The sequence below is a fragment of the Streptomyces sp. NPDC055103 genome (assembly GCF_053607625.1).
In genome coordinates this window covers 55,578-113,248 of sequence record NZ_JBSGTX010000017.1, presented here as the reverse complement: position 1 = coordinate 113,248, position 57,671 = coordinate 55,578, and the positions used below count along the sequence as shown (strand labels likewise).

The window sequence follows — 57,671 nt, the reverse complement described above, 5'->3', positions numbered from 1 at the left end:
TGGCTGCCGATCCCGATTTCCGACGTCGCTTCGCTCATGAACTGGAGGCCGTACGACGCGTCGGCGGATTCCACACGGCGCAGATCGTCGATGCCGATGCGGCGGGCGACCCGCCGTGGCTCGTCACCGCCTACATTCCGGGCCCTTCCCTGGCCGAGGCGGTTGCCGCCCACGGACCACTGCCGGAACCGACGTTGCGGGTACTCGGGGCAGGGCTGGCCGAGGCATTGGAGGCCGTCCATGCTGCCGGGCTCGTCCATCGTGACCTCAAGCCCTCCAACGTACTGCTCGCGGATGACGGCCCACGAGTGATCGACTTCGGCATAGCCCGTGCACTGGACGGGACGGCTATCACCCGGACGCAGGTCGTGATCGGCACGCCCGGCCACATGGCCCCGGAGCAAATCACAGGCGGTGACATCGGGCCCGCCTGCGACGTGTTCAGCCTCGGGCACGTGCTCTGCCACGCCGCGGGGTGCGCTCCCTTCGGATATGGCGACCCGCAGATGATGCTCTACCGGATCCTGAACGACGAACCCGACCTGAACAGGGTGCCGGAATCCCTGCGCCGGACGGTCGCCGCCTGCCTTGCCCGGAACCCCGCCGACCGTCCCACTCCCGCCCAGTTGCTGGAGAAGTTCCACTCGACCGGACCCGTCTCCCCAGCCTGGGCGTGGCCGCCGACCGGACTCCTGACTGTTCCCGCTCCCATACCGGTCGGGCATCCCGGAGAAGCTCCCCCTGCATCACCGACTCTCCTCGACCCCGCAGCAGAGGATGAGCGCCCGGACAACCGGACACTCACCGCGCCCACCGAGCCATCGAAGCGTCGACGTCGCTGGCTGCTGGTGCCACTCGTTCTGTTGTCGGCAGCTGCTGCTGTGTGCGCCCCGCTGCTCAAGCCTGAGGGCGACCGGCTCCGGCTGCCGCACTGCTTCTTGTCCACCACGGACGGGGGCAGCGGCGCGAACATCTCATCCGTGACCAACATTCCGGCGGGGACACCGCACCCACCCGAGCTCGTGTCGCCTGCCGACCGAGCGACCATGGAACTCGGCGATTCGGTGATACTGGAGTGGGACCACGCCACCGGACCGTCACAGGTCGTCGCCATGCTGGCGGGCGGCACCGCCTGGTATTCCGACAGGCTGGACACGACCGCCTGCTCCTTCACGCCCACGGCCGTCGGGCTGTACCACTGGCAGGTGAACAGTGCGAAGAGCCCTGGACGGGACTCCAGCGCATGGTCCGAGACGCGGTATCTGTACGTCAGACCGAGGGGATCCACCGATCCCGGTCCGGTGGCCGATGCCCCGGACGCCCCTCGTCAGCAGTCGCCCGCCGACCAAAGCGTCGTCACGGCCGGGCAACCCGTCGACATGCGTTGGGCTCTGACGACCGATGTCACCTCATCGTCCGTCTCCGTAGCCATGCCCGACGGAACCTGGCGGCACATGCCCTGGCAGGACGGCTCCCATTACACGTACACACCGCCCTCGCCTGGGGTCTACGTCTGGATCGTCCGCGTGGCCAAGCCTGGATGCGGTGGTTGGTGCGTCAGCAGCTCGAGCGCGCAACGGTACCTGATCGCTGAGTGACGTTCGCAGCCGTGGCGGAGCGGGCGGCCCGATTCGTCCGGTGAGGTGATCGTGGGCCGCGCGCGGCCTACAATCCGCCCCTTCTGATGATCACGGATACCGGACGAGGCGGAGAAGACATGCGGATACGGATGCGCGGCATGTGGGCGGTGGCGGGTCTGGCCGCCCTCGCGGCGGTGAGCGGCTGCGGGACGGATCAGCCCCCGGGCCCGGCGGCCGGTCCCACGACCGCGTCCGGATCCCCGTCCCCGTCCGCGTCCGCCACGCACGCGCCGGAGAGTACGGAGGCCGCCGCGCCGGACTCCCCCGCGGGCCTGCTGGCGCGGGCCGAGGCCGCCATGGACGCCGAGGCCGGGTGGACCTTCAAGGTGACGAGTGAGGAGTCGCTGGCGCAGTCCGGCGCTCCGGCGGGGCAGGCCGGCACCGCCTCGTACACCGCCACGGTGAACCGGACGGGCAGCCCGGAGGCGCTGCACCAGACCGGCACCGTCCTCAGCAAGGGCAGGAGCAAGGCCGAAGAGGTCTTCGCGGTAGACGGCACGGGGTACGTGCGCGAGGGCGCACCCGGCACCCCCTGGCGCAAGGCGCCGCTGACGGACCCGGAGACCGCCGCGAAGGTGGAGGACCCGCTGGCCGCCCTGGCCGGCTTCACCGTCTACGCCGAGCGGGGCGAGCGGATCGAGGTCGTCAGGTCCGCCGGCGAGATCCGGCTCCGGCTGCGGATCCCCGCCGGGTACCTGTCCGAGCGCGAGGAGCGGCCGGCGGTCGCGCGGGCCGCCCAGGAGTTCCTGCCCACCCTGGAGAAGCTGCGGAAGGCCGGGGTCACGGCGCCCGAGAAGAAGATCGTCCTGTCGAGGTTCGAGGAGACCCTGGTCCTGGACGCGCGCACCCACCGGGTGACGTCCTACCGGACATCCTTCGGCTTCGCCGTCCCGCACGAGGGCAGGCGGCTCGACTACGCGCAGAAGCTCAGGACGGACACCGAGGGCGTCTTCACCGGCCGTATCGAGGCCCCCGCCGCGACCTCCTGAGGACGACGGGTCAGGCCGCGATCCAGTGCGGATCCGGCACCACGGTGAGGAGCGCCGAGACCACCACGATCAGCGCGAGCACCGCCACCTCGGTCCGCGCCAGGGTCTCGGCGTCGCCGCCGGACAGCATCCGGCTCCTGGCCGCCAGGGCCAGCAGGCTCACCCCGCCGAACAGCAGCAGCTTGACCAGGAGGACCCGGCCGTAGGCCGTGGTCAGGACGGCGTCCAGCGGCAGCCTGCGCAGCGTCGAGGCCGTGCCGGTGACGGCGAGGGCGGCGTAGACGACGGCGGCCATCCGGGCGTAGCGGACGAGGACCTCACGGCCGCCGCGCCGCAGCCGCATGGTGCGCAGCACGTAGAGGAGCGTGCCGAGCCAGAGCGAGGCGCCCGTGAGGTGGACGACGGTGAGCCCGATGCCCACGACGGGGCTGTACGTCTCGGTGTGGGCCCGCAGCGCCTCGGCCACGACCGCGACGGCGAGCGGGACGGCGGCGAGGCCGGGGCGGCGGGAGGCGGCGCACAGGGCGGCGAGGGCGAAGGCGTTGGCGGTGACGAGGAGGAGGCGGCCCTCGCGGAGCCCGTACACGACGGGCAGGCTCAGCCCGCTGACGGCGGCGAGGAGCAGCAGGAGTCCGGCGGAGGCGGCCGCGGCGAGCAGGGCGGCGGGCACGGACAGGGCGCGTGGCCGGGGCCCTTCCCCGGCGAGGCGGCGTCCGGCGAGTTCGCCGACGTGGACGGCGAGGCCCGTGAGGACGAGGAAGCGCAGCAGCGCGGTGGTGCCGGCGGCGGGTATCCGGAGCTCGCCTGTACCCGTCTGCGCGAGGCCGGCGCCCAGCAGGGCGAGACCGAGGACGGCTACGGCGGCGACCGTGGCGAGGACCGCCACCGTCAGACGGCTCGGGGTACCGAAGGGTCCGGGAAGCGTCACCGGACGATCGTCACCGAGCCCCGGACGGGCGGCAACTCAGATGTGAGCCGCCCGCCCGGGCGGGCGGATCAGGCCTTGCTGTAGTGGGCCCAGAACTCGTCCCAGGACAGGACGCCGTCGCCGTTGGTGTCGCGCTGCTTGATGAGCACCTCGGCGACCGTCTCGGTGACGTTGAAGTCGCCGAACTGCGCCATGAGGCTCTTGTACTCCGCAGCGGTGATGAAGCCGTCGCCGTCCGCGTCGAACCTGTTGAATGCCGTGCGTGCCGACTCGATGTCCGCCACTGCTTCCGCCCCTTCTCGGTACTTCTCTGACGGTGGTCAGATTAGCGGGCCCGTCCCTGCTGGATGATGGCGGTATGAGCAGCGACGTGGCACGGATCCTGGCGGCGGCGGCACACGGGGACTTCCCGCCCTCGGACGGTTCGACGACGGTGGTGCGGCAGCCGAACCCGCGGGACGCGGGCGTGCTCGCCTTCACCGCCCATTCGGTGGTGTTCACGGACGCCGATCCGGAGTGGATACGGGCCGAGCTGGCGGCCACCGCGAGCGACCCGCTCGCGGCGAGCATGAACCCGGGCTTCCTGGCCGCCCTGATGGCCCGCACGGGCCGGGGCATGAACACGATCGACCTGCTGACGGTGGCCGACGCCCTGCCGGGCCCCGCCCCGCTGGAGCTCCGCGAGATCGACGACCCGTCCCACCCCCGGGTGGCGCGGGCGATGAAGTTCCGCGACGAGGTCCAGGTGTGGGCGGCGGACGGCGGGGTGCTGATTCTCGGCCGGGGCGTCGCGGGCCGCTGGGAGGCGGCGATCGAGGTCGACGAGGACGTACGCCACCGGGGTCTCGGGCGCGCCCTGGCGACGGCGGCCCGGCACCTCACCCCGGACGCGGTGGTGTGGGCCCAGCAGTCGCCGGGCAACGCCCGCAGCGTGCGCGTCTTCCAGGCGGCGGGCTTCCGCCCGGTGGCGTCGGAGGCGCTGCTGGTGGCCCACTGACCGGTCCGGCGCCGCCTACCGGAAGATGCCGGTGTGGCCCAGGGAGTAGCGGCCGGGCTGGGGGTAGACGGCGAGGCCGTGGGGGCCTCCGCCGACGGGGATGCGGGCGAGCTGTTCGCCGCTGGTGGTGTCGATGGCGTAGACCTCGGAGTCGTAACGCCCGGACAGCCACAGGACCTTGCCGTCGGCGGAGACGCCGCCCATGTCGGGGGATCCGCCGTCCGGGAGCCACCACTTCTTGGTGAGTTTGTTCTTGCCGAAGTCGAAGACGGAGACGGAGCCCTCGCCGCGGTTGGGGACGTACATCTCGCGTGAGTCCCGGCTGATGTAGAGGCCGTGGCAGCCCTTGCCGGTGGGCAGCAGGGTCGGGGTGGTGAACTTCTCGCCGTCGAGGACCCACATGCCGTGGGCCATCATGTCGGCGACGTAGAAGGTCTTCCCGTCCGGGGAGATCTTCACGTCCTGGGGCATGGCGCCCTCGAAGGGCAGCTTCTGCTGGCCGATCACCTCCATCTTCTCGGTGTCGACCTTGAGGAGTTCGCCGGAGAACTCGCAGGAGACGACGAAGTACCGTCCGTCGGCGGAGAAATCGGCGTGGTTGACGCCGTAGCAGCTCACGGGGACGGTCTTCTTGCGTTCCATGGTGTGCGGGTCGCGGAAGACGAGTTCGCGGTCGAGGGAGGCCATGACGACGGCGTACTTGCCGTCGGGCGTGAAGTAGAGGTTGTACGGGTCGTGGACCTCGACCGGCTTGCCCGCGACTCCGGTGGCGGGGTCGATGGGGGTGAGGGTGTGGCCCCGGTTGTTGTTGACCCAGAGGGTCTTCATGTCCCAGGAGGGGACGACGTGCTGGGGCTGGACGCCGACCGGGATCGTCTCGACGACCTGGTAGGTCGCGGGGTCGATGACCGAGACGGTGTTGGAGTTGGTGTTGGGGACGTAGACCCGGGAGGGGAAGTTCCTGACCACCGGGGAGAGCTTGTTCGGCCGGTCGGCGGCGTAGACGTCGTTCGGGTCGAGGAGCGGCGGCATGCCGGGGAGACCGGCGGGCGCCGCGGCCGGTTTCGGTACGGCGGGGGCGGCGGCCTTCTTGACCCCGGCGGCGCCGTTCTCGGCCTGGTGTGCGCCGCCGCAGCCCGCGAGGGTGACGAGGAGGGCGGCGGCGAGGAGGGTCCTGCCGCGCGCGGTGAGGTGTGCCATCAGGTCAGCAGCTCCGTGGTGGTGACCGCGCGCAGTCCGCGGCGGTCGAGGTCGGCGAGGAGGAGGGGCAGCGCGTCGGCGGTTTCCGGGTAGCCGAAGTGCAGGCTGACGACGGATCCGGGCCGGACGGCGCCGGTGACGTTGCGGACGATCGCGGCGGCGCCGGGCGAGGTGAAGTCGAGGGAGTCGACGTCGTACGAGAGGGTGTGCGGGTATCCGGCGCGGTGGGCGGCCCGGAGGACGGCGGGGGTGGCGTGCCGGGTCCTGGAGGGCCGGAACCAGGTGCCGACGGAGCCGGTGAGGCGGCGCAGGCGGGTGGCGCAGGCCTCGATCTCGGCCTGGGCCTCGGCCTCGGTCAGGGCGTTGACGTCGATGTGGTGCTGGGTGTGGTTGCCGAGGTCGTGGCCGCCGTCGAGGACGCGGCGGGCCATGCCGGGGTGCGCGTCGAGCCAGGAGCCGACGGCGAGGACGGTGACGCGGGCGCCGGCCTTCTCCGCCTGGCCGAGGAGCGTGCGGGCGAGGGCGGGGTCGCCCTGGCCGTGGAAGGTGAGGGCGACCCGGGGCCGGCCGCGGGGGCCGTGCTCGATCTCGGCGGGCCGGCCGGGGAAGCGGTGCGGGGCGGGCGCGGCGGCCGGAGCGGGGGCGGGCGCGGTTCCGGGCACGGTTCCGGAGCGGCCCGGGGCGGGGGCCGGGCGGGGCTCCGCGCCGCAGGCGGTGGCGAGGGCTCCCGCGAGGGCGGCGGCCGCGCCGGTCCTGAGGGCACCGCGGCGATCGGTCGACTTCACGCGACCAGTAAAGAAGGATGTCGACGAAATCGTGACGATTAGGCCGATTCAGGACGTTTGCGGCTCGACTCAGGGCGTCCAGCATGCGGACGAGCCGGGGAAACAATCGATGAACCGCATAGCCATTCAATGTTTGCAAGGCGAGTGCCGCAGGTCACCAATGATTCATAGACGATCAATCCCTATTTGACCGATTCTGCCCCGGTAAGGACTTTTGGCGCCGAGGCCGCATGTCTGTCATAGTCGGAGACACGACCCCCATTGACCCGGGCCAGGTCGACATAGCAGCCGTGGATACACCCCCCCCCCCCCCGTCCACGGCGCACCACACGAGAGCCCCCAGGCGCCGCACTACGGCGAACGGGGGCTTTCGTGCGTCCGGGGGAAGGGGCCTCAGGCGCGGTCGGCGACCCGCATCTCGAACCAGGTCGTCTTGCCGCGCGGCGCGAGGTCCACACCCCAGCGGTCGGAGAGCTTGTCGACGAGGAAGAGCCCGCGGCCGCTCGTGTCGAGCTCGCTCACGGGCATCAGGCAGGGCAGTCCGCGCGAGGGATCGCGTACCTCGATCCGGATCCAGCCGCGCCGCCGGTGCAGCCGCAGCGCGAAGGACCGGGCGCCGGTGTGCCGGACGGCGTTCCCGACGAGCTCCGACACGAGCAGCACCGCGTGCTCGGCGATCTGCGGGCCGAGCCCCCACTGCCGCAGGACCACGCCCTCCGTGAGCCGGCGGGCGACCCAAGCGGACTCGGGCCGGGACGGCAGCCGCACGTCCTCCTCGGCCGGGTTGCCGTACAACTCCAGTATGTCGGCGACCTGTTCGTCATCCACGGCCGGTGACCACCGTGCGGCGGCGGCGCTGCCGCGCTGCCACGGTTGTTCCCTACCCTCCAGGCCCGCCATGCCCCCCATCATGGCCGCAAGGGGCCGTCCGCGGGGGCCGTTCCGGCGGAATCGGCCCCCACGGAGACGACTGCGGCAGGCCTTAGGCGAACTTCGCCTTGCCCGGGCCCTCCTCGACGAAGCTGCGCATCCCGGTCTCCCGGTCGGCGGTGGCGAACAGCCCCGCGAACCAGGTGCGTTCGATGGCGAGACCGGTGTCGATGTCGGCCTCCAGACCCTGGTCGACCGCCTCCTTCGCGGCCCGCAGGGCGAGCGCCGGACCCTGCGCCAGCTTCGCGGCCCAGGCGTGCGCCTGCTCGTACACCTCGGCGGCCGGGACGACCCGGTCGACCAGGCCGAGGGTGAGGGCCTCGTCCGCCTTCACCATGCGGCCGGTGAAGATGAGGTCCTTGGCGCGCGAGGGGCCGATCAGCCGGGAGAGCCGCTGGGTGCCGCCGGCGCCGGGGATGAGGCCGAGCAGGATCTCGGGCTGGCCCAGCTTCGCGTTGTCGGCGGCGATCCGGTAGTCGGCGCAGAGCGCGAGCTCGCAACCGCCGCCGAGGGCGTAGCCGGTGACGGCGGCGACGACGGGCTTGGGGATGCGGGCGATCGCGGTGAAGGCGTCCTGGAGGCCGCGCGAGCGCTTGACCATGGCCACATGGTCCATGACCTGCATCTCCTTGATGTCCGCGCCGGCCGCGAACACCTTCTCCCCGCCGTAGAGGATCACGGCCCGCACGTCGTCGCGGTCGGTCGCCTCCTGGGCCAGCTCACGCAGCCGGTCCTGGACGGCGATGTCGAGGGCGTTCATCGGGGGGCGGTCGAGGCGGATCGTGCCGACGCCATCGGCGACTTCGAGGTTCACAGTCATGGGAGGAAGGTTAGTCCGCGTTAACACGATGGGGCCCGGTGCTGTTGCTCACAGCACCGGGCCCCTGTCGCGGGAGACCTACGCGGTCCACTCCGACCACGGCATGTTCCAGCCGTTGAGGCCGTTCTCCGGCTTGATGACCTTGTCCTTGGAGTTCTTCACGACGATCACGTCACCGATGATCGAGCGGTCGTAGAACCAGGCAGCCGGGGTCGAGCTGTCACCGGCGCCACGCGTGTCCGAGAGACCGACGCAGCCGTGGCTGACGTTGGAGGAGCCGAAGGTGCTCTTCGGGGCCCAGTAGTTGCCGTGCACGAAGGTGCCCGAGGTGGAGAGACGCATCGCGTGCGGCACGTCCTTGATGTCGTACTCGCCACCGAAGCCCACCGTGGCCCCGTTCATGCGGGTCACCTTGTACTTCTCGCTGATGACCATCTGACCGTTGTACGTGGTCGTCGACGGGGCACCCGCGGTGATGGGCAGCGTCTTGATGATCGTGCCGTCCCGCTCGATCTTCATCGTCTTGGCGCTCGCGTCGACGGTGGAGACCTGACGGCGGCCGATGGTGAAGGTGATCGTCTTCTTCTGCTTGCCGTAGACGCCCGGGCGGCCCTCGACGCCGTCCAGGTTGAGGTCGACGGTGACCTTGGTGCCCGCGGCCCAGTACTTCTCCGGGCGGAAGTCGAGGCGGTCGTTGCCGAACCAGTGCCCCTCGATGTCCACGGCCGGGACGGCCGTCACTTTGATGGCCTTCTCGACGGCGTCCGGGTCGGTGATGCCCCGGGTGAAGTTGATGGAGACCGGCATGCCGACGCCGACGGTCGCACCGTCCTCCGGCGTGTAGTGGCCGATGAAGGTGTTCTGCGGGACCAGGGTGGTGAAGGTGGTGTCCTTCGCCGACTCACGGCCCTCGGCGTCCTTCGCGATCGCGTGGACCTTGTACTGCGTCCCCCCGGACAGGTGCGCGGTGGGCGCCCAACTGGCACCGTCCGCCGCGATCTTGCCCTCGATCTCCGCGCCCTTGGAGTCGGCGACCGTGACCGTGGTCAGCTTGCCCTGCTCGGCGGTGACCTTGAGGGCCCCGCTGGTGGCGACCGAGTCGGCGCCGTCCTTCGGAAGGATCGTCACGACGGCCTGGGAGGCCGCGTTCTCCGGCTTGGCGCTCCCCTGCGACGCCGGGTCCTGGCCCCCCTTGCCACCCCCGGTGGCCGTCTCACCGCCGCCGCAGGCGGTGAGGACGATGAGCAGCGCCCCCGCGGCCAGCGCCTGCAGACGGACGCCCCCGCGTCGGCGGGCGCGCCGGCCCTTCGCTCCTACCGATGCCCCCGATATCGGCTGCCCGTTCACTGTGGTCGTCTCCCCTCGCACGGCCTGGCAACGCCACGGCCCCACCCCCGTGCGCGACCGCTCGCGCACACGGCGCTAGATAATCACACCGCAGGACACGAAAGATCCTCGCGAATGTCACCGTTCCGTCCCGATCGACGTGGTAGGGCGACCGGGTGATGACCTGGTGAGGAGAGGGGCACGAGGGGGCACATGGGTCAGCGCAGCGCCGAACCCGCCTTCCACTGGTTCCACTCCATGTTCCACCCGCCGAGCCCGTTGTCGGGAGCGACCTGCCGGTCACGCGAGTTGACCACTTCCACCACGTCGCCGATGAGCGTCCGGTCGAAGAACCAGCCCGCCGGGGAGTCCGCGCTGCCGCCCTTCTCGTCCCGCAGCCCCACGCAGCCATGGCTGACGTTGGCGGAGCCGAAGGTGCCGGACGAGGCCCAGTAGTTGCCGTGCAGGAAGGTCCCCGACTCGGTGAGCCGCATCGCGTGCGGGACGTCCTTGATGTCGTACTCGCCGCCGAAGCCGACCGTCCGCCCGTCCATCCGCGTCACGTCGTACAGCTCCGTGACGACCATCTTGCCGTTGTACGTGGTGGTCTTCGGCGCGCCCGCGGTGATCGGCACCGTGGCGAGGACCTCGCCGTTCCTGCGGACCTCCATGGTGTGCGCGGCGGCGTCGACGAGGGAGACCTGGGAGCGGCCGACGGTGAAGCCGACCTTCTTGCGCTGGATGCCGTACACGCCGGGCGCCCCCTCGACGTCGCGGAGCGCGAGCTCGACGGTGACCTTCGTGCCCGGCTGCCAGTACGCGGCGGGGCGGAAGTCCAGCCGCTCCTTGCCGAACCAGTGGCCGACGACCTCGACCGGCGGGTCCGAGGTGACGCGGACGGCGCGCTCGACGTCGTCGCGGTTCTCGATGGGCCGGTTGAAGGAGAAGGAGACGATCATGCCGGTGCCGACAGTGGAACGGTTCTCCGGTTTGAAGTAGCCGATGAACCGGCTCTCCGGCACGACGGTCGTGAAGGTGGTGTGCCGGGCCGAGCGGCGGCCGTGGGCGTCGAGCGCGACGGCGTCCACGCTGTACTTGGCGGCCAGCGCGAGCCGGGCGTCGGGCCGGGGCCGCCAGCGCAGCCCGTCGGCGGAGATCTCGCCGGCGACCCGGGTCCGCTGGGCGTCCTCGACCTGGACGACCGTCACCCGTTCGAGCCGTCCGCTGTCCACCCGTACCTCGACCGGTCCCTCGGCCGGCACCGCCCGGCTGCCGTCCTCGGGGCTCACCCGGATGACGTCACCGGGGGCCCGCGCCTTGCCCGGCAGGGTGACGTCGACGCCCCCTTCGCCGCCCGCTCCAGTGCAGCCCGCGAGGCCCGCCATCAGTCCCGCCACCGCCAGGGCGTACCTCGTCCGCTTCCATACACGATTCACGCTCGGCCCAACGACAGCCCCCCTCCAGGGGAAACGTGCGTGCGGGCCATGTTGGGAGCACGGCCGTGCGGGCAGAACAGGGAGGACGACGGGAAAGAGCGACGCGCGGGAGCGGCGGCCGGGACGCCGCCGCTCCCCCGGGTGCGGGCCCCACGAGCCCCACGAGCCGCGGGAGGCGGGGACTGTGTCGAGCGCAGCCGAGCAGGAGGCGGTACAGGAGCGTGCCCTGGAGCGGGCCCGGCCGGGGATCGGGGAGCCCGGCACGGCCGGCAGGACGCGCCCGCCGGTGTGGCCGGGGGCGCCGACGCCCCTCGGCGCCCGCTGCCGGGTCGGCCCCGGTGGGGTGACGGGCACGAACTTCGCCCTGTGGGCGGGAGGCGCGGAGGCGGTGGAGCTGTGCCTCTTCGACGGCGACGGCACGGAACGGCGGCTGCCGCTGACCGAGCTGACGCATGAGATCTGGCACGGCTTCGTGCCCGGGATCGGCGCCGGGCAGCGGTACGGCTACCGCGTGCACGGACGCTGGGACCCGTGGACGGGGGCCCGCTGGAACCCGGCGAAGCTGCTGCTCGACCCGTACGCGCGGGCGGTCGAAGGGGACTTCGCCCTGCCTCCCGAGGTGTACGGGCACGTGCGGGACTGGCCGCAGCAGCATGTCGCCGACACCGTCCGCGACGACCGGGACTCCGCGCCGTACGTCCCGAAGGGGGTCGTCGTCCAGGACGACGACGACTGGTCGGACGACCGCAGACCCAAGACGCCCTGGCAGGACTCGGTCATCTACGAACTGCACGTGAAGGGCTTCACCCAGCAGCACCCCGGCATCCCGGAGCGGCTCCGCGGCACGTACGCGGGGCTCGCGCACCCGGCGGCGATCGAGCACCTGGTGAGCCTGGGCGTGACGGCCGTGGAGCTGCTCCCGGTCCACCAGTTCGCGCACGAGGACCACCTCCTGCGGCGCGGCCTGCGCAACTACTGGGGGTACAACTCCCTCGGCTACTTCGCCCCGCACGCCGCCTACTCCTCGTCCGGGACGACGGGGCAGCAGGTCGGCGAGTTCAAACGGATGGTGCGGGCGCTGCACGCGGCGGGCATCGAGGTGATCCTCGACGTCGTCTACAACCACACGGCGGAGGCGGGCGAGCTGGGCCCCACCCTCTCCCTCAAGGGCATCGACAACCGCGGCTACTACCGGCTCCAGTCCGACGCCCGCCGGTACGCCGACTACACGGGCTGCGGCAACACGCTGCACGTGGTGCAGCCGCAGGTGCTGCGCCTCATCACCGACTCGCTCCGCTACTGGGTGACGGAGATGGGTGTGGACGGCTTCCGCTTCGACCTGGCGGCGGCCCTGGCCCGCTCGATGCACGACGTCGACATGCTGTCCCCGTTCCTCGCGGTCATCGCGCAGGACCCGGTACTGCGCCGGGTCAAACTGATCGCCGAGCCTTGGGACGTCGGCAACGGCGGCTACCAGGTGGGGGCCTTCCCTCCCCTCTGGACCGAGTGGAACGACCGCTACAGGGACGCCGTCCGGGACTTCTGGCGGGGCGCGCTCCCCGACGTGCGGGACCTCGGCTACCGGCTCTCCGGCTCCAGCGACCTGTACGCCTGGGGCGGCCGCCGGCCGTACGCCTCCGTCAACTTCGTCACCGCCCACGACGGCTTCACGCTCCGGGACCTCGTCACGTACGAGCGGAAGCACAACGAGGCCAACGGCGAGGGCAACCGCGACGGCACCCACGACAACCGCTCCTGGAACTGCGGGACGGAGGGCGAGACGGACGCCCCGGAGATCCAGGCCCTGCGCCTCCGCCAGCTCCGCAACCTCCTCACCACGCTCCTCCTCTCCACCGGGGTCCCGATGCTCGTCGCCGGCGACGAGATGGGCCGCACACAGGGCGGCAACAACAACGCGTACTGCCAGGACAACGAGATCGGCTGGCTCGACTGGTCGCTGCCGGAGGACCCGGGCCGGGCCCAGCTCCTCGCCCTGACCCGCCGGCTGCTCGCCCTGCGCCACCGCCACCCGGTGCTGCGCCGCCGGGCCTTCTTCTCGGGACGGCCGCAGGGCGCCGACGGGCTGCGGGACCTGGCCTGGTTCGGCGCGGACGGCGGCGAGATGACGGAGCGGGACTGGTACGCGCCGACGGCGACGCTCGGCCTCTACCTCTCCGGCCGCGACATCCCTGGCCGGGACGAGCGCGGGGACCAGATCACCGACGACAGCTTCCTCGCCGTCCTGCACGCCGGCCCCGAGCCGCTGGAGTTCCGGCTGCCGGACGCGCCGTGGGCGGAGTCGTACGAACTCCTCGTCGACACCACCCGGGAAAACCAGTCCCACGCACCGGGCACGGTCCACCGGGCCGGCGGGACGATCACGGTGGGCGCCCGCTCGACGGTGCTCCTGCGGGTCCGTGAGTGACACCGGGCCCCCCGCGCCCGGAAGGTCACTTCCGGGCGGAGAGCTCCGCTTCCAGGCGGGCGACGTGGCGGGCGTCGGCCTCCTTGCGGACGGCGGCGAAGCGGCGGTCGACGAGCACGACGGGGACCAGCCACACATAGCCCCACACGCTGAACGAGTCGACGACACCGGTCTCGCGGAGCAGCAGGTTCGTGCCCAGGCAGAGGAGGACGGAGACCGCCCAGACAGCCGATCGGTGGCGGCCGAGGAAGCGTACGGGGGCGTTCCGCGGGCCAGCGAGGGCTTCGATGGTCGCGGCGCGCACGGCGGCCTCACGGTCGGTGGGGTCGGCGGCCACGGCCGCGCGGGCGGCGTCGAGGCCGCCGCCGGCGAGGGCGGCGTCGAGGGCACGCGCCTGGGCCTCGGTCTCGCGCCCGGCCACCTTGCCCTGCGCGGCGCCCATCCGGAGGTCGTCCCAGTAGCCGCGGCGGGCCCAGCGTTCGGCGGCGGCGAGCCGGTCCGCCTCGGCCGACGCGGGGGCGAGCTCCTTGAGCCGCCGGGAGAGGGCACCCGCGCGGCCCGCGCGGCCGGGGTGGTCGAACTCGTCGGCGCGCAGGCACAGCTCGGCGTACCCGGCGAGGAGCCCGAGGTGGTCGCCGTCGAGGGCGAGCCCGGCACGGAAGGCCTTCTCCGCCTCGTCGTCGTGGTCGTCCTCGTCCTCCGCCGCGTGCCCGAGGGCGAGCCAGCAGAAGAGGTCCGCGTGCGGGCCGAGGGCGTCGAGGCCCTCCTGGGCGGCGCGCCGGACGGCCGCGTTGCCGCCGGCCAGGAAAAGCTGCTCGCAGCGCGATTCGTAGGCGTCGAGCGTGGTCATGTGATCCCCCTGTGCAGACCCCCCTGTGGGGTCGCGCAAGTCTGCGACGTGGGGCTTTGTAAGGTCAAGACCAATCGGCGGGAAAACCGGATGAGACGTGTCAGTGGTGAACCGTATGGTCGGACCTGATGCCCGAGAAACCCTTGCCCCCAGAGAACTCCCGCGACCGTTCGGCGATACGCGTCCTGCTGCGGCTGTGGCCGTACGTCCGCCCCGTACGCACGCGGCTGTTCACGGCCGCGTTCGTCGCGATCGTCGCCTCCTGTCTGTCACTCGTCATCCCGCTCGTCCTGAAATGGATGGTCGACGGACCCGTCACCGACCGCGACACCGGCGGTGTATGGCTGGGGGCGCTCTACCTCCTCCTGCTCGGCATCGCCGAGGCCCTCCTCTTCGGGTACCGGCGCTGGCTGGTGGCGCGGCCGCTCGCCGGTGTCGAGGCGCGCATGCGGGCCGATCTCTACGGCAGGCTCCAGCGGCTGCCGATCGCCTTCCACGACCGGTGGGCTTCGGGGCAGCTGCTCTCGCGCGGCACGACCGACCTCATGCTGGTCCGGATGTTCCTGGCCTTCCCCCTGACCTTCCTGCTGGTCAACGCGGTGACGATCCTCGCCGGTTACGTGCTGCTGCTCGCCCAGGACTGGTCCCTCGGTCTGGTGCTGCTCACCCCCGTCCTGCCGCTGGTGATCGTCTGCTCGCTCTTCGAGAGCCGGTACGGGGCCGTGGCGCGCCGCGCCCAGGACCAGGTCGGCGACCTGACGACGGTCGTCGAGGAGAGCGTCCTCGGCATCCGGATCGTCAAGGGCTTCGGCCGGCACCGCAGCCAGGCCCGCGCCTTCCGCGCGCTCGCGGAGCTGCTGCGGGGCACCGAGCTGACCAAGGCCCGGCTCCTCGCCATGATCTGGGCGGTCATCACCGTCGTACCCGAGCTGGCCATCGGGGCGGCCCTGGTCCTCGGCACCGTGCAGGTCGCGGACGGCGACCTGTCGGCGGGCACGCTCGTCGCGTTCCTGTCGACGGCGCTCGCGCTGCGCTGGCCGGTCGAGTCGATCGGCTTCCTCCTGGCGATGAGCCAGGAGGCGGCGACCGCGACGGAACGGTACTTCGAGGTGATGGACGCGGACGAGGAGCCGGACACGTCCGCCTCCTCCGCTCCGGCGGCGGAGGGCCAAGGCGGGGTGCGGTTCGAGAACGTGTCCTTCCGCTACCCGGACGCCCCTGAAGGGTCCCCACCCGTCCTGGACGGCATCGACCTGCACATCCGCCCGGGCGAGACACTGGCCCTGGTAGGCGGCACCGGCTCTGGCAAGACGACGCTCACCGCGCTCGTACCGCGCCTCCACGAGACGACCGGCGGGCGGATCCTGCTGGACGGCGAGGACATCGCGCTGATGGAGCGGGAGCGGCTGCGGACCCTGGTGTCGGTGGCCTTCGAGGAGCCGACGCTGTTCTCCACGAGCGTCGGCGAGAACGTCCTGATGGGCGCCGCGGCCGGAGCCGGCGAGCCGGAGCTGCGGCGCGCCCTCGGCGTGGCCCAGGCCGACGGTTTCGTCGACCGACTGCCGGAGGGTACGGCGACGCAGGTCGGCGAACAGGGCCTGAGCCTGTCGGGCGGCCAGCGGCAACGGCTCGCGCTGGCCCGCGCGGTGGTCGGCAAGCCCCGCTTCCTGGTCCTCGACGACCCGCTCTCGGCGCTCGACGTGCACACGGAGGCCCGGGTGGAGGCGGCGCTGCGCGAGGTGCTGCGCGAGACGACCGCGCTGGTCGTGGCGCACCGCCCGTCGACGGTGATGCTGGCCGACCGGGTCGCACTGCTCTCCCGGGGCCGCGTCACGGCGGTCGGCACGCACCAGGAACTGCTGCGGAGCAGCGAGGAATACGCCTGGCTGATGTCCGGCGAGGGCGACGACGAGGGGAACGAGCACCGATGACGGACACCGCCGTCGCCGCGAGGGACGAAGCCCCGGAGCTCCCCGGCCCCCATCCCGCGGACCCCTTCGACCGCGACGACCTGCCGGCCCCCAAGGGTGCGACGGGCGCGCTGCTGCGTTCGCTCCTCGCGGGCCACCGCCCGCGGGTCACGGCCGCCGCGCTGATCCTCCTCGTCAAGGAGGCGGCGATCCAGGCGGGCCCGCTGCTCGTCGCGTACGCCATCGACCGGGGCGTCCCGGCCTTCCGCGCGGGAGACCACGGCCCGGTGGTGGCGGTCGCGCTCGGCTATCTGCTCTGCGCGACGCTCTCGGGACTCCTCCAGTACGCCTTCGTACGGGTCGCGGCCCGCGTCAACCAGGACGTCCTGCTGGACATCCGGGGCCGGATCTTCCGCCACGCCCAGGTCCTGAGCGTGGACTTCCACGAGCGCTACACCTCGGGCCGGCTGATCTCCCGCTCGACGACGGACGTCGAGTCGCTCCGCGAACTGCTCTCGGAGGGCCTCCAGGAACTGATCGGCGTGGTCCTCTCCTTCGTCTCGATCGCCGCCGTCCTCCTCTGGCTGGACCTGGGCACAGGAGCGGTGGCCGTCGCGTCCTTCCTCCCCCTCGCCTTCCTCGTACGGCTCTACCGGCGCCGGGCGGGCAAGGTGTACGCCGAGCGGTCCACGGCCATCGCGGGCGTGATCGTGAAGTTCGCGGAGACGATGAACGGCATCCGCCCGGTGCGAGCGTTCCGCCGGGAGGAAAGGAACGACACCGAGTTCGCGGCACTCAACCACCGCCACGAGCGCAGCAACGGCGACGCGCTCCTGGAGATGGCCCGCTACGTCGTGGGCTCGCGGCTGGTCGCGAACACGGCGGTGGCGGGCATGTGCCTGTGGGGCGCGTACCGGGTGGCGGACGGCACCCTCGCCCTGGGTGTCCTGGCGGCGGCGGTGCTGTACATGCGACGCCTGTACGACCCGATCGACCGCCTCGGCATGTTCCTCAACTCGTACGAGTCGGCGGCGGCTTCCCTGGCCAAGATCGCGGGCCTCCTGGCGCAGGAACCGGGCGTCCCGGAGACGACGAACCCCGCCGACCTGCCGGACCGCAACGGCACACCGGGCCGCGAGGTGACCTTCGAAAAGGTCCGCTTCGCGTACCGCACAGGCGGCGAGATCCTGCCCGCCTTCGACCTGACGATCCCGGCGGGCCAGACGGTGGCGGTGGTAGGCGCGACGGGCGCGGGAAAATCGACCCTGGCCAAACTCCTCTCCCGCTTCTACGACCCCACGGACGGCCGGGTCCTCCTGGACGGCATCGACCTTCGTCACCTGACCACCCCCACCCTCCGCCGAGGCGTGGTCATGGTCACCCAGGAGGCGTTCCTCTTCTCGGGAACGGTGGCGGAGAACATCGCGATCGGCCGCCCGGACGCGACCCGACACGAGATCGAGGAAGCGGCGAAGGCCATCGGGGCGCACGAGTTCATCGCGGGCCTCCCGGACGGCTACGACACGGACGTACGCAAGCGCGGCGGCCGGATCTCGGCGGGCCAGCGCCAACTGGTGGCGTTCGCGAGGGCACTCCTGGCGGACCCGGCGGTCCTGATCCTGGACGAGGCGACGAGCTCGCTGGACGTGCCGGGCGAGCGGGCGGTGCAGCGGGCGATGGACACGGTCCTGGCGGGCCGTACGGCGCTGGTCATCGCCCACCGCCTCTCCACGGTCGAGGTCGCGGACCGGGTCCTGGTGATGGAGCGGGGCAGAATCGTCGAGGACGGCACGCCCAGTGCCCTGATCAAGGGCGAAGGCCACTACGCGAGCCTGCACCAGGCCTGGCGGGACAGCCTGGTGGGCTGAACGGCCCCCGGTGGCGGGCTGTTCAGCCCACCACCGGGAGCGACCGGCGCCCACCGAACGGGAGTGGGGGACGTGGAGGGGGTCGTGTTCGGGACGTAAAGCGTGATTTGTGGCGCAAGAGAAACGCCGAGCTCTCAAGAAGCCCGCAGGCGCCGTAAATCATGCAGTCCCGAACGCGACCCCCGGAACGTCCCCCACGCACCCACGACTCAGGAACGCCCCCGCAACAGAGCGACAGACAAACAAGCGGCACCGGCCATCAGCAGAGAGGCCCCGAGGGCGGCACCGGCCATGGCCTCGGTGAAGGCGGACCGAGCCGCGTCGAGAACAGGCCCCGGGGAAGCCAGCGCACCCCCCAACGTCTCCCGGGCGGCAGCCGGAGCCGAAGAGGGCATGGCCGAGGTGTAGACGGCCGCACCGATGGACCCGAGGATCGCCATCCCGAGGGCGCCGCCCAGCTCCTGCCCGGATTCGAGGACGGCGGCGGCCGAGCCGGCGCGCTCGGGCGGGGCGGCGCCGAGGGCGAGTTCGTTGGCGAGGGTCATGGCGGAGACGAGCCCGGCGGCGTAGAGGGCACTGGCGACGAGGACGGCCCAGAAGGGCGTGGTGCGGTCGACCGAGGCGAGCCAGGCGAACCCGAGGGCGGAGACCAGGAACCCACCCCCCATCACGTACGCCCGGTCGACGCGCTGGGCGAGCACCGCGGCTACGGGGGCGGCGAAGAGAACGCCGACGGCGGGGACGAGGCTCCACAGGGCGGCCTCGAACGGACTCTGGCCGAGGACGGACTGCAGGTACTGGGTGAGGAAGACCGCGAAGCCGACGGTGGCGACCATGGCGAGCAGATTGACGAGAACGGAGCCGCCGTAGGCGCGGGTGCGGATCAGACCGAGGTCGACGACGGGATGGACGAGCCGGGCCTGCCGCCGAACGAACACGAGGCAGAGCAACAGCCCACCGGTCACGCCCCATGCGGGCAGCGGCGCCCACCCGCCCTGGGCAAGCTCCTTGATCCCGTAGATCAGGGACAACAGGGCGGCAAGCGAGAGCCCGGCACTCACCAGGTCGAACGGCCCCCCGCCGGCCGCTCCCTTGGACTCGGGAAGCAGCAGGGGCCCGAGGACGAGGAGCAGGGCCATCGCGGGCAGGTTGATGAGGAAGACGGAGCCCCACCAGAAGTGCTCGACGAGCGCGCCGCTGACGACGGGCCCGAGGGAGATGCCGCTCGCCATGACGGAGGTCCAGGCGGTGACGGCCTTGGCGCGCTGGGCCGGGTCCTGGAAGAGGTTGCGGATCAGGGCGAGGGTGGCGGGCATGAGGCAGGCGCCGGCGAGCCCGAGGAGGGCGCGGGCTGCGATGAGGGCGCCTGGGCTCTGGGCGTACGCGGCGGCGACGGAGGCGACGCCGAAGAGGGCGGCGCCGCCGAGGAGGAGCCTGCGGCGCCCGACGCGGTCGCCGAGGGCGCCCATGGTGACGAGGAGTCCGGCGAGGACGAAGCCGTAGGTGTCGAGGATCCAGAGCTGTTCGGTGGCTCCGGGGTGGAGGTCGGCGCTGATGGAGGGGATGGCGAAGTAGAGGACGGAGACGTCCATGGAGACGAGAAGCAGGGGCAGCATGAGGACGCCGAGGGCGGCCCATTCGCGGCGTCCGGCACGGGCGGGTCCGGGTGCTCCCGGGGTGTGCCCGGCAGGGGCGGTGAGTGTCATACGAGCAAAGAAGCACCGGCGGGCGTACAAGAGAACCCCCGCCCTAGTGCACCACGAACAAGAGGCCAAAAACCCCAGCACACCAGGGAGTACACCGTCCCGCCGCACTAGTACACTCCCCGCGTGACGACCGAGCCGCCCTACCTCGCCATCGCCGCCGAGCTCCGCCGCCGGATCCGGACGGGTGAGCTGTCCCCGGGCGACCGGGTGCCGTCGACGCGGGCCGTCACGCGCGAGTGGGGCGTGGCGATGGCGACGGCCACGAAGGCGCTGGGGGTGCTGCGCCGGGAGGGTCTGGTGCGGGTCGAGCCGGGGGTGGGCACGGTGGTCGTGACCCCTGCGGGTCCGGGCGCGGTACGGGACGCGGAGCCCCTGTCGCGGGAGCGGCTGGTCGAGGCGGCACTCGAACTGGCGAATTCCGAGGGGCTGCACGCGCTGACGATGCGCCGGCTGGCGACGGCGCTCGGGGTGTCGACGATGGCGCTGTACCGCCATGTGCCGGGCAAGGCGGAGCTGGTGCATCTGATGACGGACGCGGCGTGCGGGGAGGTGCCGTTGGGTCCCGCGCCGCGGGAGTGGCGGACGGGCCTTGAGCAGGGCGCGCGCTGGCTGCGCGGGATGTACCGCAGGCACCGCTGGATGGCGCACGCGATGGCCTCGTTCACGCGGCCGGTGGCGACGCCGAACGCGCTGGCGTACCTGGAGTGGGTGCTGCGGTCGCTGCGGGGCACTCCGCTGACGCTCACGGAGAAGCTCCACGCGCATCTGCTGATCTTCGCCTATGTGCAGGGCCTGTCGATGGCCGACGACCTGGAGGAGCAGGCGCGGCAGGACACGGGGATCTCCGACGGCGAGTGGATGGAACAGAATGAGCCACGATTCGACGCGATGCAGGCGGGCGGTTCGTACCCCGAGCTGCTCTCGGTGACCAGCGGCGGCGGCTTCGGTATGGACCTGGACGCGCTCTTCGAATTCGGGCTTCAGCGAACGTTGGACGGCATCGCGTCCATGATCGACGAAACGTCCGGTTAACGAACACGGACGTGCGGGCAGCGGACGAGTTCCGGCCAACTTCCTGACACACCCATGACAGGTACCCGTCAGCCCTGTCACTCTCTCCCCGGTTCTTCGTATCACTGTTCGCCGCTTCACCCGAACGTGCTGCACAGCACCGAACGTGCTCCACAGCTCTCCTTGCTCCGCCCGGACGGGCCCACCCAGTCCGCCGGTACCCCCCTCGCAAAAGGAGTCTGCGTGAGATCCACGCCCAGCCGTCGTGCCACCGCGACCGGCGCTCTGATCGCTGCCGCCGCCATGCTCGCCGTGAGCGTCCAGACGGGTTCCGCCACCGCGGCGGACTCCCCCTGGAGCGCCGCCCCCGCCCAGCAGGGCACCGCGGTGAACCCCGGCAAGCTCCCGGCCGACCTCAGCCCCGCCGAGCGCACCGCGCTCATCAAGGCCGCCGACGCCGACAAGGCCGCCACGGCCAAGTCCCTCGGCCTCGGCGCCCAGGAGAAGCTGGTCGTCCGTGACGTCGTGCAGGACCGCGACGGCACGACCCACACGCGCTACGAGCGCACCTACGCCGGACTGCCCGTCCTCGGCGGCGACCTCGTCGTCGAGGAGTCCAAGGCCGGCGCGACCCAGAGCGTCTCCAAGGCCTCCCGCGCGGAGCTGAAGAACGTCGACACCACCGCGACCGTCACGCCGGCCGCCGCGTCGAAGCAGGCCCTGAGCGCCGCGCGCGCCGAGGGCTCCGACAAGGCCGCCGCCGACCGCGCCCCGCGCAAGGTCGTGTGGATGGCGCAGGGCGCCCCCGTCCTCGCGTACGAGACCGTCGTCGGCGGCCTCCAGCACGACGGCACGCCGAACGAGCTGCACGTCGTCACCGACGCGAAGTCCGGCGCGAAGCTGTACGAGTGGCAGGCCATCGAGACCGGCACCGGCAACACCCAGTACGGCGGCCAGGTCACGCTCGGCACGGCGCCCTCGTACACGCTGACGGACACCACCCGCGGCAACCACAAGACGTACAACCTCAACCGCGGTACGTCCGGCACCGGGACGCTCTTCTCCGGCTCCGACGACGTCTGGGGCGACGGCACCCCGCAGAACCTGGAGACCGCGGGCGCCGACGCGCACTACGGCGCGGCGCTCACCTGGGACTACTACAAGAACGTCCAGGGCCGCAACGGCATCCGGGGCGACGGCGTCGCCGCGTACTCGCGCGTCCACTACGGCAACGCGTACGTCAACGCCTTCTGGTCGGACTCCTGCTTCTGCATGACGTACGGAGACGGCGCGAACAACACCAAGCCGCTCACGTCCATCGACGTGGCCGCGCACGAGATGACGCACGGCGTCACCTCCAACACGGCCGGCCTCCAGTACAGCGGCGAGTCCGGCGGCCTCAACGAGGCCACCTCGGACATCTTCGCGGCGGCCGTCGAGTTCTACGCCAACAACCCCCAGGACCCGGGCGACTACCTGGTCGGCGAGAAGATCGACATCCGCGGCAACGGCACCCCGCTCCGCTACATGGACAAGCCGAGCAAGGACGGCTCGTCCAAGGACGCGTGGTACTCGGGCATCGGCTCGATCGACGTCCACTACTCCTCGGGCCCGGCGAACCACTGGTACTACCTGCTCTCCGAGGGCAGCGGCGCGAAGACCGTCAACGGCGTCAACTACGACTCCCCGACCTCGGACGGCCTGCCCGTCACCGGCATAGGCCGGGACAAGGCCTCGCTGATCTGGTTCAAGGCGCTCACCACCAAGTTCGGTACGACCACGAACTACGCGGGTGCCCGGACCGGCACGGTCGAGGTCGCCAAGGCGCTCTACGGCGCGACCAGCCCCGAGGCCCTGGCCGTCGAGCACGCCTGGGCGGCCATCAACGTGGGTACGCGCCCCGGCGGCACCGAGCCGCCCACCGGCACGGTCTTCGAGAACACGGCCGACGTCGCCATCCCGGACTCCCCCGGAGCCGCGGTCACCTCGACGGTCAACGTCACCGGCATCGCCGGCAACGCCCCGAGCAACCTCGCCGTCGGCGTGGACATCGTCCACACCTACCGCGGTGACCTCGTCGTCGACCTCGTCGCCCCCGACGGCTCGGTCTACAGCCTGAGCAACCGCTCCGGCGGCAGCGCCGACAACATCGTCCAGACCTTCACCGTGAACGCCTCCACCGAGGTCGCCAACGGCGCCTGGAAGCTCCGCGTCCAGGACAAGGCCGGGATCGACACGGGCTACATCAACAGCTTCAAGCTGACCTTCCCGTAACCACGGGCGGGTAGCAGCGGAAGTCCCGTAACGGGAGCCCGGAGGGAGAACGTTCCCTCCGGGCTCCCGCGCGTCCGCGTCACGCCTCTGCATACCCTGGGCCGCATGGGCTCTCGAACCAGGAGATCGCGGACCGCCTGTACGTCGTCGAGGGCACCGTCAAGGCGCATGTGAGCGCCGTCCTGGGCCGCCTGGGACTCCGCAACCGCGTCCAGCTCGCGGTCCTCGCCTACGAAGCGGGCGTGGTCCCCGGCACGGGCGGGGCGCCTGGGGTGGGTGGGGTGCCTGGGGTGGGTGGGGTGCCTGGGGTGGGTGGGGTGCCTGGGGTGGGCAGGGTCTCCGATGCGGGCGGAGTCCCCGATGCGTGAGCGTCTCTTAGATCCGGGGCTGCGGGAAGGGACACGAACCGGAGGGGATGGCCGGCTGGGCGCTGCACCGGGTCGTCCGGGAGGCGCTCACCAACGCCGCCAAGCACGCGCCGGGCGGCAGCGTGGCCGTGCGGGTCGAGGGCGCCGCCGAGCGCGTCACCGTGGACGTCGTGAGCGGTCCCCGGCACGGCCGGGTCGCCGCTCGCCTCGGGCGGCACGGGGCTCGTCGGCCCCGACGAGCGCGTCCGGCTCGCCGGCGGGGTCCTGACCCACGGGCCCACGCCCGAAGGGGGCTTCGCGGTCCGCGCGACCCTGCCGCGCCGCGCTCCCGCCGTCACCCCGGCGCCCTCCCCCACCGCGCCCACCTCGGCGCGGGAGCTGGACCTGGCCCGCCGCCAGGTCCGCAAGGGCCTCGCGCAGGCCAACTGGATCCCGCTCGCGCTGCTCGCCGCGCTCGGCCTGCTCATGGCCGGGGTCGCCCTGTGGACCCAGCACCAGTCGTATCTGGAGCCGGACGACTACGACCGGATGCGGACCGGGCAGTCCCTCACCGACATCACCGATGCCGAGGACCTGCCCGACCACCCGCTGGACGGCCCGCCGAAGGGCGTGCCGGCGGAGCCGCCCGGCATGGACGAGTGCCGGTACTACCGCTCCACGCTGTTCGCCGCGGTCCCGGAGTACCGGCTCTGCTTCGTCGACGGGCACCTCGCCGACAAGGCCGAGGTGCCGTAGACCGGTGCGGGGGCCGTGCCGCCGGCTCACCGCCGCCCTACCGCAGCAGGACGCCCGCGCCCTCTCCCGTCGTCTCCTCCGGCAGGGCCACGAGGCCGAGTTCCGCCGGGTGGGCGAGGAGCGGGTGGGCGGGCAGGACGCGGACCGTGCAGCCGAAGGGGCCGGTCCGGTCGAGCTCCAGGGTGCCCGCGTACGGCAGGCGCCCCTCCAGATCCGGGCCGCCCGCCGGCTTGAGCGTGGCGGTACGGGTGTCCGCGAGGGTGTCGTCGGCGTCGACCCGGCCGGTGACGGCCTGCACCTCGACGTCGTCGGGGCCGAGCTCGCCCAGGGTCACCCGGACCCGGACGACCGGGGTCGAGCCGAGCTCCGCGTCCGTCAGTTCGTCCGCGAGCCCGTCGCCGACCTCGACGTGCTCGACGGACACCTTGGGCCAGGCCTCCCGGACCCGGGCCTTCCAGGCCGCGAGCTCCCGCGCCCGGTCCGGGACGAGCTCCCGGCGGGCGTCGGCGGCGGGGACGTAGAGCCGCTCGACGTACTCCCGGACCATCCGGTCGGCGAGCACCTTCGGGCCGAGGTCGGCGAGGGTGCGCCGGACCATCGCCGTCCAGCCGGTCGGCACCCCGTCGGGGCCCCGGTCGTAGAATCGGGGGGCGACCCGCCGCTCGATCAGCTCGTAGAGGGCGGCGGCCTCCAGGTCGTCGCGGCGGTCCTCGTCGGCGGCGGCGGCGCCGTCGGCGGTGGGGATGGCCCAGCCGAAGTCGGGCTCGAACCACTCGTCCCACCAGCCGTCGAGGACGGAGAGGTTGAGACAGCCGTTGAGCGCGGCCTTCATGCCGCTGGTGCCGCAGGCCTCCAGGGGGCGGAGGGGGTTGTTGAGCCAGACGTCGCAGCCGGGGTAGAGGCCGCGGGCCATCGCCATGCCGTAGTCGGGCAGGAAGACGATCCGGTGCCGGACGCGCGGGTCGTCGGCGAACCGGACCAGCTCCTGCACGAGCCGCTTCCCGCCGTCGTCGGCGGGGTGCGCCTTGCCCGCGACGACGAGCTGCACGGGCCGCTCGGGGTGGAGCAGCAGGGCACGCAGCCGGTCCTTGTCCCGCAGCATGAGCGTGAGCCGCTTGTACGAGGGGACACGGCGGGCGAAGCCGATGGTGAGGACGTCGGGGTCGAGGACGGAGTCGGTCCAGCCGAGTTCGGCGGCGGCCGCCCCGCGCTGCCGCCAGGAGGCGCGGAGCCGTTCCCGTACGTCGGTCACGAGCCGTTCGCGCAGGACGCGGCGCAGCTCCCACAGCTCCCGGTCACCGGCCTCGGGGCCGAGGTCGCCGACCTCGGGGGCGACCCAGGTGGGGGCGTGGACGCCGTTGGTGATCGAGGTGATGGGCACCTCGTCGGCGTCGAAGCCCGGCCAGAGCCCGGCGAACATGGCCCGGCTGACGGCGCCGTGGAGGGTGGAGACGCCGTTGGCCCGCTGGGCGAGGCGCAGCCCCATGGCGGCCATGTTGAAGACGCCGGGCTCGCCGCCGAGCGGGGTCTCGTCGCCGAGGGCGAGGACGCGGCCGGTGTCGACGCCGGGGAGCGCGCCGTCCTCGCCGAGGTGGCGGGCGACGAGACTCCGCTCGAAACGGTCGATGCCGGCGGGGACGGGGGTGTGGGTGGTGAAGACGGTGCCGGACCTGACGGTCTCCAGGGCGGCGTCGAAGTCCAGTCCCTCCGCCTGGAGTTCGCGGATGCGTTCGAGGCCGAGGAGGCCGGCGTGGCCCTCGTTGGTGTGGAAGACCTCGGGGTCGGGGGTACCGGTGAGCCGGGTGTACGTACGGAGGGCGCGGACGCCGCCGATGCCGAGCAGCATCTCCTGGAGGAGCCGGTGCTCGCTGCCGCCGCCGTACAGCCGGTCGGTGACGCTGCGTTCGCCGGGGGCGTTCTCCTCGACGTCGGAGTCGAGCATGAGCAGGGGGACGCGGCCGACCTGGGCGAGCCAGATGTGGGCGTGCAGGCTGCGCCCGCCGGGCAGGGCGAGGGTGATCCGGGCGGGGGTGCCGTCGGCCTCGCGGAGCAGGGTGACCGGCAGCTCGCCCGGGTCGAGGACGGGGTACTGCTCCTGCTGCCAGCCGTCGCGGCCGAGCGACTGCCGGAAGTAGCCGTGGCGGTAGAGCAGGCCGACGCCCACGAGGGGTACACCGAGGTCGCTGGCGGACTTGAGGTGGTCCCCGGCGAGGATGCCGAGGCCGCCGGAGTACTGCGGCAGGGCGGCGGCGACGCCGAACTCGGGCGAGAAGTACGCGACGGCGGCGGGCGGCCGGCCCGGCTGCGCCTGGTACCAGCGGGGGGCGTGGAGATAGGTGTCGAGGTCCTCGGCGGCGGCGGTCAGCCGGGCGAGGAAGTCCTCGTCGGCGGCGAGCGCGGCGAGCCGGGGGGTTTCGAGGGCGCCGAGGATCCGGACGGGGTCGACGCCGGCGCCCGTCTCGGGGGCGAGGGAGTCGAAGAGCGCCCGGGTGGGCTCGTGCCAGGACCAGCGCAGGTTGTGCGCGAGGTCGGCGAGGGGTCGAAGGGTGTCGGGGAGGACGGGACGCACGGTGAATCGACGGATTGCCTTCACGTGTTCCACCTTCGCAGGCGAGTACGGAGCGGAGTGGACGCACCACGCTGTGCGTCCGTCGTTCCGCTCCGACGTTAGGTCACCTCGGGGCGTGGGGCCACGGTGCGTCGGGGCGCGTGGCGTGTCGGAAGGGCGACTTTCAGCCGACGGCGGGGAGCCGCACCTCGTAGGGGGAGCCCTGGTTGACCGTGTCCGGGTCGGAGGATGCCGTGGCGGCGTACCGCCCGGCCACGGCGGCGAGTTCCTCGGCCGGGACGACGTCGTGGATGTCGGTGAAGCCGTGCGGGGCGCGCTCGTGGGCGAGGTTGATGACGACCTCGGGACCGAGCCGCCGGTTGGCACGCTGGAGGGCGGTCATGGCGGGCCGGCGTTCCCGCTCGTACGCGCTGGTCTTCAACGCCAACACCCGCGTCCTGCACGGCCCCACGGAGTTCGCGGCCTTCGAGACGCGGCGCCGCGCCGAGCGGGTGCTGCGGGACAGCGGGGTGCCCCTCGTGGTGATCCGGCCGCCGGTCTACCTCGACAATCTCTTCTCGCGTGGAACGGCCCCGCGCTCGTCGACGAGGGCGTGCTGGCCTATCCGCTGCCGGAGTCGGCGCGGACGGCGTGGCTGTCGCACCGGGGCCTGGCGGAGGCGGCGCTCGCGGCGCTGACCCGGTAGGGCCTGGAGGGGCGGACCTTCGACATCGGCGGCGCGGCGGCGCTGACGGGCGGCGAACTGGCGGCGGCGTTCGGCCGGGGCCTGGGCCGGTCGGTGCGGTACGAGGAGCTGGATCCGGTCGACTTCGAGCACGGGCTCTGCGCACTGCTCGGTCCGGTGGCCGCGGCGGGGGTGGCCGGGGTCTACCACTACATGGCGAGCGGCGCCGACCCGCTGCTCATGGCGGGGGACGACGGGGTGTCGGCGGAGGTGCTCGCGCTCGAACCGGCCCCGGTGGAGGAGTGGGTGTCGCGCCGGCCCTGGCAGGTCTGGTCGACGGACGCGGAGGAGCCGGACACGCCCTCGCGCCGCTGACCCGCGCCCGAGCGAGGCAGCGACCCGCGCTCCCGCGAGCCGCTGACCGCGCTCCGGAGAAGAGCCCCGCCTCACCGAGGCGGGGCTCGTTCAGGTCGTCCGCGCTCTTGCCCGCGCGCCTACGCCCGAGTAGTTAACAAGGCGCCGGATTGCCCACCCGAGAACGGTGGGAAGGCTCCTCCGGTACACCCCCGAATCCGTCCCCCGTGACCCCGTACGTGACCCCGTACCTTCCTTCGGACCCTGTACTCCCTGTGGACCCGCCATCCGAGTGAACGCGGACAGGAGCGGCCATGCCCGCAACCCGCCGGCCGTCGACGGAGCTAGAAAGAGCGCACCACCACCCGCACCCCCGTAACCCGTCAGGTGATGCTGTGAATCCGCTCATGGGACGCATTCCCGTACTGGACGTACGCCCGCTGGTCGACTGTGGCCGGCGCCCCGCGAAAGCGGTGGCAGGAGAGACCTTCGAGGTGACGGCGACCGTCTTCCGCGAAGGGCACGACGCCGTCGCCGCCAATGTCGTGCTGCGCGGACCGTCCGGCCGCCCCGGCCCGTGGACCCCGATGCGCGAACTGGCCCCCGGTACCGACCGGTGGGGCGCCGAGGTCACCCCGGACGCCGAGGGCTCGTGGACGTACACCGTCGAGGCGTGGAGCGATCCGGTGGCCACCTGGCGCCACACGGCGAGGATCAAGATCCCGGCCGGGATCGACTCCGAGCTGGTCCTCGCCGAGGGGGCAGGGCTGCACGAGCGGGCGGCGAAGGGCGTCCCGAAGAAGGGCGGCGGACGGGAGGCCGTGCTCGCCGCCGCGGACGCCCTCCGGGACGTGTCCCGCCCGGCGGCCGTCCGGCTCGCGGCGGCGCTCGCCCCGCGCGTCGTCGAGTCCCTCGACCGGTACCCGCTGCGCGAACTCCTCTCCTCCTCCCCCGCGTTCCCGCTCCAGGTGGAGCGGGAACGTGCCCTGTTCGGCTCCTGGTACGAGTTCTTCCCGCGCTCGGAAGGCGTGCGGAAGGTGAAGGGCCGCACGGTCCCGGGGAACTTCCGCACCGCGGCCGAACGCCTCCCGGCGGCCGCGGCGATGGGCTTCGACGTGGTGTACCTGCCGCCGGTGCACCCGATCGGCGAGACCCACCGCAAGGGACCGAACAACTCCCTCTCGGCATCCCCGAACGACGTGGGCGTGCCGTGGGCGATCGGCTCCCCGGAGGGCGGGCACGACGCGCTCCACCCGGACCTCGGCACCTTCGAGGACTTCGACGCGTTCGTGGCCCGGGCCAGGGAACTGCGTCTGGAGATCGCGCTCGACTTCGCGTTGCAGTGCTCGCCGGACCATCCGTGGGTGGAGAAGCACCCGGAGTGGTTCCACCACCGCCCGGACGGTTCGATCGCGTACGCGGAGAACCCCCCGAAGAAGTACCAGGACATCTATCCGATCGCGTTCGACGCCGACATGGACGGCATCGTCGCGGAGACCGTGCGGGTCCTCCGTCACTGGATGGACCACGGGGTGCGGATCTTCCGCGTCGACAACCCGCACACGAAGCCAGTGGTGTTCTGGGAGCGGGTGATCGGCGAGATCAACCGGGCCGACCCGGACGTGATCTTCCTGGCGGAGGCGTTCACGCGGCCCGCGATGATGCGGACGCTCGGCGCGATCGGTTTCCAGCAGTCGTACACGTACTTCACCTGGCGCAACACCAAGGAGGAGCTGACGGAGTACCTCACCGAGCTGTCCGGGGAGACGGCCGCGCAGATGCGGCCGAACTTCTTCGTGAACACCCCCGACATCCTGCACGCGTACCTCCAGAAGGGCGGCCGGCCGGCGTTCGAGGCGCGGGCGGTGCTCGCGGCGACGCTGTCCCCTTCGTGGGGCATGTACGCCGGGTACGAGCTGTGCGAGAACACCCCGCTGCGGGACGGCAGCGAGGAGTACCTGGACTCGGAGAAGTACGAACTGAGGCCGAGGGACTGGGAGTCGGCGGAGCGGGCGGGGAGGACGATCACGCCCCTGATCACCGCCCTGAACCGGGCCAGGCGCCGCCACCCGGCGCTCCGCCGGCTGCGGAACATCACCTTCCACGAGACCGACAACCCGCAGGTGATCGCGTACAGCAAGCGTTCGGGTTCGAACACCGTTCTGGTGGTCGTCAACCTCGACCCGCACCACACCCAGGAGGCGACGGTCTCGTTGGACATGCCGGTACTCGGCCTCGACTGGCACGAGACCGTGCCGGTGCGCGACGAGCTCACCGGCGAGACCTATCACTGGGGCAGGGCCAGCTACGTGCGCCTAGAGCCGGGTGTCACACCCGCGCACGTCCTCGTCCTGCGACCGTCCCCGCAGACCGGAGGGTCACCCACATCATGACTGTCAACGAGCCCGTCCCCGACACCTTCGAGGACACCCCCGCCAAGGACCGTGATCCCGACTGGTTCAAGCGGGCCGTCTTCTACGAGGTCCTCGTCCGCTCCTTCCAGGACAGCAACGGCGACGGCGTCGGCGACCTGAAGGGCATCACGGCCAAGCTGGACTACCTCCAGTGGCTGGGCGTGGACTGCCTCTGGCTTCCGCCCTTCTTCAAGTCCCCCTTGCGGGACGGCGGATACGACGTCGCGGACTACACCTCCGTACTCCCCGAGTTCGGCGACCTGGCCGACTTCGTCGAGTTCGTCGACTCGGCCCACCAGCGCGGGATGCGCGTGGTCATCGACTTCGTCATGAACCACACGAGCGACCAGCACGAGTGGTTCCAGGAGTCCCGGCGCGACCCCGAGGGGCCGTACGGCGACTACTACGTCTGGGCCGACGACGACAAGCAGTACACGGACGCCCGGATCATCTTCGTCGACACCGAGTCCTCCAACTGGACCTTCGACCCGGTCCGCAAGCAGTACTACTGGCACCGGTTCTTCTCGCATCAGCCGGACCTCAACTACGAGAACCCGGCGGTGCAGGAGGAGATCCTCTCCGCGCTGAAGTTCTGGCTCGACCTGGGGATCGACGGGTTCCGGCTCGACGCGGTGCCGTACCTGTACCAGCAGGAGGGCACCAACTGCGAGAACCTCCCGGCGACCCACGGCTTCCTCAAGCGGGTCCGCAAGGAGATCGACGACCACTACCCGGACACGGTGCTGCTCGCCGAGGCGAACCAGTGGCCGGAGGACGTCGTCGACTACTTCGGCGACTTCCGCTCGGGCGGCGACGAGTGCCACATGGCCTTCCACTTCCCGGTCATGCCGCGCATCTTCATGGCCGTGCGGCGCGAGTCGCGCTACCCGGTCTCCGAGATCCTGGCGAAGACCCCGGAGATCCCCTCCGGCTGCCAGTGGGGCATCTTCCTGCGCAACCACGACGAGCTCACCCTCGAGATGGTCACGGACGAAGAGCGCGACTACATGTACGCCGAGTACGCCAAGGACCCGCGGATGCGGGCCAACATCGGCATCCGGCGCCGCCTGGCCCCGCTCCTCGACAACGACCGCAAGCAGATGGAGCTGTTCACCGCGCTGCTCTTCTCGCTGCCCGGTTCGCCGGTGCTGTACTACGGCGACGAGATCGGCATGGGCGACAACATCTGGCTGGGCGACCGGGACGGGGTCCGCACCCCGATGCAGTGGACGCCCGACCGGAACGCCGGCTTCTCGTCCTGCGATCCGGGGCGGCTCTATCTGCCGGCCATCATGGACCCGGTCCACGGCTACCAGGTGACGAACGTCGAGGCCGGGATGGCCTCACCGTCCTCGCTCCTGCACTGGACGAAGCGGATGATCGAGATCCGTAAGCAGAACCGGGCCTTCGGCACGGGGACGTACACGGAACTCCCGGCGTCCAACCCGGCGGTGCTGGCCTTCCTCCGTGAGGATGGCGACGACCTCGTCCTCTGCGTGAACAACTTCTCGCGGTTCGCGCAGCCGACGGAGCTGGACCTGCGGCGCTTCGCCGGCACGCACCCGGTGGAGCTGATCGGCGGGGTGACGTTCCCGGCCATCGGGGAGTTGCCCTACCTCCTGACCCTTGCGGGACACGGCTTCTACTGGTTCCGTCTCAAGAAGGGCTGACCGACGGTCAGTTCGGATTCGTCCGGGGTGGGACGGTTTCCCCCGTCCCCCTCTGGGCACTGTGTCCCACACACGATTCAGGTCCATACGGGCCTTCTTGCCGGACCCATACGGATCTTCCCCTTCCGACACGTCCCGCACTTCCGGACAGTTCAAGCCGTCATCCGGGACACTCTGCGCATTTGAACACATACGACGCCCAACTGCGCGCCCCGGGGAAAGGACGCGATGCCATGCCGGAGACCGCATCCACCACCCGGGCCCCGGACGCCCTCCTTCCGGCCCTCGCCCCCCTGCTCCACGAATGGCTGCCACGGCAGCGCTGGTTCGCGGGCAAGGGCCGCCGGGTCACCGGATTCACGCTGGAGGCGGCCACCGAGCTGCTGCCCCTGGACGGCACGGGACCCGGTCTCCTCCATCTGCTCGTACGGGTCGAACAGCCGGGCCGCCCGGCCGGAACGCCCGCCGACTGCTACCAACTGCTCCTGGGCGTAAGGACCCAGCTCCCGCCGCGCCTCGCCCCCGCCCTGATCGGGCGGATCCGGCAGGGCCCGCTCGCCGGACGCGCGGTCTACGAAGGGCTGCGCGACCCGCGGCTCGCGGGACTCCTCTACGAGCGACTGCGCACCCCGGGCCGGACCGGCCCCCTGCGCTTCCACGCCACGACGGCGCTCCCGCCCGCCCCGGCCCCCCGCGTGCTGGACGCGGAGCAGTCCAACTCCTCGCTCGTGTATGGCGATTCGTACATCCTGAAGATCTTCCGACGGGTCAGCCCCGGCGCCAACCCCGACCTGGAACTCCCCCTGGCCCTGAGCCGGGCGGGCTGTGCCCGGGTCCCGGCGCCGGTCGCCTGGTTCGAGTCCGGGGCCTCGACCCTCGGCGTCCTCCAGCCGTACCTCCGGGACTCCCGGGACGGCTGGCGGCTCGCGCTCGACGCGCTGGCCGACGGGCGGGAGTTCGGCGCCGAGGCGCGGGCGCTCGGCCGGGCCACGGCCGAGGTCCACCTCGCCCTCGCCGACGCGCTGCCGACCCGGCGGCTGCGGCGGTCCGAGACCGAGCACCTCGCCGCCGCGATGGACCGGCGGCTGCACGCGGCGGCGCAGGCGGTGCCGGCGCTCCTGCCGTACGTGCCGGGGCTGCGGGCCGTCTTCGCGGCGGCCGGCGAGGCGCCCGGCGCGGGGGCGCTCCAGCGCATCCACGGCGATCTGCACCTGGGGCAGACCCTGCGGGGGTCCGACGGCGGCTGGGCCGTCATCGACTTCGAGGGGGAACCGGCGAAGTCGCTGGACGAGCGGCGCAGTCCGCAGCCCACCGTCCGCGACGTCGCCGGCATGCTCCGCTCCTTCGACTACGCCGCCCGCACGCACCGCCCGTGGAACGCGGACTGGGCGGCGCGCTGCCGGGCCGCGTACTGCACGGGCTACGCCGAGGCCGCGGGCGCCGACCCGCGCGCCGATCCCGCCCTTCTCCGCGCCTACGAGACCGACAAGGCGGTCTACGAGGTCGTCTACGAGGCCCGCCACCGACCGGACTGGCTCCCGGTCCCGATGTCCGCGATCGAACGCCTGGCCACGTCCACGTGAGCTCCCGCGCCGTCCCGCCCGTGTGGGCGATCGTCCCGCGGGGCGGGACGCCGCGGGCCTCGCCCCCGTTCGGCCCAGCCGGCAGGCGGGTTCGCACCGCTCCCGCCTGCGCCGACTCCCACGCGCCCCGTTCGGCCGAGTGTCCCGCGCCCGCGCGGTGCCGTTTCCTACCCCGTACCCCTGTACCCCTCGCCCCTCAGGAGGCACCCCCGTGACCGCCCGATCCGCAGGCAAGACGTCCCGCGCAAGGAAGACGCCCGCACCGGACCGGACCGCCGTGCGGAAGGCGCCACCGCTCGACCCGGGTGATCGCGCCCGGTTGCTGGCGGGCGAGCATCACGACCCGCACGGCGTGCTCGGCGCCCATCCGGTGCGCGGCGGGGTCGTGGTGCGCGTGCTGCGACCGTGGGCGAAGGAGGTCGCCGTCCTGACGAAGGGGCGGCGCGTCACCCTTCACGACGACGGCGACGGGCTCTTCTCCGGGCTGCTGCCGCTCCTGCGCAAGGTGCCCGCGTACGAGCTGCGGGTGCGGTACGGCGACGAGGGGGGCGACGAGCTCGCCGTCGTCGACCCGTACCGCTTCCTTCCCGCCCTCGGGGAGCTGGATCTCCATCTGATCGGCGAGGGGCGGCACGAGGAGCTGTGGACGGCGCTCGGCTCGCACACCCTGGTCCACGAGGGTGTGGCCGGGACCCGTTTCGCCGTGTGGGCGCCGAACGCCCGCGGTGTCCGCGTCACCGGTGACTTCACGCACTGGGACGGCACGGCGCTGCCGATGCGCTCGCTGGGTTCGACGGGCGTGTGGGAGCTGTTCGTGCCGGGCGTCGGCGAGGGGGCCGTCTACAAGTACGACATCACCCGGCCGGACGGTTCGCACACCGTGCGGGCCGACCCGATGGCCCGCCGTACGGAGTGCCCGCCGAACACCGCGTCGATCGTCACCGCCTCGCACTACGCGTGGGACGACGCCGCGTGGATGGACCGGCGCGGCGCCCGCCCGCACCACGAGTCCCCGCTCTCGGTCTACGAGCTGCACCTGCCGTCCTGGCGGCCGGGGCTGACGTACCGCGAGCTCGCCGAGCAGCTGCCGGAGTACGTCCGCGATCTCGGCTTCACGCACGTGGAGTTCATGGCGGTCGCCGAGCACCCGTTCAGCGGCTCCTGGGGCTACCAGGTCACCGGCTTCTACGCGCCGACGGCCCGGATGGGCACGCCCGACGACTTCAAGCACCTGGTCGACGCCCTGCACCGGGCGGGGATCGGGGTCCTGATGGACTGGGTCCCGGCGCACTTCCCGAAGGACGACTGGGCGCTCGCCGAGTTCGACGGGCGTCCGTTGTACGAGCACGAGGACCCGCGCCGCTCGCACCATCCCGACTGGGGGACGCTGGAGTTCGACTACGGGCGCAAGGAGGTGCGGAACTTCCTCGTCGCCAACGCGGTGTACTGGTGCCAGGAGTTCCACCTCGACGGGCTCCGTGTGGACGCGGTGGCCTCGATGCTCTACCTGGACTACTCGCGCGAGCACGGCGAGTGGCTGCCGAACGAGTTCGGCGGGCGGGAGAACCTGGACGCGGTGGCCTTCCTCCAGGAGATGAACGCGACCGTCTACCGCCGCTGCCCGGGGATCGTCACCTTCGCCGAGGAGTCCACGGCCTGGGACGGCGTGACGCGGGCGACGGACCAGGTGGGCCCCGGCGGCTTCGGCGGTCTGGGCTTCGGCATGAAGTGGAACATGGGCTGGATGCACGACTCGCTGGGCTACGTGGCGAAGGAGCCGGTGCACCGGAAGTACCACCACCACGAGATGACCTTCTCGATGGTGTACGCGTACAGCGAGAACTACATCCTGCCGATCTCGCACGACGAGGTCGTGCACGGCAAGCGGTCGCTGGTGTCGAAGATGCCGGGCGACTGGTGGCAGCAGCGGGCCGACCACCGGGCCTACCTGGGCTTCATGTGGGCCCATCCCGGCAAGCAACTCCTCTTCATGGGGCAGGAGTTCGCGCAAGGCGGGGAGTGGTCGGCGGAGCACGGGCCCGACTGGTGGCTGCTCGACCCGGCGTACGGCGCGGAGCCCGACCACCGGGGCGTACGGGACCTGGTGCGGGACCTGAACACGGTGTACGCCGCGAACCCGTCGCTCTGGGAGCGGGACACCGCCCCGGACGGCTTCCAGTGGATCGTCGGGGACGCCGCCGAGGACAACGTCTTCGCGTTCCTGCGCTTCGACGGCTTCGGCTCGCCGCTGCTCGCCGTCTGCAACTTCTCGCCGGTCGTGCGGCACGACTACCGGCTCGGGGTGCCGGACACCTTCGCCGCCTGGGCGGAGGTCCTGAACACGGACGCCGCCCGGTACGGCGGCGGGGACGTGGTGGGCACCGACCCGGTGAAGACCGAGTCGGTGCCGTGGCACGGCCGTTCGGCGAGCGTGCGGATGACGCTGCCGCCGCTGGCCACGGTCTGGCTCAGGCCGGCCTGATCACGCCCAGCCGCTGCGTCGCCCGGGTCAGCGCCACGTACAGGTCGTTGATCCCGTGCGGGGCGCCGGCCACGATGCCGTCCGGGTCGACGACCAGGACGGTGTCGAACTCCAGGCCCTTCGCCTGCCGGGGGTCGAGCAGGACCACCGGCCGGGTGAGGTCGGGCGCCGCTCCGTGGGCGGCGTCCGGCAGGGCCGCGACCAGGCCGGGCAGCAGGCGCTCCGGTGCGATCACGGCGAGCCGGCCCTCGGCGCGCAGCTCGGCGGCGACCGCGTCGGCGGCCTCCTTCACCGGGTCGTCGGCCGTACGGTCCCAGGGTGCGACGCCGGTGGAGCGGACGGAGCTGGGCGGTTCGAAGTCCGGGTCGGCGGCGCGCCGGACCTCGGCGGCGACCTCCATGATCTCGGCGGGGGTGCGGTAGTTGACCCCGAGGCGGACGTGCTCCCAGCGGTCCTGCACGTACGGCGAGAGGATCCGCTCCCAGGCGCCGACGCCGGCCGGGTCGCCGGTCTGGGCGGGGTCGCCGACCAGGGTCATGGAGCGGGTCGGGCTGCGGCGCATGAGGAGCCGCCAGGCCATCGCGGAGAGCTCCTGGGCCTCGTCCACGATGATGTGGCCGAAGGCCCAGGTGCGGTCGGCGGCGGCCCGTTCGGCGGCGGTCCGGTAGTCGGCCTCCTCCTGGCGCTCGGCGAACCGTTCGGCGTCGATGATGTCGTGCGCGGAGAGGACCTCGGAGGCGTCCTCGTCGAGCTCCTCCTTGTCCTCGAACTCGTAGGTGCGTGAGGCGTACGAGACGTCGAGGACGCCCTGCGCGTACTGGATCTGGCGCTGCCGCTCGGCCTCCTGGGCGGCGCGGGCGGCCGAGTCGTCCTCGCCGAGGAGCTCGGCGGCCTCGTCGAGGAGCGGCACGTCGGCGGGGGTCCACTCGCCGCTGTCGCGCCGGATCGCCGCGGCGTCCTCGTCGTCGAGGTGGGTGGGCTCGGTGAGGTAGTCGGCCAGGAACTCCTGGGGGGTGAGGGCCGGCCAGAGGGTGTCGACGGCGGCGTGCACGTCGGGGTTGGCGGCGATGCCCTTGGCGAGGAGCGCGCGGTCGTCGGGGCCGAGGAAGTTGGGGCCGCCGTACGGGTCGGCGCCGATGCGGTCGGCGAGCTGTTCGGCGAGCGAGTCCAGGATGCGGAAGACGAAGTAGGGGCGGGCGAGGTTGTGCGGGAGGACGGTCTCGCGGGCCTTGTGCCGGGCCTCCAGGGCCATGTCCCAGTCGATGACCAGGTCCCCGTCCTCGTGCGGGACGACGAGGGGCGCGCCGCGCTCGGGGACCTGCTGGCGGTCGCGTACGGCCGCGGCGAGCGCGTCGGCCATGGCGGCGGAGCCCTTGACGGCGGCGGCGCGGGGGGTGTCGGTGCCGGTGGCGCGGACGCCGGGGAAGAGTTCGGCGGGGGTGGCGAGCAGGACGCCGGTCTCACCGAGGGAGGGCAGGACGTTCCCGATGTAGCCGAGGAAGGCGGGATTGGGGCCGACGATGAGGACGGCGCGCTTGGCGAGCTGCTCGCGGTGGGCGTAGAGGAGGTACGCGGCGCGGTGCAGCGCGACGGCGGTCTTGCCGGTGCCGGGGCCGCCCTCGACGACGAGGACGCCCTGGTGCGGGGAGCGGATGATGCCGTCCTGCTCGGCCTGGATGGTCTGCACGATGTCGTGCATGCGGCCGGTGCGGGCGGCGTCGAGCGCGGCGAGCAGCACCTCGTCGGCGTCGCGGCTCTCGTGGCCGGTGCGGGTGGCGTCGGCGAGGTCGAGGACCTCGTCGTGGAGGGCGGTGACCTCGCGGCCCCGGGTGCTGATGTGCCGGCGGCGGGAGAGGCCCATGGGTTCGTAGCCGGTGGCGAGGTAGAAGGGCCTGGCGATCTCGGCGCGCCAGTCGACGACGAGGGGTGTGCGGTGCGGGTCGTCCCTGCGGATGCCGAGCCGCCCGATGTGGTGGTCACGGCCGTCACGGAAGACGAGCCGGCCGAAGCACAGCCCGCTCTCCCCCGCGTCGAAGGCGGCGAGCAGCCCGGACTGTTCGGCGACGGTGACGTCCCGTTCGAGGCGGCCCTGGTTGCTGCCCACCCCGGGGGTGCGCAGGGCCTGGGCGACGGCGGCCTCGGCCCGGTCCCTCAGGTCGTCGAGTCGTGCGTACAGATCGGTGATGAATTGCTGCTCATTCCGAAATTCCTCGGTTGACAATTCGACTCCCGGCGCGATACAGTGCGTTTATTGAACTTCTCCGCGTCCATTGCTATTCCGGACATGGAATCCATTAATATACGTGACGCAATACCCCGACTGTCAATTCCAGTCGGGGTATTTCTGTATCCGGTCCCGGGGCCGCCGGACAGGCCCTACGGAGCCAGGACGTCCTCGAGTTCCTGCAGGAGGCGGCGCTTCGGGCGGGCCCCGACCAGCGACTTCACCGGCTCGCCCGCGTGGAAGACCATGAGCGTCGGGGTCGCCAGGACCCCGTACTTCACCGTGGTCTCCGGGTTCCGGTCGACGTCGATCTCGACGATCCGCAGCCGCGCCGCCTCCTCCGTGGCGAGCGCGGCGAGCACCGGCTTCAGCTGCCGGCACGGCCCGCACCACACCGCCGTGAACTTCACCAGGACCGGCAGCTCGGCCTCCAGCACCTCCGTGCCGAAGTCCGCGTCCGTGACCTCGGCCACGCCCTCCGTGTACGTCGTCATCTCCGTCACCCCTCCGTCTCCGGGGCCGCGTCCGTGTCCGCGTCCCACTCCGTGCCGAGCTCGCACCGGGGTTCCGGGCCGTGCGGGAGCTCCGCCTCGGCCCTCAGCAGCTGGGCGCCCACCTGGGCGCGTACCGCCTGGAGCTGGTCGATCAGGCCGTCCAGTTCGGCGACCTTCCGCCGGTAGACGGCGATCGACGCGGGGCAGGCGTCACCCGTCGGGTGCCCTTCGCGCAGGCAGTCGACGAACGGCCGTGTCTCCTCCAGTTCGAACCCGAAGTCCTGCAGGGTCCTGATCTGCTGGAGGAGGCGCAGGTCGTCCTCGTCGTACGTGCGGCGGTACCCCTGCTCCGTGCGCCGTGCGGTCAGGAGGCCACGGGACTCGTAGTACCGCAGAGTCCGCGTGGTGGTTCCCGCCCGTTCGGCCAGTTCTCCGATGCGCATGTCCCCGAACGTAATCCTTGACGCCGACGTCAAGGCAAGCAGGGAGCGGAGGGGAGGTTCGTCGATGGTCCGTGCGGTGGAGTGGAGAGGCAAAGCCGTCCCTACTGTCCTCTTGCCTCCATGTCTCCGCTTTCCAGCGCGGACCGACACGCGACGCGAGTTCCCCCATCCCATCCGCGCGGCGGCGGGGCTGTCAAGGGCGGGGTGCGCCGGGCGGCAGCAGCGGCTTCCGCTCCACCGGTGACGACAGCACGACCGAGGTCGTGGTCCGGCCGAGCGCCGAGGTCTGCTCCAGGACGTCTTCCAGGTGGACGGTGTCGGTGACGGCGACCTTGAGGATCCAGCAGTCCTCGCCCACCACGTGGTGGACCTCCAGGACCTCGGGGCGCGCGGTCAGCTCCAGGGTCCGCGGGTGCTTCAGGGTGTAGCCGCCGTGCGGATTCACCCGGATGAAGGCCTGGATGCCGTAGCCGAGCCGGGCCGGGGAGACATGGGCGCCGTAGCCGGTGACCGCCCCGCTCGCCTCCAGGCGGCGGACCCGCTCGGTGACGGCCGCGGGGCTGAGCCGGACGCGGCGGCCGAGCTCGCTGAGCTTGATCCGGCCGTCGGTCTGCAGGAGGTCCAGGATCTGCCGGTCGATGGGGTCGAAAGCGGCTGCCGAGGAATCGTCGGCGGCGGGGCGCGAAGGCCGAGGTTCCTTCGGTACGGCGGCCGGAAATCCCATGAATCCCCCTTCAGGTGACGAACGCACAACGTAACACTTGTCCTGCGAGCAAAGGGAGTTGGGAATGATGGACATTCTGGTCATCGGCGGGAATCGCTATTTCGGAAAGCGGCTCATCGCTCTGCTGAGGAAATCCGGACACCGGATCACCGTGCTCAACCGGGGTTCTTCCGGCGCCCCCGGGGGAATCGAGCACCTCGTGGCGGACCGCGACGACGAGGCGGCCCTGGAATCCGTTCTGGCGGGCCGGTCCTTCGATGTCGTCGTGGACCAGGTCTGCTACACCCCGCGCCAGGCGGAGATCGCCCTGCGGGTGTTCGGGACGCGGACGCGGCGGTACGTGATGACGTCGACGGTGGAGGTGTACGGATACGAGGACTCGGCGGTGCCGGTCGCCGAGTCCGCCCTCGACCTGGCCTCGGTCACCGTCGACACGGGCCTGGCCTGGGAGGATCCGGAGTTCCGCGAGGAGCACTACGGGGAGGGGAAGCGGCAGGCGGAGGCGGTGTTCGCGGCGGGGTCGCCGTTCGCCTGGACCTCGGTGCGGGTCGCCCATGTGCTCGGCGGTGACGACGACTTCACGGGCAGGGTCGACCACTACGCGCGGCGCATCCGGGCCGGGGAGCCGATCGCCGTTCCCGTGGTGAACCGTCCGGCGACCTACGTGTACGTGGAGGAGATCGCGGCATTCCTCGCCTGGACGGTCGAGGCGGAATTCACCGGGCCGGTCAACGCCCATTCCCACGGCCCGCTCACGACGGCCGACATCTGCGCGGAGATCGAGAAGCAGGTGGGCGGCCGGACGGTCTTCCGGGAGGTGGAGGTCGGCGAGGTCTCGCCGTTCTCCTTCGCCCGCTCGTACGGGATGGACAACTCCCGTGCGACCGCGCTCGGTTATTCCTTCAGCCGGTCGGACGAGTGGCTTTCGCGCGCGGTTTCCGAGACCGTCGGCGCACGGGACCTCGGGGCGCCGGGCGCCGGGGCGGTGCGCTGATGCGTACGAGAACGCTGGGGGACGTACGGGTCGGGGCGGTCGGCTTCGGCACGATGCCGCTCTCCATCGAGGGGCGCCCCGACGAGGCCCGGGCCGTGGCCACCGTGCACGCGGCCCTGGACGCGGGGGTGACGCTCCTCGACACCGCCGACTCCTACCACCCGCCGGGCGGCGCGCCGGGCGAGGGCGAGCTGCTCGTGGCGCGGGCCCTGGCCTCGTACGGGGGCGGAACGGACGGTGTCCTCGTCGCGACGAAGGGCGGGCGCGGCCGTACGGCGGACGGCGGCTGGACCGTGGACGGTCGGCCCGCGCACCTGCGGCGGGCGGCGGAGGACTCGGCCCGGCGGCTCGGCGGGACGCCGATCGGCCTGTACCAGCTGCACAAGCCGGACCCGGCCGTCCCGTACGCCGAATCACTGGGCGCGATACGGGAGTTGCTCGACGCGGGCACCATCCGGCTGGCCGGGATCTCGAACGTGGACGCGGAGCGGATCCTGCTGGCCCGCGAGATCCTGGGCGACCGGCTCGTCTCCGTACAGAACCGCTACTCGCCGGCGGTCCGGGAGAGCGAGGCGGAGCTGCGGCTCTGCGCGGAGCTCGGTCTCGCCTTCCTGCCGTGGAGTCCGCTGGGCGGGATCTCGCGCAGCTCGCTCGACGGGGCGTCCGCCCTGGAGGAGGACCCGGAGTTCGGGGGGTTCCACCGGGTGGCGCGGGAGCGGGGGGTCAGTCCGCAGCGGGTGGCGCTCGCGTGGCTGCTCACACGGTCGGAGACGGTGCTGCCGATCCCGGGCGCGAGCCGGCCGGAGACGGTACGGGACTCGGCGGCGGCGGCCGGACTCCCGCTGTCGCCGGAGGAGCTGTCCCTGCTGGACGGGCGGTGACCGAGGAGACCGGCCCCTGGGCGGAGCCGGCGTCTCCCGCTCGGCGAGAGGGACGGTCCCGGTCGCGGTCGCGGCCGGGATCGCCCCTCCCCCGGGGCCCGGATCCGGCTCAAGGCCCGGGACCCGGGGCTCGTCAGACGCCCGCGCGCGCCTTCTCCTCGCCGTCCCCGGCCCGCTGGTCCGGGACCGCGGCGGGGGCGTGGTCGTCGACGAGGGTCTTCTCGTCGAAGGGGATGTTCCCGGCGAGGACCTCCGCGACCCTCGCCTTGTCGATCTCCTTCGTCCAGGTGCCGACGAGGACGGTGGCGACGGCGTTGCCCGCGAAGTTGGTGAGGGCGCGGGCCTCGCTCATGAAGCGGTCGATGCCGACGATCAGGCCCACGCCGTCGACCAGCTCGGGCCGGTGGGACTGGAGGCCGCCCGCGAGGGTCGCGAGGCCCGCACCGGTGACGCCGGCCGCGCCCTTCGAGGCGATGATCATGAAGACCAGGAGGGAGATCTGCTCGCCGAGCGAGAGCGGGTCGCCCATCGCCTCGGCGACGAACAGCGAGGCCATCGTGAGGTAGATCGCGGTGCCGTCGAGGTTGAAGGAGTAGCCGGTCGGGACGGTGATGCCGACGACCGGCTTGCTGACGCCCAGGTGCTCCATCTTCGCGATGAGCCGCGGCAGTGCGGACTCCGACGAGGAGGTGGAGAGGATCAGCAGGAACTCGCGGCCCAGGTACTTCAGCAGGCTCCAGATGTTGATCCCGGCGACCAGGCGCAGGATCGCGCCGAGCACGACGAAGACGAAGAGCCCGCAGGTCAGATAGAAGCCGATCATGATGACGGCGAGGGACTTCAGGGCGTCGACGCCGGTCGCGCCGACGACGGCGGCGATCGCGCCGAACGCGCCGACCGGGGCCACCCACATGATCATCGCGAGGACGCGGAAGACGAGCCGCTGGATGTGGCCGATCCCGCGGAGCACCGGCTCCCCGGTGGAGCCCATCGCCTGGAGCGCGAAGCCCGTGAGCAGCGCGACGAGAAGCGTCTGGAGGACCTCGCCCTCGGTGAAGGCGGAGACGAGGGTGGTGGGGATGATCCCGAGGAGGAAGTCCGGCGTGGACTCGCTCGCGCCCTCCGCCTGCTTGGCGCCGGCCTCGGCGATCTCCTTGGTGAGGTGGAGGCCGGAACCGGGTTCCAGGATGTTGCCGACGAGCAGACCGATCGCGAGTGCGACGGTCGACATCACAAGGAAGTAGCCGAGGGCGAGACCGCCGACGGCGCCGACCTTCGCCGCCTTCCGGACCGAGCCGACGCCGAGGACGATCGTGCAGAAGATGATCGGCGAGATCATCATCTTGATCAGACTGACGAAGCCGGTGCCCAGCGGCTTGAGTTCGACGGCGACGCCCGGCGCCAGGAAGCCGACCGCGATGCCGAGCAGTACGGCGCCGATGACGGCCAGATAGAGATAGTGGGTACGGTCCCGTCGTGCGGCCACGGGGTCCTCCTCGCGCTGATGGGTGTCCACGTCCCGGTGGACTCCGCGACTATCCATCAGCCTGTGACCGGGGTCACGGTTGCGTACGTTTCGTTCACGACCGACACGTCCGGCGGGCCCGGACCGGGGCAGGACCGGGGCCGGACCAGGGGCCGGACCCGGCGTCGGAGGAAGAGAACGATTCGGGAACGCAATGCCCCGGCGCAAACTCCGCCGTGCACACTTACCCGCATGCGTTTCCCCCGTCCCCGCCCCCGCAGCCTGGCGGGTCAGCTCTTCGCGATGCAGGTCGTGCTCGTGGCCGTCGTCGTGGCGGGCTGCGCGGTCTTCGCGTACGTCACGGACCGCGCCCAGGCCGAGGAGACCGCGCGGCGCCAGTCCACGGCGACCGCCGCGGCCGTCGCCCACTCGCCCTCCGTGGTGACGGCGGCCCGCTCCGCCGACCCGACGGCGGTGCTCCAGCCGTACACGGAGGCGCTGCGCGGACACGCGGACGTCGCCTTCGTGGTGATCATGGCACCCGACGGGACCCGCTGGACGCATCCGGAGCCGGCCCAGATCGGCCGTACGTACCTCGGTCACATCGAGGAGGCGGTACGGGGGCGGACCTTCTCCGAGACGCACCTGGGGGTGCTCGGACCGTCCGTGCGGACGGTGGCGCCCGTCTACGACGGCGACCGGGTCGTCGCCCTCGTCAGCGCGGGCATCACGATCGAGAGGATCAGCGAGCAGGTACGGGAGCAGGTCACCGCCCTGCTCTTCATGGCGGGCGCGGCGCTCGCGCTGGGCGGCGCGGGGACGTACGTCGTCAACGCCCGCCTGCGCCGCCACACGCACGGCATGAACGCGGCCGAGCTGAGCCGCGTGCACGACTACCACGAGGCCGCGCTGCACGCCGTACGGGAAGGGCTCGTGATGCTCGACGGACGGCGGCGGATCGCCCTCATCAACGACGGGGCACGGGAGCTGCTCGGCCTCGACGAAGGGGTCGTCGGGCGCTCAGCAGCCGAACTCGGCCTGCCCGCACCGCTCACGGGCGCGCTGCTCTCCTCCGAGCCACGCGTGGACGAGACCCATCTGACGGCCGACCGGGTGCTCGTGGTCAGCACCCGCCCGGTGGTGGGCGGGGAGCGGCGCGGCACGGTCGTCACCCTTCGGGACCGCACGGAACTCCAGGCGCTCTCCGGGGAGTTGGACTCCGAGCGCGGTTTCACGGAGGCCCTCCGCTCGCAGGCCCACGAGGCGGCGAACCGGCTGCACACGGTCGTCTCGCTCATCGAACTGGGCCGGGTGGCCGAGGCGGTGGAGTTCGCGACGGCGGAGCTGGAGCTCGCGCAGGCCCTCACCGACCGGGTCGTCGACGCGGTCGGCGAACCGGTCCTCGCGGCGCTGCTGCTCGGCAAGGCGGCGCAGGCCAACGAGCGGGGCGTGGAGCTGGTGCTGACCGAGGACAGCCGGATCGACGACGGCCGGGTGCCGGCGGCGCTGCCCTCCCGGGACCTGGTCACGATCCTGGGCAACCTCATCGACAACGCCGTGGAGGCGGTCGGCGGGACGCCGCACGCGCGCGTGACGGTCACGGTCGCGGCGCGGGCGGGCGACGGCGAGCTGCTGCTGCGGGTCGGGGACAGCGGCCCCGGTGTCCGCCCGGCCGACCGGGAGGCGGTCCTCGGCCGCGGCTGGTCGACCCGGGGCCCCGGCCGCGGTCTCGGCCTCGCCCTGGTGGGCCAGGCCGTCTCCCGCGCCGCCGGCACGCTTGAGCTGGCGGACGCGGCGGAGGGCGGCGCGGAGTTCACGGTACGACTGCCGCTGCCGGCGTCCGGGGCTGCGCCCGCGCCTGCCCCTGTCTCCGTATCCGGGGCGGCGGTAGGTCTCACGCCCTCGCCCGTATCCGCATCCGGGTCGGGGGCAGGCCTCGCGCCCGTGTCCGTGTCCGCCTCGGAGTCTGCGGCGCGGCCCGCCGCCGTTTCCAGTCCCGCGCCCGCGCCCGCGCCCGCGCCCCCGCCCGGGCCCCTCCCCCTCCCCCTCCCCCTCCCCCGTGAAGGAAGCCCGCGGTCGGCCGGTCCCGCCGCCGGGTCCGAGGTGACCCCGTGAGTACGAGTCCCCTGCGCGTCCTCGTCGTCGAGGACGACCCCGTCGCCGCCGACGCCCACGCGCTCTACGCCGGGCGGGTCGAGGGCTTCACCGTCGTCGGGGTCGCCCACTCCCGGGCCGCCGCCGTGCGGGTGCTCGACCGGACGCCGGTCGACCTGATCCTCCTCGACCTCTACCTGCCCGACGGCCACGGCCTCCAGCTGCTGCGCGCGCTCCGCGCCGCCGGGCACTCCGCCGACGTGATCGCCGTGACCTCCGCCCGTGACCTGGCGGTCGTCCGCGAGGGCGTGTCCCTCGGCGTCGTCCAGTACGTCCTGAAGCCCTTCGCCTTCGCCACGCTCCGGGACCGGCTCGCGCGGTACGCGGAGTTCCAGGCGTCCGCCGGGGAGGCCTCCGGGCAGGACGAGGTGGACCGGGCGCTCGCCACGCTCCGCGCCCCGCACCCCGCGACCCTGCCGAAGGGTCTCAGCGCCCCGACCCTGGATGCGGTCACCCGCACCCTCAGGGACACCCCGGCCGGCGTCACCGCCGCCGAGGCGGGCACCGCGGTGGGGATCTCCCGGATCACCGCCCGCCGCTACCTGGAGCACCTCGTGACCGAGGGCCGGGCCGTGCGCGCCCCGCAGTACGGGCAGATCGGGCGGCCCGAGCTGCAGTACCGCTGGCTCGACGGCCGGGCACGACGCCCCTGACCTGCCGCTTGAGCGCCACTGACCTGCGGTTACCGATCGGTTCCCACGTTCCTACGACGTCTCGCGTTGGGGGAACGCACCGTAGCCAGCCGTCACCGTCCGCACCTACCGTGGCAGGGTGCACCAACCCTCTCCCCCCTTCAACGCCCTGGCCGCGCGCCGTCTGCGCGAAGGCCTCGGCATGGCCCCGGGACACGTCGCGTACGGGCTCCGCGCCCAGTACGGCATGCTCGTCGACCCCGACACCGTCGTCGCCTGGGAGCGCGGCCGTCTCCTCCCCACCGAACAGGAGCTCACCGCCCTCGCGGGCGTCCTCTGGTGCGCTCCCGCCGATCTCATCGCCGCCGCCACGACCCTGCGCGAGCACCGGCTGGCCCGCGCGCTCCCCGCGGAGGAGCTGGCCCGCCGGGTCGGCGTGGCGGCCCACGCGTACCAGCGGATGGAGGACGAGGGCCGCTGGCGCGGCACCGAACGCCAGACGGCCGCCCTCGCGGAGGCCCTCGGCCTCGGGCCGCGCGCGCTGATCACGGCGATCGGCGGCGACGACAGCCTCGCGGAGCTGCTGCGCGACGCCGCCACCACCCGCTGGCAGGCCTATGTGAAGCCGACCGTGAAGATGGTGCCGCTGCCCAAGCGGACCGTGGAGCCGGCGCTACAGCTGCTGCACACGGACTACCACGCGCGGATGGCGGCGACCAGCAGCTGGGGCGCCTCGGGGGCCACGGGCGACGAGGGGCGCGCGTACCTGGAGGAGATCACCGGGCACTTCTGGGCGGCGGTGGGTCTTTAGCGCGGTCGGCCCGGCGTGACCGTAGATTGGCCGCCGTGAGACGACACGTACCTTTCGAACGACTCCACAACTTCCGTGACCTGGGCGGCTATCGGACCGCCGACGGCGGGACCGTGCGGTGGGAGACCCTCTACCGCTCCGACTCGCTGGCCAAGCTCGCGGAAGCCGGTCCCGACGACCTCGCCCGCTTCCGCGCGCTGCGCGTGGCCTCCGTGATCGACCTGCGCTACCCGTGGGAGATCGCCGCCAAGGGCCGCCTGCCGGAGACCGAGGACGTCTCCTGGCACAACCTGTCCATCGAGCACCGGCCGTACGACCAGGCGGAGATCGACCCGGACCTCGACCCGTGGCGCTACCTCGCCGACCGGTTCGCCGAGGTCGCCGAGGACGGTGCGGAGGAGATCCGTACCGCCCTGGAGGTCATCGCCGCCGCCGACGGCCCGCTCGTCTTCCACTGCGCCTCCGGCAAGGACCGCACCGGACTCGTCGCGGCCCTGGTGCTCGCGCTCCTCGACGTCCCCGACGAGGAGATCCTCGCGGACTTCGCGCTCACGGAGCTGGCCACGGAGCGGCTGATCGCCGACTGGCGGGCGGCGCACCCCGGCCGCGAGCTCCGCTGGCCGGGGTACGGCCGGGCGCCGGCCGAGATCCTCCGGCTGTTCCTCGCGGACCTGCGCGAGCGGTACGGCTCGGTGTACGGGTACGTCACCGGCCACGTCGGTCTTGACCCGGCGGTGGTGACGGCGCTGAGGACCCGGCTGGTGGAGCCGGCCTGATCGGCGCGACACCCTTGGGCCGTGCCCGGGCCCTCTAGCCTCTGCGGTCGAAGCTGAAGAGCTGACCGGCCGCGTCCGGGGCGCAGGGGGCCTGGGCCAGTCGTGCCCAGGCCGCCGCGCGGTCACCGACGACGGTGACGCAGCTGCCGGGCGTCGCCGAGTCCGCCGGAACGATCCGGTAGCCCTCGACCGGAGTGCCGTACGGCTCCAGGGCGAACGCCTCCACCCGGCTCGGGTCGCCGCACTCGGAGTCCTCGTACGCGGCGTCGGGTAGGCGGCCGCCGGAGGGTATGCCGGAGCAGCCGGGCCCGTGTTCGGGATGGTCCGAAACGATCCTCCACCGGCCGGCGCCCGTCTCCTTCAGCGAGTAGAGCGGTACCTTCGCGTCGGCGCACGGCACCTGGTGGATCTGCCCGCTGCGGGCGCCGCGCCGCTCGCCGAGGCACAGGTCCTGCCCCACCACCCGGATGCGGACGTCCCCGGCGGCGGGTGCGGTGAGGGTACGGGGCGGGTGCGCGCCGTGCCCGTCGCGCAGGAAGGCGACGACGCTGACGCCGGCGAGCACGAGACCGGCCAGCGCGACGGCCGCGACGAGCGTGCGCCGTATGCGCGACCGGGGTCCCGGCCGCGAGTCCTTGGGGGCGCCGCCGTCGAGGGGCTCCGCCGACTCCCCTGGCCAGGCGACCGGGGCGCCGACGGCCTCTGCCGGACGGGAGCCGTCCGCTGGGCGGGCGCCTTCCGCCGGACGGGAGCCCTCCGCCGGAGCTGCCGCCTCCGCCTGGCGGGAGCCGTCCCCAGGACCAGCCGTCTCCGCCGGACCGGAGCCCTCCCCAGAACCGCCCGCCTCCGCGCGTCCGCCGCCGGCGGGCTCGTACACGCCCCGTACGGCGAGTTCCTTCCGTACGGCCTGCCACTCCTGGAGATCGCCCGGCCCCACCCCGCACGCGCGGACGAAGGTGAGCAGGAGCTCCTCTCGGGGGACGGTGGCGCGGGCCAGCATGTTGGCGACGGTGGACCGCGGCAGGACCTCGCCGCGGGCCTCGGCCCGGGCCGCGAGCTCGCGGTAGGTCAGGCCGGACCGGTCCTTGAGCATCTGGAGGCACGCGACGAACTCCGTGGCGTTCCGTGCCTCCCGCGGGTCGGGCACCCGTTCCCCCGGCATCATCCGCGTCTCCCCCTTCCGCCGGACAGAGTGTGGGACATGTCCGGGACAAGCCTCAAGCCTTGTTGATCTCGTGCTCCGGCTCAAGAGTGGAACTCGGCATTTCCGGTGGTGATGCCGGTCACGGCGAGTGGCCCCGACCCTCCACGGGGGGGGAGGGTCGGGGCCACTCGGGTGCGTCCGGGTCCCGGAGCGGATCCGGGACAGGTCGGGACGTCGGTCCCGGCCGGGGGGACGTGAGTCCCGGCCGGAGGTCCAGGACGGAGGTGCCGTCCAGAGGTCGCGGACGGAGATCCCGGCCGGAGGTCCGGACGGAGGGACGTGAGTCCCGGCCGGGGGTCCCGGACGGACGTGCGCTCGGCGACCGGGCGGATCGGGACGTCGACCGGTCAGAAGACCGACTCGGCCTCGCGCATGCGGTCCAGCGGAACCGTCTTCAGCTGCGTCACGGCCTCGGCCAGCGGCACCATCTCGATGTCCGTGCCGCGCAGCGCCGTCATCCGGCCGAACTCGCCGCGGTGCGCCGCCTCCACCGCGTGCCAGCCGAAGCGGGTGGCGAGGACGCGGTCGTACGCGGTCGGCGTGCCGCCGCGCTGGACGTGGCCGAGAATCACCGGCCGGGCCTCCTTGCCGAGGCGCCGCTCCAGCTCGACGGCGAGCTGGTTGCCGATGCCCTGGAAGCGCTCGTGACCGAACTGGTCGATCTCGCCCTTCTTGTACTCCATCGAGCCCTCGGCCGGATGCGCGCCCTCGGCGACGCAGATGACGGCGAACTTCTTGCCGCGGGCGAAGCGCTCCTCGACCATCTTGACGAGGTCCTCCACCTGGAAGGGGCGCTCGGGGAGGCAGATGCCGTGCGCGCCGCCGGCCATGCCGGACTCCAGCGCGATCCAGCCGGCGTGGCGGCCCATCACCTCGACGACCATCACCCGCTGGTGGGACTCGGCGGTGGTCTTCAGCCGGTCCATGGCCTCGGTGGCGACGCCGACGGCGGTGTCGAAGCCGAAGGTGCGGTCCGTGGAGGAGATGTCGTTGTCGATCGTCTTCGGGACGCCGACGACGGGCATGCCCGCGTCGGAGAGCATCCGGGCAGCGGTCAGCGTGCCCTCGCCGCCGATCGGGATGAGGACGTCGATGCCGTACTGCCTGGCCAGATCGGGAGCCGACTCGGCGGCCTCGCGCAGACGGTTGCGTTCAAGGCGCGCGGAGCCGAGGATCGTGCCGCCGCGGGCGAGGATGCCGCTGACGGCGTTGAGGTCGAGGGGTCGGTAGTGGCCGTCGAGAAGGCCCTTGAACCCGTCCTCGAAGCCGATGACCTCGTCGTCGTGGCCGGTCAGCGCCCGGTGCACGACCGACCGGATCACTGCGTTCAGGCCGGGGCAGTCGCCGCCTGCGGTGAGAACTCCGATGCGCATCGTGCTGTGTCTCCTGCTCGGTCGCGGTCCAGATGAGCCACCACGATTCTCACACGGCGACCTGACGGGGATGCTCGTCGCTGTTCAGCGCGTCCCTCCCCGAGCCCTCGCGGAGGCCTTTCGTACCGGGGTTCCGGGCCCTCCGTCCGGCGGGCGACTTAACCAGTGGCGGGGGTATTGTCAAGGGGGTAATGCCGCCCTTTAGGGGCTTTCCGAGGACCGCAGATTGACGCACGGGCCGCGCCGGTGCCGTGGGGCGGACGCCCACCGCGGTCCCCTCGGACAGCCCCGTTCCGCTGGACTGGACAGGAGACCACGGCGTGACGCGCAGCGTGTACGTGACCGGGATCGATCGCGGTGACGGCCGCCAGGTCGTCGAGCTGGGAGTCATGGAGCTCCTCACCCGCCAGGTGGACCGGGTGGGGGTGTTCCGGCCGCTCGTCCACGACGGTCCCGACCGGCTCTTCGAGCTGTTGCGGACCCGCTACCGGCTCTCGCAGGATCCCTCGACGGTCTACGGCATGGACTACCACGAGGCCTCGGACCTCCAGGCCGAGCGGGGCACCGACGAGCTGGTCTCGCAGATCGTCGACCGCTTCCACGCCGTCGCCCGCGACTACGAGGTCGTCCTCGTCCTCGGTACCGACTTCGCCGCCACGCAGCTCCCCGACGAGCTCGCGCTCAACGCCCGTCTCGCCAACGAGTTCGGCGCCTCCGTCATCCCGGTGGTCGGCGGCAAGGGCCAGCCGTCGGAGTCCGTACGGGCCGAGGCCCGCAACGCCTTCCGCGCCTACGACGGCCTCGGCTGCGACGTGCTGGCGCTGGTCGTCAACCGGGTGGCGGGCGAGGACCGGGAGGGCATCGCAGAGCGGCTCTCCGCCCGGCTGCCCGTGCCCTGTTACGTCCTGCCGGACGAGCCGGCGCTCGCCGCGCCCACCGTCGCCCAGATCGCCCACACGCTCGGCGCCTCCGTCGTCCTCGGCGACGACGCGGGTCTGGCGCGCGACGCCCTGGACTTCGTCTTCGGCGGCGCGATGCTGCCGAACTTCCTCCACGCGCTGACCCCCGGCTGCCTCGTCGTCACGCCCGGGGACCGGGCCGACCTGGTCGTCGGCGCGCTCGCCGCGCACTCGGCGGGCACCCCGCCGATCGCCGGTGTGCTGCTCACCCTCGACGAGCGGCCCACCGAGGAGATCCTGACCCTGGCGGCCCGGCTGGCTCCCGGCACCCCGGTCCTCTCCGTGCCGGACAACAGCTTCACGACCGCGTCGGAGCTCTTCGCCCTCGAAGGCAAGCTGAACGCCGCCACCCCGCGCAAGGCGGAGACGGCCCTCGGTCTCTTCGAGCGGCACGTGGACACCGCCGACCTGCTCAAGCGGATCTCGGTCGCGCGCAGCGGCCGGGTCACGCCGATGATGTTCGAGCACGAACTCCTCGAACAGGCGCGCGCCGACCGGCGCCGGGTCGTGCTCCCCGAGGGCACCGAGGAGCGCGTGCTGCGCGCCGCCGACGTCCTGATCCGCCGTGACGTCTGCGACCTGACGCTGCTCGGCGACGTCGAGACGATCCGCAAGAAGGCCGTCGACCTGAGCGTGAACCTGGGCGCCACGCAGCTGATCGACCCGCAGACCTCGGAGCTGCGCGACGCGTTCGCCGAGAAGTACGCGGCGCTCCGCGCCCACAAGGGCGTCACGGTCGAGCTCGCGTACGACGTCGTCTCGGACGTGAACTACTTCGGCACGCTGATGGTGCAGGAGGGCCTGGCCGACGGCATGGTCTCCGGCTCCGTGCACTCCACGGCCGCGACGATCCGCCCGGCCTTCGAGATCATCAAGACGAAGCCGGAGGCGACGATCGTCTCCTCGGTCTTCTTCATGTGCCTCGCCGACAAGGTCCTCGTGTACGGCGACTGCGCCGTCAACCCCGACCCGAACGCCGAGCAACTCGCGGACATCGCCGCCCAGTCGGCGGCCACCGCGGCCCGCTTCGGCGTGGAGCCGCGGATCGCGATGCTGTCGTACTCGACCGGCACCTCGGGCTCCGGCGCGGACGTCGACAAGGTTCGCGAGGCGACGAAGCTGGTCCGCGAGGCGCACCCGGAGCTGCGGATCGAGGGCCCGATCCAGTACGACGCGGCGGTGGAGCCGTCCGTCGCCGCCACGAAGCTGCCGGAGTCGGAGGTGGCGGGGCAGGCGACCGTGCTGATCTTCCCGGACCTCAACACCGGCAACAACACCTACAAGGCCGTGCAGCGTTCGGCCGGCGCCGTGGCCGTCGGCCCGGTGCTCCAGGGTCTGCGCAAGCCCGTGAACGACCTCTCGCGGGGCGCGCTCGTCAGCGACATCGTCAACACGGTCGCCATCACGGCGATCCAGTCCCAGGTCCCCTCCCCGCAGTCCCCGTTCCCCTCCCAGGGTCAGGAGCTCCCCGCATGACCGCCGGCACCACCCACGCCCCCACCCGAGTCCTCGTCCTCAACTCCGGTTCGTCCTCCGTCAAGTACCAGCTTCTCGACATGGCGGACGGCAGTCGGCTCGCGGTCGGCCTGGTGGAGCGGATCGGCGAGGAGACCTCCCGCCTGGCGCACACCCCGCTCCAGGGCGGTGGAGGCGAGAAGCGCGAGAAGATCGGTCCGATCCCCGACCACGCGGCGGCGCTGAAGGCCGTCGCCGAGGAGCTGGCGGCGGACGGCATCGGCCTGGACTCCCCCGAGCTGGCGGCGATCGGCCACCGGGTGGTGCACGGCGGGCTGCGGTTCAGCGCTCCGACGGTCATCGACGAGGAGGTGCTCGCGGAGATCGAGCGGCTGGTGCCGGTCGCGCCGCTGCACAACCCGGCGAACCTCGTCGGCATCCGTACGGCGATGTCGCTGCGCCCCGACCTGCCGCAGGTGGCGGTCTTCGACACGGCCTTCCACACGACGATGCCGGAGTCGGCGGCGCGGTACGCGATCGACGTGGAGACGGCGGACGCCTACCGCATCCGGCGCTACGGCTTCCACGGCACCTCGCACGCGTACGTCTCGCGCGAGACGGCGAAGCTGCTCGGGAAGACGCCCGAGGAGGTGAACGTGATCGTGCTGCACCTGGGCAACGGCGCCTCCGCCTCGGCGGTGGCCGGCGGCCGGTGCGTGGACACCTCGATGGGCCTGACGCCGCTGGAGGGCCTGGTCATGGGCACCCGCTCGGGTGACATCGACCCGGCGGTCACCTTCCACCTCAAGCGGGTGGCAGGCATGTCGGCCGACGACATCGACGTCCTCCTGAACAAGAAGTCCGGCCTGGTCGGGCTCTGCGGCGACAACGACATGCGGGAGATCCGGCGGCGCGTGGACGAGGGCGATCCCGCGGCGACGCTGGCCTTCGACATCTACGTCCACCGCCTGAAGAAGTACATCGGCGCCTACTACGCGGTGCTCGGCCGGGTGGACGCGGTGGTGTTCACGGCGGGGGTCGGCGAGAACGCGGCCCCGGTGCGGGAGGCTGCCATCGCGGGCCTGGAGGAGCTGGGTCTCGCCGTGGACGCGGACCTCAACTCCGTACGTTCCGACGAGGCGCGGCTGATCTCTCCGGACTACGCGCGGGTGGCGGTCGCCGTGGTGCCGACGGACGAGGAGCTGGAAATCGCGCGGCAGAGTTTCGCGCTCGTTCAGAGCTCGGCGAGCTCGAACGAGTGAACGCTTGAGCGGACCCGCGCCCATTTGTACTTTCCGCCAGTCGGAATATTCCGCAGTGAAACAAACCGATAGGATCCGCCTCATGCGCCGTTCCAAAATCGTCTGCACGCTGGGCCCCGCCGTCGACTCGTATGAGCAGCTGAAGGCTCTCATCGAGGCCGGCATGAACGTGGCCCGATTCAACTTCAGCCACGGCTCCCAGGCAGAACACCAGGAGCGGTACGACCGCGTCCGGCAGGTCTCCGCGGACACCGGGCACGCCGTCGGCGTCCTCGCCGACCTCCAGGGACCCAAGATCCGTCTGGAGACCTTCGCCGAGGGCCCGGTCGAGCTGGTGCGCGGTGACGAGTTCACCATCACCACCGAGGACGTCCCCGGCGACAAGTCCATCTGCGGCACCACCTACAAGGGTCTGCCCGGAGACGTCTCCAAGGGCGACCAGGTCCTCATCAACGACGGCAACGTCGAACTGCGCGTCGTCGAGGTCGCGGGCCCCCGGGTCAAGACGATCGTCGTCGAGGGCGGTGTCATCTCCGACCACAAGGGCATCAACCTGCCCGGCGCGGCCGTCAACGTCCCCGCCCTGTCGGAGAAGGACGTCGACGACCTCCGCTTCGCGCTCCGTATGGGCTGCGACATGGTCGCTCTCTCCTTCGTCCGCGACGCCGACGACGTCAAGGACGTCCACAAGGTGATGGACGAGGAGGGCCGCCGGGTCCCCGTCATCGCCAAGGTCGAGAAGCCGCAGGCCGTCGAGAACATGGAGGCCGTCGTCGCGGCCTTCGACGCGGTCATGGTGGCCCGCGGCGACCTCGCCGTCGAGTACCCGCTCGAAAAGGTCCCGATGGTGCAGAAGCGCCTCGTCGAGATGTGTCGCCGCAACGCCAAGCCGGTCATCGTCGCGACCCAGATGATGGAGTCGATGATCACCAACTCGCGGCCGACCCGCGCCGAGGCGAGCGACGTCGCCAACGCGATCCTGGACGGCGCGGACGCGGTCATGCTGTCGGCCGAGTCCTCGGTCGGCGCCTACCCGATCGAGACCGTGAAGACGATGTCGAAGATCGTCACCGCGGCCGAGGAGGAGCTGCTCTCCAAGGGCCTCCAGCCCCTGGTCCCGGGCAAGAAGCCGCGCACCCAGGGCGGCTCCGTCGCCCGCGCGGCCTGCGAGATCGCCGACTTCCTCGGCGGCAAGGCGCTCGTCGCCTTCACCCAGTCCGGCGACACGGCCCGCCGTCTCTCCCGCTACCGGGTGCAGCAGCCGATCCTCGCCTTCACGACGGACGAGAACACCCGCAACCAGCTCACCCTGAGCTGGGGCGTGGAGTCCTTCCTCGTCCCGTTCGTGGAGACCACGGACGCGATGGTCGACCTCGTGGACGCCGAGCTCCTGAAGCTCCAGCGCTACAACGAGGGCGACACCATGGTCATCACGGCCGGCTCGCCCCCCGGCGTCCCCGGCACGACGAACATGGTCCGCGTGCACCACCTCGGCGGCGGCAAGCACGCCTGACGTCCCGCCCTGACGCGTGAACGGCCGTGGGCCGCACCCCTGGAGAAGGGTTGCGGCCCACGGCCGTATACGGATACGCGTACGAGGATCAGCTGGGCTCGGTGATCAGCTGGGCTCGATCGTGTTGAGGAGGCCCGGAACCTTGAGGGTGCCGCCGAACTGGCCCGCCTGCTTGAGCTTCACCTGGGTGAAGACGGCGAAGGGGACGTCCAGCGGAGGCGGGGCCTCCGGGCTGAAGGTGATCGGGATGAGACCGAAGAGGTTGCCCTTCAGCTCCTCCGTGTACATGGTCACCGTGCCGTCGGTGATGGTCGACGTCTCGCCCTTGGCGGAGCGAACGTGGCCGGTACGGCCCTCCGAGTGCTCCGTCAGCTGGTGGAGGTCCTTGATGCCGATGCTGGACGCGGTGAACTTCAGGACCTTCTTGATCTTGCCGCTGCCGGTCTTCACCTCGACGATGCCGTGGTACTTCAGGCCGTTCAGCGTGAGCTTCGTGCTCTCCAGCCGCCACGGCTCGTCCGGGAGCAGCGGGATGCCCGGCTCCAGTTCGGCCGCCGCGAGCGCCTCGGGGTCGGCCACCGGGCACGGGAAGCGCGGCTTGGCGCCGTCGGGTATGGACTCGTCCTTCTTGGGGTCGAGGCCCTTGGCGCTCTCGGGGAGCTCCTCGACCGTGGCGCCGGCCTCGTCGGCCGCCTTCTCGATCGCCTTCCTGGTCGCGTCGGCGGCCGGGTCCTCGGTCGCCTTCGGCTTGGCCGTGGCGGTCGCCGTGGCGGTCGCGGTCGCGGTCGGCTTCGGTGCAGCGGTCGCGGTCGGCTCGTCGGCGGTCGCGGCCTTCTGGACCGGGGCGGCCGTGGTCGGCGCCGTCGTGGGCGCGGCCGTCGTGGCCGTCGGCTTCGGGTCCGGGCCGTCGAAGAGGTCCCGGAGCGCGTCGCCCACGCCCAGCGGGTCGAGCGGGTTCGTCGACTTCGTCGGCGCGGCTGTGGCGGTGGCCGAGGGGGTCGCGGTCGGCGCCAGTTCCCGGCTCTGCTGCGTGATCGCCTGGGTGGTCGCCTGCCCGGTCTGCGTCGCGGTCGGCGTCGGGGTCGCGGTGGCGCTCGCCGAAGCGGTGGCCGAGGCCGTGGCCGTCGGGCCGGTCGTCGCCGTGGCGCTCGGGGTCGCGGTCGCGGAGGGGGTGGCCGTCGGCTTCGCGCTCTCCGTGGGCTTCGCCGTCGCCGTCTCCTCCGGAGCCGGCTCGTCCGAGCGGGTCACGCAGGGGCCCGGCGCGAAGGGGATGTCCTTCTCGTCGGCGAGGGCGAGCTTGGGCGTGAGGCCCATGCCCACGAACACCGCGGTCGGCATGGCGGCCAGCGCCATCGCCTTGCCCGCGGGGCCCTGGATCCTGTTCAGCAGCGACTTGCGCGGGGCCGCGTGCCGCGGGCCCTCCTTCGCGAGCGCCGACTGAGTCTCGTCACCCCGCACTGTTCCTCCCGCCGTTGGCGTCTGTCGTCGATTCGGTGGCGTGGTGCTCCGCCTCGCGCTGCTCCGGAACGTCGGCCCACAGGGCCTCGGTCGCGGCGGACTCCTCCGACTCACCGTCGTAGTCGGTGTCGAGGGCCTCCTCGACCGGTGGTGCGGGCGCCCAGGCGATGGACATGCCGCCTCCGACGAGGGAGAGCAGGAAGCCGATGAGCAGACCGCCGAAGTTCGACACCGGGATGGAGACGAGCCCCAGGATGATCGACGCGACGCCCGCGAAGACCCGCACGACGGGCTGGTACCACATCGTCAGGCCGAGCGTGATAAGCAGGACGCCGATGATCAGCGCGCCGGCTCCGGCGGTCGTCTTCATGGCGAGGGTGACGTTGCCGAGCCGCATGTCCCCGTAGGGGAGGTAGGCGATCGGCAGACCACCGAGGATGGTGAACAGTCCGGCCCAGAAGGGTCGGGTCTGCCGCCAGACCTTGAACCGGTTGTCCTGGGGGACTCCGTGGGAGGCAGGGGTCTCGGCGCTCATGGAAACAGCTCCCTGGAAGCGGTGTTGCTGAGAAGAGGTGGAGAAACGGGGACGTTCCCCGGAGCGGGTGCGGGCCGCCGGAGCGGCCCGCACCCCGGGCCGGATCAGCCCTTGAAGCACTCCTTGTCCGTGCCCCGGTGCAGGGACAGGCTCAGGTCGGGGAGCCGGAAGGTGGCGGCCGTGGTGGCCCACGCCTTCTGCTTGACCTTCGTCAGAGTGACGTCCGAGGCGCGCTGGCCGAAGCCGTGCGGGCTGGCCTCGGTGTTGGGCTGGATGCCCTGCCGCGCGTTGTCCTCGTTCTTGGGCCCGCCGTTGTCGAGCTGGCCGGCGGCGACGCCGATGTCGATGTTCTTGAACTCGGCGTCGGCCGAGAGGTAGGA

46 protein-coding genes and 1 pseudogene (2 of these 47 cut by a window edge) are annotated in these 57,671 nt (G+C 72.1%); 25 read left to right on the top strand and 22 right to left on the bottom strand.

The features are described from left to right. Window positions 1-1,598, top strand: the 3' portion of a protein-coding gene (locus ACWFR1_RS14045; protein ID WP_453550356.1) for a serine/threonine-protein kinase. Its footprint begins 190 nt before the window's first position; only the last 1,598 of its 1,788 coding nucleotides appear in the window; the start codon falls outside the window, past its left edge; its stop codon occupies window positions 1,596-1,598. Between the two features lie 86 nt (window positions 1,599-1,684). Next, window positions 1,685-2,629 carry a hypothetical protein gene (locus ACWFR1_RS14040; RefSeq protein ID WP_453550354.1) on the top strand — a complete coding sequence of 315 codons (945 nt, stop codon included), beginning with the start codon at window positions 1,685-1,687 and terminating at the stop codon, window positions 2,627-2,629. Window positions 2,630-2,639: 10 nt separating this feature from the next. Here the strand turns inward: ACWFR1_RS14040 and ACWFR1_RS14035 are convergent, their stop codons facing one another. Both ACWFR1_RS14035 and ACWFR1_RS14030 read right to left on the bottom strand, forming a co-directional pair. After that, window positions 2,640-3,557 carry a CopD family protein gene (locus ACWFR1_RS14035; RefSeq protein ID WP_453550351.1) on the bottom strand — a complete coding sequence of 306 codons (918 nt, stop codon included), beginning with the start codon at window positions 3,555-3,557 and terminating at the stop codon, window positions 2,640-2,642. A gap of 68 nt (window positions 3,558-3,625) precedes the next feature. Further along, complete coding sequence (locus ACWFR1_RS14030; RefSeq protein ID WP_453550348.1) at window positions 3,626-3,841, bottom strand: EF-hand domain-containing protein; 216 nt, start codon at window positions 3,839-3,841, stop codon at window positions 3,626-3,628. 74 nt (window positions 3,842-3,915) lie between these two features. Between ACWFR1_RS14030 and ACWFR1_RS14025 the strand changes: the two genes are divergently transcribed. Next, the gene (locus ACWFR1_RS14025) at window positions 3,916-4,554 is read left to right on the top strand and encodes a GNAT family N-acetyltransferase (RefSeq protein ID WP_453550346.1); all 639 of its coding nucleotides are present in this window, start codon (window positions 3,916-3,918) and stop codon (window positions 4,552-4,554) included. A 15-nt stretch (window positions 4,555-4,569) separates the two neighbouring features. On the opposite strand, the gene ACWFR1_RS14020 is transcribed toward ACWFR1_RS14025, so the two are convergent. From ACWFR1_RS14020 to ACWFR1_RS13995, 6 genes are all read right to left on the bottom strand, one after another. Continuing rightward, window positions 4,570-5,754 (bottom strand): YVTN family beta-propeller repeat protein, encoded by a 1,185-nt coding sequence (locus tag ACWFR1_RS14020; RefSeq protein ID WP_453550343.1) that lies wholly within the window; start codon window positions 5,752-5,754, stop codon window positions 4,570-4,572. Next, window positions 5,754-6,539, bottom strand: coding sequence for a polysaccharide deacetylase family protein (locus ACWFR1_RS14015; protein WP_453550341.1), 786 nt, complete (start codon window positions 6,537-6,539; stop codon window positions 5,754-5,756). The genes ACWFR1_RS14020 and ACWFR1_RS14015 overlap by 1 nt, the downstream gene beginning before the upstream one ends. A 393-nt stretch (window positions 6,540-6,932) precedes the next feature. Further along, window positions 6,933-7,439, bottom strand: a complete 507-nt coding sequence (locus ACWFR1_RS14010) for an ATP-binding protein (RefSeq protein ID WP_453550338.1) — start codon at window positions 7,437-7,439, stop codon at window positions 6,933-6,935. Window positions 7,440-7,521: 82 nt separating this feature from the next. Then, on the bottom strand, window positions 7,522-8,289 hold the full coding sequence (locus ACWFR1_RS14005) for an enoyl-CoA hydratase/isomerase family protein (protein ID WP_453550336.1): 768 nt from the start codon (window positions 8,287-8,289) through the stop codon (window positions 7,522-7,524). A 78-nt stretch (window positions 8,290-8,367) separates the two neighbouring features. Next, on the bottom strand, window positions 8,368-9,636 hold the full coding sequence (locus ACWFR1_RS14000) for a L,D-transpeptidase (RefSeq protein WP_453550334.1): 1,269 nt from the start codon (window positions 9,634-9,636) through the stop codon (window positions 8,368-8,370). A 197-nt stretch (window positions 9,637-9,833) separates the two neighbouring features. Next, a complete protein-coding gene (locus tag ACWFR1_RS13995; protein WP_453550332.1) occupies window positions 9,834-11,051 on the bottom strand; it encodes an Ig-like domain-containing protein in 1,218 nt (405 codons plus the stop codon). Between the two features lie 184 nt (window positions 11,052-11,235). Here ACWFR1_RS13995 and glgX point away from each other — a divergent pair, with 184 nt between their 5' ends. Continuing rightward, window positions 11,236-13,476, top strand: coding sequence for a glycogen debranching protein GlgX (gene glgX, locus ACWFR1_RS13990; RefSeq protein WP_453550330.1), 2,241 nt, complete (start codon window positions 11,236-11,238; stop codon window positions 13,474-13,476). A 25-nt stretch (window positions 13,477-13,501) separates the two neighbouring features. Here glgX and ACWFR1_RS13985 read toward each other — a convergent pair whose 3' ends face one another. After that, complete coding sequence (locus ACWFR1_RS13985) at window positions 13,502-14,326, bottom strand: hypothetical protein (RefSeq protein WP_453550326.1); 825 nt, start codon at window positions 14,324-14,326, stop codon at window positions 13,502-13,504. 128 nt (window positions 14,327-14,454) lie between these two features. Between ACWFR1_RS13985 and ACWFR1_RS13980 the strand changes: the two genes are divergently transcribed. Together ACWFR1_RS13980 and ACWFR1_RS13975 are read left to right on the top strand one after the other, a co-directional pair. Continuing rightward, complete coding sequence (locus ACWFR1_RS13980) at window positions 14,455-16,257, top strand: ABC transporter ATP-binding protein (protein ID WP_453550323.1); 1,803 nt, start codon at window positions 14,455-14,457, stop codon at window positions 16,255-16,257. Further along, window positions 16,254-18,104, top strand: coding sequence for an ABC transporter ATP-binding protein (locus tag ACWFR1_RS13975; protein WP_453550321.1), 1,851 nt, complete (start codon window positions 16,254-16,256; stop codon window positions 18,102-18,104). Before ACWFR1_RS13980 ends, ACWFR1_RS13975 begins: the two co-directional genes overlap by 4 nt. Window positions 18,105-18,313: 209 nt before the next feature. On the opposite strand, the gene ACWFR1_RS13970 is transcribed toward ACWFR1_RS13975, so the two are convergent. After that, window positions 18,314-19,810, bottom strand: coding sequence for an MFS transporter (locus ACWFR1_RS13970; RefSeq protein WP_453550318.1), 1,497 nt, complete (start codon window positions 19,808-19,810; stop codon window positions 18,314-18,316). A gap of 123 nt (window positions 19,811-19,933) precedes the next feature. Here ACWFR1_RS13970 and ACWFR1_RS13965 point away from each other — a divergent pair, with 123 nt between their 5' ends. From ACWFR1_RS13965 to ACWFR1_RS13950, 4 genes and pseudogenes are all read left to right on the top strand, one after another. Continuing rightward, window positions 19,934-20,842, top strand: coding sequence for a TetR/AcrR family transcriptional regulator C-terminal domain-containing protein (locus ACWFR1_RS13965; RefSeq protein WP_453550316.1), 909 nt, complete (start codon window positions 19,934-19,936; stop codon window positions 20,840-20,842). Window positions 20,843-21,064: 222 nt separating this feature from the next. Continuing rightward, entirely contained in the window at window positions 21,065-23,095 is a 2,031-nt protein-coding gene (locus ACWFR1_RS13960; RefSeq protein ID WP_453550313.1) for a M4 family metallopeptidase, read from the top strand. Between the two features lie 107 nt (window positions 23,096-23,202). Next, window positions 23,203-23,343 (top strand): annotated as a pseudogene (locus tag ACWFR1_RS13955) (LuxR C-terminal-related transcriptional regulator); the annotation flags it as partial. Window positions 23,344-23,928: 585 nt separating this feature from the next. Further along, on the top strand, window positions 23,929-24,198 hold the full coding sequence (locus ACWFR1_RS13950; RefSeq protein ID WP_453550311.1) for a hypothetical protein: 270 nt from the start codon (window positions 23,929-23,931) through the stop codon (window positions 24,196-24,198). A gap of 37 nt (window positions 24,199-24,235) precedes the next feature. On the opposite strand, the gene glgP is transcribed toward ACWFR1_RS13950, so the two are convergent. Further along, on the bottom strand, window positions 24,236-26,791 hold the full coding sequence (gene glgP, locus ACWFR1_RS13945; protein ID WP_453550309.1) for an alpha-glucan family phosphorylase: 2,556 nt from the start codon (window positions 26,789-26,791) through the stop codon (window positions 24,236-24,238). A gap of 139 nt (window positions 26,792-26,930) precedes the next feature. After that, the gene (locus ACWFR1_RS13940; protein ID WP_453550307.1) at window positions 26,931-27,149 is read right to left on the bottom strand and encodes a hypothetical protein; all 219 of its coding nucleotides are present in this window, start codon (window positions 27,147-27,149) and stop codon (window positions 26,931-26,933) included. Here ACWFR1_RS13940 and ACWFR1_RS13935 point away from each other — a divergent pair. From ACWFR1_RS13935 to glgB, 6 genes are all read left to right on the top strand, one after another. Continuing rightward, window positions 27,148-27,444, top strand: a complete 297-nt coding sequence (locus ACWFR1_RS13935) for a hypothetical protein (RefSeq protein ID WP_453550304.1) — start codon at window positions 27,148-27,150, stop codon at window positions 27,442-27,444. The genes ACWFR1_RS13940 and ACWFR1_RS13935 overlap by 2 nt on opposite strands. A gap of 101 nt (window positions 27,445-27,545) precedes the next feature. After that, entirely contained in the window at window positions 27,546-27,806 is a 261-nt protein-coding gene (locus ACWFR1_RS13930) for a hypothetical protein (protein WP_453550302.1), read from the top strand. A 386-nt stretch (window positions 27,807-28,192) separates the two neighbouring features. Further along, window positions 28,193-30,178, top strand: coding sequence for an alpha-1,4-glucan--maltose-1-phosphate maltosyltransferase (locus ACWFR1_RS13925; protein ID WP_453550300.1), 1,986 nt, complete (start codon window positions 28,193-28,195; stop codon window positions 30,176-30,178). Continuing rightward, a complete protein-coding gene (gene treS / locus ACWFR1_RS13920) occupies window positions 30,175-31,869 on the top strand; it encodes a maltose alpha-D-glucosyltransferase (protein WP_453550297.1) in 1,695 nt (564 codons plus the stop codon). The genes ACWFR1_RS13925 and treS overlap by 4 nt, the downstream gene beginning before the upstream one ends. 233 nt (window positions 31,870-32,102) lie before the next feature. Then, window positions 32,103-33,452: a maltokinase N-terminal cap-like domain-containing protein gene (locus ACWFR1_RS13915; protein ID WP_453550295.1), complete on the top strand. Its 1,350-nt coding sequence runs from the start codon at window positions 32,103-32,105 to the stop codon at window positions 33,450-33,452. A 211-nt stretch (window positions 33,453-33,663) separates the two neighbouring features. After that, a complete protein-coding gene (gene glgB, locus ACWFR1_RS13910; protein WP_453550293.1) occupies window positions 33,664-35,934 on the top strand; it encodes a 1,4-alpha-glucan branching enzyme in 2,271 nt (756 codons plus the stop codon). Here the strand turns inward: glgB and ACWFR1_RS13905 are convergent. The 4 genes from ACWFR1_RS13905 to ACWFR1_RS13890 form a co-directional block, all read right to left on the bottom strand. Further along, window positions 35,921-38,155: a HelD family protein gene (locus ACWFR1_RS13905; protein WP_453550290.1), complete on the bottom strand. Its 2,235-nt coding sequence runs from the start codon at window positions 38,153-38,155 to the stop codon at window positions 35,921-35,923. The genes glgB and ACWFR1_RS13905 overlap by 14 nt on opposite strands. A 155-nt stretch (window positions 38,156-38,310) precedes the next feature. Further along, the gene (locus tag ACWFR1_RS13900) at window positions 38,311-38,652 is read right to left on the bottom strand and encodes a thioredoxin family protein (RefSeq protein ID WP_453550287.1); all 342 of its coding nucleotides are present in this window, start codon (window positions 38,650-38,652) and stop codon (window positions 38,311-38,313) included. A gap of 5 nt (window positions 38,653-38,657) precedes the next feature. Next, the gene (locus ACWFR1_RS13895) at window positions 38,658-39,095 is read right to left on the bottom strand and encodes a MerR family transcriptional regulator (protein ID WP_453550285.1); all 438 of its coding nucleotides are present in this window, start codon (window positions 39,093-39,095) and stop codon (window positions 38,658-38,660) included. 193 nt (window positions 39,096-39,288) lie between these two features. Continuing rightward, window positions 39,289-39,819 carry an Lrp/AsnC family transcriptional regulator gene (locus ACWFR1_RS13890; RefSeq protein ID WP_453550282.1) on the bottom strand — a complete coding sequence of 177 codons (531 nt, stop codon included), beginning with the start codon at window positions 39,817-39,819 and terminating at the stop codon, window positions 39,289-39,291. Window positions 39,820-39,886: 67 nt separating this feature from the next. Between ACWFR1_RS13890 and ACWFR1_RS13885 the strand changes: the two genes are divergently transcribed. Together ACWFR1_RS13885 and ACWFR1_RS13880 are read left to right on the top strand one after the other, a co-directional pair. Then, window positions 39,887-40,813 carry an NAD-dependent epimerase/dehydratase family protein gene (locus ACWFR1_RS13885; protein WP_453550378.1) on the top strand — a complete coding sequence of 309 codons (927 nt, stop codon included), beginning with the start codon at window positions 39,887-39,889 and terminating at the stop codon, window positions 40,811-40,813. Further along, on the top strand, window positions 40,813-41,694 hold the full coding sequence (locus ACWFR1_RS13880; RefSeq protein ID WP_453550279.1) for an aldo/keto reductase: 882 nt from the start codon (window positions 40,813-40,815) through the stop codon (window positions 41,692-41,694). Before ACWFR1_RS13885 ends, ACWFR1_RS13880 begins: the two co-directional genes overlap by 1 nt. Before the next feature lie 133 nt (window positions 41,695-41,827). On the opposite strand, the gene ACWFR1_RS13875 is transcribed toward ACWFR1_RS13880, so the two are convergent. Further along, window positions 41,828-43,237 (bottom strand): cation:dicarboxylate symporter family transporter, encoded by a 1,410-nt coding sequence (locus ACWFR1_RS13875; protein WP_453550277.1) that lies wholly within the window; start codon window positions 43,235-43,237, stop codon window positions 41,828-41,830. A 174-nt stretch (window positions 43,238-43,411) separates the two neighbouring features. Between ACWFR1_RS13875 and ACWFR1_RS13870 the strand changes: the two genes are divergently transcribed. The 4 genes from ACWFR1_RS13870 (at window position 43,412) to ACWFR1_RS13855 (ending at window position 47,532) form a co-directional block, all read left to right on the top strand. Next, a complete protein-coding gene (locus ACWFR1_RS13870) occupies window positions 43,412-45,274 on the top strand; it encodes a sensor histidine kinase (protein ID WP_453550275.1) in 1,863 nt (620 codons plus the stop codon). Further along, window positions 45,271-45,966 carry a response regulator gene (locus tag ACWFR1_RS13865; RefSeq protein WP_453550273.1) on the top strand — a complete coding sequence of 232 codons (696 nt, stop codon included), beginning with the start codon at window positions 45,271-45,273 and terminating at the stop codon, window positions 45,964-45,966. Before ACWFR1_RS13870 ends, ACWFR1_RS13865 begins: the two co-directional genes overlap by 4 nt. Window positions 45,967-46,147: 181 nt before the next feature. Next, a complete protein-coding gene (locus ACWFR1_RS13860; protein ID WP_453550376.1) occupies window positions 46,148-46,756 on the top strand; it encodes a helix-turn-helix domain-containing protein in 609 nt (202 codons plus the stop codon). 35 nt (window positions 46,757-46,791) lie between these two features. After that, window positions 46,792-47,532 (top strand): tyrosine-protein phosphatase, encoded by a 741-nt coding sequence (locus tag ACWFR1_RS13855; protein ID WP_453550271.1) that lies wholly within the window; start codon window positions 46,792-46,794, stop codon window positions 47,530-47,532. Between the two features lie 34 nt (window positions 47,533-47,566). Here the strand turns inward: ACWFR1_RS13855 and ACWFR1_RS13850 are convergent, their stop codons facing one another. Both ACWFR1_RS13850 and ACWFR1_RS13845 read right to left on the bottom strand, forming a co-directional pair. Beyond that, window positions 47,567-48,697 (bottom strand): helix-turn-helix domain-containing protein, encoded by a 1,131-nt coding sequence (locus ACWFR1_RS13850; RefSeq protein ID WP_453550269.1) that lies wholly within the window; start codon window positions 48,695-48,697, stop codon window positions 47,567-47,569. Between the two features lie 386 nt (window positions 48,698-49,083). Next, on the bottom strand, window positions 49,084-50,109 hold the full coding sequence (locus ACWFR1_RS13845; RefSeq protein WP_453550266.1) for an ATP-dependent 6-phosphofructokinase: 1,026 nt from the start codon (window positions 50,107-50,109) through the stop codon (window positions 49,084-49,086). 320 nt (window positions 50,110-50,429) lie between these two features. Between ACWFR1_RS13845 and pta the strand changes: the two genes are divergently transcribed. The 3 genes from pta (at window position 50,430) to pyk (ending at window position 55,298) form a co-directional block, all read left to right on the top strand. Continuing rightward, window positions 50,430-52,544 carry a phosphate acetyltransferase gene (gene pta / locus ACWFR1_RS13840; RefSeq protein WP_453550263.1) on the top strand — a complete coding sequence of 705 codons (2,115 nt, stop codon included), beginning with the start codon at window positions 50,430-50,432 and terminating at the stop codon, window positions 52,542-52,544. Next, window positions 52,541-53,785, top strand: a complete 1,245-nt coding sequence (locus ACWFR1_RS13835) for an acetate kinase (protein ID WP_453550260.1) — start codon at window positions 52,541-52,543, stop codon at window positions 53,783-53,785. Before pta ends, ACWFR1_RS13835 begins: the two co-directional genes overlap by 4 nt. Window positions 53,786-53,867: 82 nt before the next feature. After that, a complete protein-coding gene (gene pyk, locus ACWFR1_RS13830; protein WP_453550258.1) occupies window positions 53,868-55,298 on the top strand; it encodes a pyruvate kinase in 1,431 nt (476 codons plus the stop codon). Window positions 55,299-55,403: 105 nt separating this feature from the next. Here the strand turns inward: pyk and ACWFR1_RS13825 are convergent, their stop codons facing one another. The 3 genes from ACWFR1_RS13825 to ACWFR1_RS13815 form a co-directional block, all read right to left on the bottom strand. Beyond that, window positions 55,404-56,756: a hypothetical protein gene (locus ACWFR1_RS13825; protein WP_453550255.1), complete on the bottom strand. Its 1,353-nt coding sequence runs from the start codon at window positions 56,754-56,756 to the stop codon at window positions 55,404-55,406. Next, window positions 56,746-57,291, bottom strand: coding sequence for a DUF6114 domain-containing protein (locus ACWFR1_RS13820; RefSeq protein ID WP_453550253.1), 546 nt, complete (start codon window positions 57,289-57,291; stop codon window positions 56,746-56,748). The genes ACWFR1_RS13825 and ACWFR1_RS13820 overlap by 11 nt, the downstream gene beginning before the upstream one ends. Window positions 57,292-57,395: 104 nt before the next feature. Further along, window positions 57,396-57,671, bottom strand: the end of a protein-coding gene (locus tag ACWFR1_RS13815; protein WP_453550250.1) for a DUF6230 family protein. 414 nt of this gene lie beyond the right edge of the window; 276 of the gene's 690 nt are visible here — the last part of the coding sequence; the start codon falls outside the window, past its right edge — the gene reads right to left on this strand; its stop codon occupies window positions 57,396-57,398.

Coding starts and splice junctions, on each gene's coding strand:
- ACWFR1_RS14040 (WP_453550354.1), top strand. CDS start 1,685: ATGATCACGGATACCGGACGAGGCGGAGAAGACATGCGGATACGGATG.
- ACWFR1_RS14025 (WP_453550346.1), top strand. CDS start 3,916: ATGAGCAGCGACGTGGCACGGATCCTGGCGGCGGCGGCACACGGGGAC.
- ACWFR1_RS14020 (WP_453550343.1), bottom strand. CDS start 5,754: ATGGCACACCTCACCGCGCGCGGCAGGACCCTCCTCGCCGCCGCCCTC.
- ACWFR1_RS14010 (WP_453550338.1), bottom strand. CDS start 7,439: ATGGCGGGCCTGGAGGGTAGGGAACAACCGTGGCAGCGCGGCAGCGCC.
- ACWFR1_RS14005 (WP_453550336.1), bottom strand. CDS start 8,289: ATGACTGTGAACCTCGAAGTCGCCGATGGCGTCGGCACGATCCGCCTC.
- ACWFR1_RS13985 (WP_453550326.1), bottom strand. CDS start 14,326: ATGACCACGCTCGACGCCTACGAATCGCGCTGCGAGCAGCTTTTCCTG.
- ACWFR1_RS13980 (WP_453550323.1), top strand. CDS start 14,455: ATGCCCGAGAAACCCTTGCCCCCAGAGAACTCCCGCGACCGTTCGGCG.
- ACWFR1_RS13975 (WP_453550321.1), top strand. CDS start 16,254: ATGACGGACACCGCCGTCGCCGCGAGGGACGAAGCCCCGGAGCTCCCC.
- ACWFR1_RS13970 (WP_453550318.1), bottom strand. CDS start 19,810: ATGACACTCACCGCCCCTGCCGGGCACACCCCGGGAGCACCCGGACCC.
- ACWFR1_RS13950 (WP_453550311.1), top strand. CDS start 23,929: ATGGCCGGGGTCGCCCTGTGGACCCAGCACCAGTCGTATCTGGAGCCG.
- ACWFR1_RS13935 (WP_453550304.1), top strand. CDS start 27,148: ATGGCGGGCCGGCGTTCCCGCTCGTACGCGCTGGTCTTCAACGCCAAC.
- ACWFR1_RS13940 (WP_453550307.1), bottom strand. CDS start 27,149: ATGACCGCCCTCCAGCGTGCCAACCGGCGGCTCGGTCCCGAGGTCGTC.
- ACWFR1_RS13925 (WP_453550300.1), top strand. CDS start 28,193: ATGGGACGCATTCCCGTACTGGACGTACGCCCGCTGGTCGACTGTGGC.
- treS (WP_453550297.1), top strand. CDS start 30,175: ATGACTGTCAACGAGCCCGTCCCCGACACCTTCGAGGACACCCCCGCC.
- ACWFR1_RS13915 (WP_453550295.1), top strand. CDS start 32,103: ATGCCGGAGACCGCATCCACCACCCGGGCCCCGGACGCCCTCCTTCCG.
- ACWFR1_RS13900 (WP_453550287.1), bottom strand. CDS start 38,652: ATGACGACGTACACGGAGGGCGTGGCCGAGGTCACGGACGCGGACTTC.
- ACWFR1_RS13895 (WP_453550285.1), bottom strand. CDS start 39,095: ATGCGCATCGGAGAACTGGCCGAACGGGCGGGAACCACCACGCGGACT.
- ACWFR1_RS13890 (WP_453550282.1), bottom strand. CDS start 39,819: ATGGGATTTCCGGCCGCCGTACCGAAGGAACCTCGGCCTTCGCGCCCC.
- ACWFR1_RS13885 (WP_453550378.1), top strand. CDS start 39,887: ATGGACATTCTGGTCATCGGCGGGAATCGCTATTTCGGAAAGCGGCTC.
- ACWFR1_RS13880 (WP_453550279.1), top strand. CDS start 40,813: ATGCGTACGAGAACGCTGGGGGACGTACGGGTCGGGGCGGTCGGCTTC.
- ACWFR1_RS13875 (WP_453550277.1), bottom strand. CDS start 43,237: ATGGATAGTCGCGGAGTCCACCGGGACGTGGACACCCATCAGCGCGAG.
- ACWFR1_RS13870 (WP_453550275.1), top strand. CDS start 43,412: ATGCGTTTCCCCCGTCCCCGCCCCCGCAGCCTGGCGGGTCAGCTCTTC.
- ACWFR1_RS13860 (WP_453550376.1), top strand. CDS start 46,148: ATGGCCCCGGGACACGTCGCGTACGGGCTCCGCGCCCAGTACGGCATG.
- ACWFR1_RS13850 (WP_453550269.1), bottom strand. CDS start 48,697: ATGATGCCGGGGGAACGGGTGCCCGACCCGCGGGAGGCACGGAACGCC.
- ACWFR1_RS13845 (WP_453550266.1), bottom strand. CDS start 50,109: ATGCGCATCGGAGTTCTCACCGCAGGCGGCGACTGCCCCGGCCTGAAC.
- ACWFR1_RS13835 (WP_453550260.1), top strand. CDS start 52,541: ATGACCGCCGGCACCACCCACGCCCCCACCCGAGTCCTCGTCCTCAAC.
- pyk (WP_453550258.1), top strand. CDS start 53,868: ATGCGCCGTTCCAAAATCGTCTGCACGCTGGGCCCCGCCGTCGACTCG.
- ACWFR1_RS13820 (WP_453550253.1), bottom strand. CDS start 57,291: ATGAGCGCCGAGACCCCTGCCTCCCACGGAGTCCCCCAGGACAACCGG.